This window comes from Sphingobacterium sp. UBA3519, from assembly GCF_002377215.1.
Lineage (GTDB): Bacteria > Bacteroidota > Bacteroidia > Sphingobacteriales > Sphingobacteriaceae > Sphingobacterium > Sphingobacterium multivorum.
Genome location: NZ_DFPI01000037.1, coordinates 328,293 through 383,385, shown reverse-complemented (window position 1 = coordinate 383,385; position 55,093 = coordinate 328,293). Strand labels below are relative to the sequence as shown.

General features: G+C 40.1%; 57 protein-coding genes, 2 tRNA genes, 1 pseudogene and 1 riboswitch (2 of these 61 only partly in view). Of the genes and pseudogenes, 28 read left to right on the top strand and 32 right to left on the bottom strand.

Annotated features, from left to right (window positions below):
- Both B3297_RS24485 and B3297_RS24480 read right to left on the bottom strand, forming a co-directional pair.
- Window positions 1-60: transfer RNA gene (locus B3297_RS24485), tRNA-Arg, on the bottom strand (it extends 68 nt beyond the left edge of the window).
- A gap of 27 nt (window positions 61-87) precedes the next feature.
- Window positions 88-161: transfer RNA gene (locus B3297_RS24480), tRNA-Arg, on the bottom strand.
- A 187-nt stretch (window positions 162-348) separates the two neighbouring features.
- On the opposite strand from B3297_RS24480, the gene B3297_RS24475 reads away from it, so the two are divergent.
- On the top strand, window positions 349-1,182 hold the full coding sequence (locus tag B3297_RS24475) for an alpha/beta fold hydrolase (protein ID WP_070567813.1): 834 nt from the start codon (window positions 349-351) through the stop codon (window positions 1,180-1,182).
- A gap of 105 nt (window positions 1,183-1,287) precedes the next feature.
- On the opposite strand, the gene B3297_RS24470 is transcribed toward B3297_RS24475, so the two are convergent.
- On the bottom strand, window positions 1,288-1,623 hold the full coding sequence (locus tag B3297_RS24470; protein WP_070567815.1) for a DUF3276 family protein: 336 nt from the start codon (window positions 1,621-1,623) through the stop codon (window positions 1,288-1,290).
- A 267-nt stretch (window positions 1,624-1,890) separates the two neighbouring features.
- On the opposite strand from B3297_RS24470, the gene B3297_RS24465 reads away from it, so the two are divergent.
- The 6 genes from B3297_RS24465 (at window position 1,891) to B3297_RS24440 (ending at window position 7,300) form a co-directional block, all read left to right on the top strand.
- Window positions 1,891-2,772 (top strand): LiaF transmembrane domain-containing protein, encoded by an 882-nt coding sequence (locus tag B3297_RS24465; protein ID WP_083296035.1) that lies wholly within the window; start codon window positions 1,891-1,893, stop codon window positions 2,770-2,772.
- A 3-nt stretch (window positions 2,773-2,775) separates the two neighbouring features.
- A complete protein-coding gene (locus tag B3297_RS24460; RefSeq protein ID WP_070567817.1) occupies window positions 2,776-3,822 on the top strand; it encodes a sensor histidine kinase in 1,047 nt (348 codons plus the stop codon).
- Window positions 3,815-4,555: a LytR/AlgR family response regulator transcription factor gene (locus B3297_RS24455; RefSeq protein WP_070567819.1), complete on the top strand. Its 741-nt coding sequence runs from the start codon at window positions 3,815-3,817 to the stop codon at window positions 4,553-4,555. Before B3297_RS24460 ends, B3297_RS24455 begins: the two co-directional genes overlap by 8 nt.
- A gap of 31 nt (window positions 4,556-4,586) precedes the next feature.
- Window positions 4,587-6,017 (top strand): serine hydrolase domain-containing protein, encoded by a 1,431-nt coding sequence (locus tag B3297_RS24450; RefSeq protein ID WP_286779659.1) that lies wholly within the window; start codon window positions 4,587-4,589, stop codon window positions 6,015-6,017.
- Window positions 6,018-6,170: 153 nt separating this feature from the next.
- Window positions 6,171-7,145, top strand: coding sequence for a 2-hydroxyacid dehydrogenase (locus B3297_RS24445; protein WP_112376107.1), 975 nt, complete (start codon window positions 6,171-6,173; stop codon window positions 7,143-7,145).
- A complete protein-coding gene (locus tag B3297_RS24440; RefSeq protein WP_172462497.1) occupies window positions 7,142-7,300 on the top strand; it encodes a hypothetical protein in 159 nt (52 codons plus the stop codon). Before B3297_RS24445 ends, B3297_RS24440 begins: the two co-directional genes overlap by 4 nt.
- Here B3297_RS24440 and B3297_RS24435 read toward each other — a convergent pair.
- The gene (locus B3297_RS24435) at window positions 7,297-8,154 is read right to left on the bottom strand and encodes a mechanosensitive ion channel family protein (RefSeq protein WP_070567825.1); all 858 of its coding nucleotides are present in this window, start codon (window positions 8,152-8,154) and stop codon (window positions 7,297-7,299) included. The two genes, B3297_RS24440 and B3297_RS24435, sit on opposite strands and share 4 nt — an antisense overlap.
- Before the next feature lie 145 nt (window positions 8,155-8,299).
- On the opposite strand from B3297_RS24435, the gene B3297_RS24430 reads away from it, so the two are divergent.
- The 6 genes from B3297_RS24430 (at window position 8,300) to B3297_RS24405 (ending at window position 13,997) form a co-directional block, all read left to right on the top strand.
- Window positions 8,300-9,166 carry an AraC family transcriptional regulator gene (locus tag B3297_RS24430; RefSeq protein ID WP_286767443.1) on the top strand — a complete coding sequence of 289 codons (867 nt, stop codon included), beginning with the start codon at window positions 8,300-8,302 and terminating at the stop codon, window positions 9,164-9,166.
- Between the two features lie 2 nt (window positions 9,167-9,168).
- On the top strand, window positions 9,169-9,594 hold the full coding sequence (locus B3297_RS24425; protein WP_046675442.1) for a DUF983 domain-containing protein: 426 nt from the start codon (window positions 9,169-9,171) through the stop codon (window positions 9,592-9,594).
- A 26-nt stretch (window positions 9,595-9,620) separates the two neighbouring features.
- Window positions 9,621-10,799, top strand: a complete 1,179-nt coding sequence (locus B3297_RS24420) for a cysteine desulfurase family protein (protein WP_236560233.1) — start codon at window positions 9,621-9,623, stop codon at window positions 10,797-10,799.
- A gap of 81 nt (window positions 10,800-10,880) precedes the next feature.
- Window positions 10,881-11,207 (top strand): HesB/IscA family protein, encoded by a 327-nt coding sequence (locus tag B3297_RS24415; RefSeq protein WP_046675441.1) that lies wholly within the window; start codon window positions 10,881-10,883, stop codon window positions 11,205-11,207.
- 252 nt (window positions 11,208-11,459) lie between these two features.
- Window positions 11,460-12,506, top strand: coding sequence for an aspartate--ammonia ligase (gene asnA / locus B3297_RS24410; RefSeq protein WP_236560234.1), 1,047 nt, complete (start codon window positions 11,460-11,462; stop codon window positions 12,504-12,506).
- A gap of 237 nt (window positions 12,507-12,743) precedes the next feature.
- A complete protein-coding gene (locus tag B3297_RS24405) occupies window positions 12,744-13,997 on the top strand; it encodes a DEAD/DEAH box helicase (RefSeq protein ID WP_236560235.1) in 1,254 nt (417 codons plus the stop codon).
- Between the two features lie 184 nt (window positions 13,998-14,181).
- Here B3297_RS24405 and B3297_RS24400 read toward each other — a convergent pair whose 3' ends face one another.
- The 4 genes from B3297_RS24400 to B3297_RS24385 form a co-directional block, all read right to left on the bottom strand.
- Window positions 14,182-14,910 carry a menaquinone biosynthetic enzyme MqnA/MqnD family protein gene (locus B3297_RS24400; protein WP_070567831.1) on the bottom strand — a complete coding sequence of 243 codons (729 nt, stop codon included), beginning with the start codon at window positions 14,908-14,910 and terminating at the stop codon, window positions 14,182-14,184.
- On the bottom strand, window positions 14,903-15,529 hold the full coding sequence (locus B3297_RS24395) for a histidine phosphatase family protein (RefSeq protein WP_070568275.1): 627 nt from the start codon (window positions 15,527-15,529) through the stop codon (window positions 14,903-14,905). The genes B3297_RS24400 and B3297_RS24395 overlap by 8 nt, the downstream gene beginning before the upstream one ends.
- Before the next feature lie 13 nt (window positions 15,530-15,542).
- The gene (mqnE, locus tag B3297_RS24390; RefSeq protein WP_070567833.1) at window positions 15,543-16,742 is read right to left on the bottom strand and encodes an aminofutalosine synthase MqnE; all 1,200 of its coding nucleotides are present in this window, start codon (window positions 16,740-16,742) and stop codon (window positions 15,543-15,545) included.
- Window positions 16,743-16,845: 103 nt separating this feature from the next.
- On the bottom strand, window positions 16,846-18,681 hold the full coding sequence (locus tag B3297_RS24385; RefSeq protein WP_070567835.1) for an ABC transporter ATP-binding protein: 1,836 nt from the start codon (window positions 18,679-18,681) through the stop codon (window positions 16,846-16,848).
- A gap of 265 nt (window positions 18,682-18,946) precedes the next feature.
- Here B3297_RS24385 and B3297_RS24380 point away from each other — a divergent pair, with 265 nt between their 5' ends.
- Entirely contained in the window at window positions 18,947-20,107 is a 1,161-nt protein-coding gene (locus tag B3297_RS24380) for a pyridoxal phosphate-dependent aminotransferase (protein ID WP_286779658.1), read from the top strand.
- A gap of 131 nt (window positions 20,108-20,238) precedes the next feature.
- Entirely contained in the window at window positions 20,239-21,078 is an 840-nt protein-coding gene (locus tag B3297_RS24375; protein WP_070567840.1) for a prephenate dehydrogenase, read from the top strand.
- 56 nt (window positions 21,079-21,134) lie between these two features.
- Here B3297_RS24375 and B3297_RS24370 read toward each other — a convergent pair whose 3' ends face one another.
- From B3297_RS24370 to B3297_RS24360, 3 genes are all read right to left on the bottom strand, one after another.
- Window positions 21,135-22,355: a tetratricopeptide repeat protein gene (locus B3297_RS24370; RefSeq protein WP_286779657.1), complete on the bottom strand. Its 1,221-nt coding sequence runs from the start codon at window positions 22,353-22,355 to the stop codon at window positions 21,135-21,137.
- Between the two features lie 49 nt (window positions 22,356-22,404).
- Window positions 22,405-22,788, bottom strand: coding sequence for a hypothetical protein (locus B3297_RS24365; protein ID WP_088162243.1), 384 nt, complete (start codon window positions 22,786-22,788; stop codon window positions 22,405-22,407).
- A 102-nt stretch (window positions 22,789-22,890) separates the two neighbouring features.
- Complete coding sequence (locus tag B3297_RS24360) at window positions 22,891-25,503, bottom strand: TonB-dependent receptor (protein WP_286779656.1); 2,613 nt, start codon at window positions 25,501-25,503, stop codon at window positions 22,891-22,893.
- A gap of 420 nt (window positions 25,504-25,923) precedes the next feature.
- Here B3297_RS24360 and B3297_RS24355 point away from each other — a divergent pair, with 420 nt between their 5' ends.
- From B3297_RS24355 to B3297_RS24295, 13 genes are all read left to right on the top strand, one after another.
- Window positions 25,924-26,553, top strand: coding sequence for a Crp/Fnr family transcriptional regulator (locus B3297_RS24355; RefSeq protein WP_070567849.1), 630 nt, complete (start codon window positions 25,924-25,926; stop codon window positions 26,551-26,553).
- Window positions 26,554-26,611: 58 nt separating this feature from the next.
- Complete coding sequence (locus tag B3297_RS24350) at window positions 26,612-27,457, top strand: NAD(P)-dependent oxidoreductase (protein ID WP_286779655.1); 846 nt, start codon at window positions 26,612-26,614, stop codon at window positions 27,455-27,457.
- A 118-nt stretch (window positions 27,458-27,575) separates the two neighbouring features.
- Entirely contained in the window at window positions 27,576-28,319 is a 744-nt protein-coding gene (locus tag B3297_RS24345; protein ID WP_070568283.1) for a dienelactone hydrolase family protein, read from the top strand.
- A gap of 33 nt (window positions 28,320-28,352) precedes the next feature.
- Complete coding sequence (locus tag B3297_RS24340; protein WP_286779654.1) at window positions 28,353-29,603, top strand: hypothetical protein; 1,251 nt, start codon at window positions 28,353-28,355, stop codon at window positions 29,601-29,603.
- Window positions 29,604-29,742: 139 nt separating this feature from the next.
- Window positions 29,743-30,585 carry a VanW family protein gene (locus B3297_RS24335; RefSeq protein WP_254667737.1) on the top strand — a complete coding sequence of 281 codons (843 nt, stop codon included), beginning with the start codon at window positions 29,743-29,745 and terminating at the stop codon, window positions 30,583-30,585.
- 63 nt (window positions 30,586-30,648) lie between these two features.
- Window positions 30,649-30,741: riboswitch (TPP riboswitch) on the top strand.
- A gap of 82 nt (window positions 30,742-30,823) precedes the next feature.
- Complete coding sequence (thiM, locus tag B3297_RS24330) at window positions 30,824-31,627, top strand: hydroxyethylthiazole kinase (RefSeq protein ID WP_070567855.1); 804 nt, start codon at window positions 30,824-30,826, stop codon at window positions 31,625-31,627.
- Window positions 31,617-32,249 carry a thiamine phosphate synthase gene (gene thiE, locus B3297_RS24325; protein WP_286779653.1) on the top strand — a complete coding sequence of 211 codons (633 nt, stop codon included), beginning with the start codon at window positions 31,617-31,619 and terminating at the stop codon, window positions 32,247-32,249. Before thiM ends, thiE begins: the two co-directional genes overlap by 11 nt.
- Window positions 32,246-33,085, top strand: a complete 840-nt coding sequence (thiD, locus tag B3297_RS24320; RefSeq protein WP_286768560.1) for a bifunctional hydroxymethylpyrimidine kinase/phosphomethylpyrimidine kinase — start codon at window positions 32,246-32,248, stop codon at window positions 33,083-33,085. The genes thiE and thiD overlap by 4 nt, the downstream gene beginning before the upstream one ends.
- Window positions 33,072-33,728, top strand: a complete 657-nt coding sequence (gene tenA / locus B3297_RS24315; protein WP_070567862.1) for a thiaminase II — start codon at window positions 33,072-33,074, stop codon at window positions 33,726-33,728. Before thiD ends, tenA begins: the two co-directional genes overlap by 14 nt.
- 241 nt (window positions 33,729-33,969) lie before the next feature.
- Entirely contained in the window at window positions 33,970-34,410 is a 441-nt protein-coding gene (locus tag B3297_RS24310; protein WP_286779652.1) for a GIN domain-containing protein, read from the top strand.
- Window positions 34,382-34,711, top strand: a complete 330-nt coding sequence (locus tag B3297_RS24305) for a GIN domain-containing protein (RefSeq protein ID WP_286779651.1) — start codon at window positions 34,382-34,384, stop codon at window positions 34,709-34,711. Before B3297_RS24310 ends, B3297_RS24305 begins: the two co-directional genes overlap by 29 nt.
- A 311-nt stretch (window positions 34,712-35,022) precedes the next feature.
- The gene (locus B3297_RS24300) at window positions 35,023-35,601 is read left to right on the top strand and encodes a DUF1572 family protein (protein ID WP_159333065.1); all 579 of its coding nucleotides are present in this window, start codon (window positions 35,023-35,025) and stop codon (window positions 35,599-35,601) included.
- A gap of 150 nt (window positions 35,602-35,751) precedes the next feature.
- Complete coding sequence (locus B3297_RS24295; protein ID WP_159333066.1) at window positions 35,752-36,639, top strand: helix-turn-helix domain-containing protein; 888 nt, start codon at window positions 35,752-35,754, stop codon at window positions 36,637-36,639.
- On the opposite strand, the gene B3297_RS24290 is transcribed toward B3297_RS24295, so the two are convergent.
- The 21 genes and pseudogenes from B3297_RS24290 to katG all read right to left on the bottom strand — a co-directional run.
- Window positions 36,636-37,442: a DUF2490 domain-containing protein gene (locus B3297_RS24290; RefSeq protein WP_286779650.1), complete on the bottom strand. Its 807-nt coding sequence runs from the start codon at window positions 37,440-37,442 to the stop codon at window positions 36,636-36,638. The genes B3297_RS24295 and B3297_RS24290 overlap by 4 nt on opposite strands.
- A gap of 28 nt (window positions 37,443-37,470) precedes the next feature.
- Window positions 37,471-38,361 (bottom strand): urea transporter, encoded by an 891-nt coding sequence (locus B3297_RS24285; RefSeq protein WP_201638982.1) that lies wholly within the window; start codon window positions 38,359-38,361, stop codon window positions 37,471-37,473.
- Between the two features lie 10 nt (window positions 38,362-38,371).
- A complete protein-coding gene (locus tag B3297_RS24280; RefSeq protein ID WP_286779649.1) occupies window positions 38,372-39,169 on the bottom strand; it encodes an urease accessory protein UreD in 798 nt (265 codons plus the stop codon).
- Window positions 39,170-39,171: 2 nt separating this feature from the next.
- A complete protein-coding gene (ureG, locus tag B3297_RS24275; RefSeq protein ID WP_286779648.1) occupies window positions 39,172-39,810 on the bottom strand; it encodes an urease accessory protein UreG in 639 nt (212 codons plus the stop codon).
- Between the two features lie 12 nt (window positions 39,811-39,822).
- A complete protein-coding gene (locus B3297_RS24270; RefSeq protein ID WP_070567872.1) occupies window positions 39,823-40,512 on the bottom strand; it encodes an urease accessory protein UreF in 690 nt (229 codons plus the stop codon).
- A 42-nt stretch (window positions 40,513-40,554) separates the two neighbouring features.
- On the bottom strand, window positions 40,555-41,130 hold the full coding sequence (locus tag B3297_RS24265; protein ID WP_286767939.1) for an urease accessory protein UreE: 576 nt from the start codon (window positions 41,128-41,130) through the stop codon (window positions 40,555-40,557).
- Between the two features lie 3 nt (window positions 41,131-41,133).
- Entirely contained in the window at window positions 41,134-41,721 is a 588-nt protein-coding gene (locus B3297_RS24260; RefSeq protein ID WP_139145037.1) for a hypothetical protein, read from the bottom strand.
- Between the two features lie 158 nt (window positions 41,722-41,879).
- Window positions 41,880-43,601 carry an urease subunit alpha gene (ureC, locus tag B3297_RS24255; protein WP_070567879.1) on the bottom strand — a complete coding sequence of 574 codons (1,722 nt, stop codon included), beginning with the start codon at window positions 43,599-43,601 and terminating at the stop codon, window positions 41,880-41,882.
- A 65-nt stretch (window positions 43,602-43,666) separates the two neighbouring features.
- A pseudogene (ureB, locus tag B3297_RS24250) lies at window positions 43,667-43,972 on the bottom strand (urease subunit beta); the annotation flags it as partial.
- An 18-nt stretch (window positions 43,973-43,990) separates the two neighbouring features.
- Window positions 43,991-44,293, bottom strand: a complete 303-nt coding sequence (ureA, locus tag B3297_RS24245; protein ID WP_070567883.1) for an urease subunit gamma — start codon at window positions 44,291-44,293, stop codon at window positions 43,991-43,993.
- Between the two features lie 176 nt (window positions 44,294-44,469).
- Window positions 44,470-44,820 (bottom strand): hypothetical protein, encoded by a 351-nt coding sequence (locus tag B3297_RS24240; protein WP_286779647.1) that lies wholly within the window; start codon window positions 44,818-44,820, stop codon window positions 44,470-44,472.
- A gap of 186 nt (window positions 44,821-45,006) precedes the next feature.
- Entirely contained in the window at window positions 45,007-47,541 is a 2,535-nt protein-coding gene (locus B3297_RS24235) for a TonB-dependent receptor (protein WP_286779646.1), read from the bottom strand.
- Entirely contained in the window at window positions 47,486-48,079 is a 594-nt protein-coding gene (locus B3297_RS24230) for a GNAT family N-acetyltransferase (protein WP_286779645.1), read from the bottom strand. The genes B3297_RS24235 and B3297_RS24230 overlap by 56 nt, the downstream gene beginning before the upstream one ends.
- A 94-nt stretch (window positions 48,080-48,173) precedes the next feature.
- Window positions 48,174-49,016, bottom strand: a complete 843-nt coding sequence (locus B3297_RS24225; RefSeq protein ID WP_070567887.1) for an ABC transporter ATP-binding protein — start codon at window positions 49,014-49,016, stop codon at window positions 48,174-48,176.
- Window positions 49,013-50,029, bottom strand: coding sequence for a FecCD family ABC transporter permease (locus B3297_RS24220; RefSeq protein WP_236586027.1), 1,017 nt, complete (start codon window positions 50,027-50,029; stop codon window positions 49,013-49,015). The genes B3297_RS24225 and B3297_RS24220 overlap by 4 nt, the downstream gene beginning before the upstream one ends.
- The gene (locus B3297_RS24215; RefSeq protein ID WP_201638979.1) at window positions 50,026-51,027 is read right to left on the bottom strand and encodes an ABC transporter substrate-binding protein; all 1,002 of its coding nucleotides are present in this window, start codon (window positions 51,025-51,027) and stop codon (window positions 50,026-50,028) included. Before B3297_RS24215 ends, B3297_RS24220 begins: the two co-directional genes overlap by 4 nt.
- On the bottom strand, window positions 51,028-51,558 hold the full coding sequence (locus B3297_RS24210) for an urease accessory protein UreE (protein WP_112376083.1): 531 nt from the start codon (window positions 51,556-51,558) through the stop codon (window positions 51,028-51,030).
- A 154-nt stretch (window positions 51,559-51,712) separates the two neighbouring features.
- On the bottom strand, window positions 51,713-52,441 hold the full coding sequence (gene hypB, locus B3297_RS24205) for a hydrogenase nickel incorporation protein HypB (protein ID WP_112376082.1): 729 nt from the start codon (window positions 52,439-52,441) through the stop codon (window positions 51,713-51,715).
- A gap of 11 nt (window positions 52,442-52,452) precedes the next feature.
- Window positions 52,453-52,797 (bottom strand): hydrogenase maturation nickel metallochaperone HypA, encoded by a 345-nt coding sequence (locus B3297_RS24200; RefSeq protein ID WP_046675411.1) that lies wholly within the window; start codon window positions 52,795-52,797, stop codon window positions 52,453-52,455.
- A gap of 82 nt (window positions 52,798-52,879) precedes the next feature.
- Window positions 52,880-53,281, bottom strand: coding sequence for a hypothetical protein (locus B3297_RS24195; protein WP_201638978.1), 402 nt, complete (start codon window positions 53,279-53,281; stop codon window positions 52,880-52,882).
- Window positions 53,282-53,688: 407 nt separating this feature from the next.
- Window positions 53,689-55,093, bottom strand: the 3' portion of a protein-coding gene (gene katG / locus B3297_RS24190; protein WP_112376560.1) for a catalase/peroxidase HPI. It continues 875 nt past the right edge of the window; the window shows 1,405 of its 2,280 coding nt (coding positions 876-2,280); its start codon lies off the right edge, out of view; the stop codon is at window positions 53,689-53,691.

The following is a 55,093-nucleotide window of genomic DNA, read 5'->3' as shown; positions in this document are numbered from 1 at the left end:
GTCGAACCCCTAACCTTCTGATTCGTAGTCAGATGCTCTATCCAATTGAGCTAGGAATGCCTTTTTAAGATACAGAACCTGTATTCGTGCGCACCAAGGGAGTCGAACCCCTAACCTTCTGATTCGTAGTCAGATGCTCTATCCAATTGAGCTAGGAGCGCTAGGCAACCAAAACAAATCTGTTATCCTTTTCCGTTTTGGTGATGCAAATATCGTTATATTTATCGATTTAACAAACATTTTTTCTCTTTTTTAAACTTTATACAACAACATTTCTTTTATCTCGTTGATAATATTATATTTAAAATATCAACTTTTTTTTTCAGACACGGACAAATGTTAGCATTCATGAGCAAAAGAGAATTAAAACTCAGTAAAATTCGCATCGGAGATATCAGTATCTCCTATTATATTCGCCCTAGCAAATTATACCCCGCTCCAAAAACAGTCATTTTCATCCATGGTTTTCCCTTCAACAAAAACACGTGGAAACAGCAGCTCCTGCAACTCGACGAAGATTATACAGGCATCGCCATTGATGTTCGCGGACATGGACTAAGCACCAATGGACATGGTTTTTTCTCCGTCGATGTTTTTGCCAAAGATCTAGTGGAATTTATTCGTAAACTCGACCTCAATCATGTCGTCCTTTGTGGAATTTCTATGGGCGGCTACATTGCACTCAGGACCTATGAACTGATCGGCCAACAACTCAAAGGACTTATCCTCTGTGACACGAATTCCCTTTCCGACGACAACAAAAGCAAACAAAAGCGTTTTGATTCCATTCAGGCGCTATTAAAATATGGCAGAAGACCGTTTGCCATTGGCTTTATCGCGAATGTATTTCACGATAAAACAATCCGTGAAAACCCCGAAGCTGTTGAACTCATCAAAAGCTGTATTCGCAGAAATGAAGTCGCCAGCATTTGTGCGACACAACTTGCTCTTGCTTCACGAACAGATACAACCCATTCGTTGAAGACCATTATTATCCCAACACTGATTATAAAAGGGAAACACGACAAGATGATGAGCGAAGAACAAACAAATATCCTTATCGAAAATATACCCGACGTCCGCTATATGGAGTTTGAAGAATCCGGGCACTTGCCGAATCTCGAGGAACCCGAAAAATTCAATGCCGTGCTAAATGATTTCCTGCGAAATATACCATTGTAACCATCACTTTGGTCACCAAGTGCAACATCGGATATAAAAAACAACAAAAAAAGCCACGTCAGTGGCTTTTATTTCTTTCTTTCATTCAGATTTCGCTCTACAATACTAGAACGAAAAATCATCTTTTGACCGAACACCCGCTTCTTCAGCGTATGCATCATCAAAGTTAGGCTCATAACGTTTCTCGATTACTTCCTGATTAGACTTGATGTAATTAACTACATCTGTCAAACCCTCAGCGAACTTTTCAAAATCTTCTTTATATAAGAAAATCTTATGCTTAATAAACTGGCCATCCTCAAAGCGTTTCTTGCTTTCTGTGATAGTAATGTAGTAATCGTTCGATCGAGTTGCTTTTACATCAAAAAAATAAGTACGCTTACCTGCTCTCACCTTTTTTGAAAAAACTTCTTCACGTTCTTTGTTTTCAAAATCTCCCATTGGTTGTTATTTAAGTTTAAAGTAATCTTAATCTTTGATAAATATATAATAATTCATTTTAATACACCAAATAATATTAAAAAAAAAGACAATTACGCATAAAAATGGCAGTTCCCCTTCCTAACATAGGCTAGATAAAAATTAAACAACAAGATTTTTTACCGACGAAATCATTACATTTACCGAAAATATAAGTTGTATTACCTAAAGCAAATATGTAGAATATATTTGTGCCTCTATCTTTGAGTCATAAATAGTAAAAACATTATGGAAAAAGAACCCATCATACCAAACAGCAATAATAGCCGCAATATTGTAGGAGCGATTGTGATCATCGTAGGTATATTCTTATTATTGAATAACCTCAATTTAGGAAGCTGGTTTCCGGATTGGTTATTTGGCTGGCAAACGATATTAATCATTATTGGATTGGTCATTGGCATAAATTCCCAATTTCAGAAAAAATCGGCAATTATCCTATTGATCATAGGCGGAGCGAGCCTTATTTCAAGAATGATGCGTACAGACTTTGGTTCTGTAACGGTCCCTATCATCATCATTTCGCTCGGGATCTACTTTATCATGAGCAAAAGGAAACCGCCGATGGTTCCCCCAACTTACCCTAATCCGCCACAAGGCTCTTACGACTGGGATAAGCGAGTCAGTGTACCTGTAGAGGGCGCAACTGAGAGCAACATTACGGATCAGGAATCAAGACCATTTAATGAACAATACGGTTCAAGCCAACAAGCCTCGCCTAATCAGCAGGCTTTTGGCGACAAAGAGAAAGGTTCCTTTCACCAGTCATTTGAGGACAACCTCAATCTGAACAGCATCTTTGCGGGCCAAAAGAAAGTCATTTATTCCAAAAACTTTAGAGGGGGCAATTTGACCAATGTATTTGGAAGCGTAGAGCTAGATTTAACGAAAGCAGATATTCAGCAGCCAATTGTGATCGATACGTTCCAATTGTTTGGCAGCGCACGTATAATTATCCCCCCACATTGGACAGTATTTAGTAACGTCGCCTCGGTCTTAGGCTCTGTCGATGACCGTCGGTTCCAAACGATTTATAACCCCGATACAGATAAAAAAATCTATATAACAGGCACCTGTATTTTAGGTAATTTAACCATAAAAAATGCTTAATAGATGAAAAGCAAGCTGTTCCTCAGTGTTAAAAGTCGACTAATTGGCATTATCTGTGTATCCGTATTTATCGGATATCTTGCATTACAATACCTATTGATGCTTCGTTCTGGATTTGATCAGCAACTTGCATTCAAGGATTCATTTATAAACAGTATGGTGATGATGTTTTGCTGCTATGGCATGTCATCAGCACTCAATTTCTACACCCCACAACCCCGGGAGATTTGGAAAGTACTCATCATCGGTTTAATCATGGGCGCAATAAGCATCGCATTAAGCCGATTCTTGATGAGTTACTTTATCCAATCGACCTTTACCCCATTGCTGGACTTAACATTACCTTATCGGGGCATCGTTAACTTCCTCATTTTGACTTCTGTTGCCATTATCAACATTGTCTGGAATATTCAGGAAGACAATATTAACAATATCAAACGGAAGCAGGAATCCGAAAATTTACTTCGGGAAGCCGAACTGTATAATCTAAGACAACAGTTACAGCCTCATTTCCTCTTCAATAGCCTCAATTCCATTATAGCACTTATTGGCGCCAATCCGGATGAAGCCCGAAACATGACGTTCCAGCTATCGGACTTTTTAAGAGGAACACTAAGAAAAGAAAATAATCAAATTATCACACTTGAAGAAGAACTCGATCACCTTCAACTTTATCTCGATATTGAAAAAGTACGCTTCGGTCATCGACTCAATACATCCATCTCTTCTTCAGAAGAAATTTTTAACAATAGATTGCCTGCCATGATTATTCAGCCACTGGTGGAGAATGCGATTAAACACGGGTTATATAATGTAACGGATCAAGTAGAAATTAAAATAAAATGCCATTCGAATGATGGCCAACTGCTGATCCAGATTACCAACCCATTCGATACCGAAGAACAGTCAAAACCAAAAAAAGGCACTGGATTTGGACTATCGAGTATTCAACGCAGATTATATCTCCTTTATGGAAGAAATGATCTACTGGAAACTCAAATTCAGGACAACATATTTATTAGCACCCTAAAAATACCTCAATATGATTAAAGTCGTAATTATCGATGATGAACCCCTTGCACGCTCCATTATTGCGGGTTACCTAAAAAATGAAGCCGATATATCCATTGTGGCGGAATGTGGTGATGGCTTTGAAGCTGTTAAGGCTATCCATACGCACGAACCGGATTTAATTTTTCTGGACGTACAAATGCCCAAATTGACCGGATTTGAAATGCTTGAACTCGTTGACGACCCTCCGGCGGTCATCTTTACGACCGCTTTTGACGAATACGCCTTGAAAGCTTTCGAAAAGAACGCCTTGGATTACCTATTAAAACCAGTATCACCAACACGTTTCAAAAAAGCTTTAGAAAAATTCAGAGCAAGCTACTCCGCACCTGAGAAAAAAGTTCAACCCAACTACGAAGTGCTTACAGCGCAGGACGAAACAAAAATCGACCGTATTGTTGTCAAAACAGGAACCCAGATCAAGATTATTCCGATTGATACCGTCAAATACCTGGAGTCTTATGACGACTATGTTAAAATTCATACCAAAGATGGCATGTACCTGAAAAATAAAACAATGGCATTTTTTGAAAAATCTTTGGATCCGAATCAATTTGTCCGTATACACCGATCTTTTATCATTAAAGTGGATCAGTTGGCCAAATTGGAACCTTATGAAAAGGATTCGTATATTGCTGCACTGACATCAGGCGAAAAGCTCAATATCAGTAAATCAGGCTATGCCCGATTAAAACAATTGATTGGAATTTAAACATTCCGTAGATTTGTGCCCATCAATCGTTATGAAACATTTTATTACAATAGTATTGCTGGGCATCACATCTTACTCCTTTGCCCAAACGAATCCTGCAGAACAGATCAATAAAGGAGTTTACAATAAGCTGGAATTTTTTATCAATTCCCAGATGACAGACTCCGCCTATAATTTGGCCAGTGATTCCTTCAAACAACAATTTAGCCTAGCCAAATTTACCCAAGTACTACAGGAGCTCTATCCCTTAGGACGAGTAAAAAGCTCAACGATAAAAGAATTTGAAAAAGGACTTGCAACCTATCAGATGGACTTCGACAGCCAATCGTATGAGGTTCTTTTTGCAACGGACACAACCTTAAAATTCAATACATTAAAATTCACTCCTCTGGCAATCAAGCCTCAAGTGGAAAAAACTATTGTGGTACCTGCCACACAGAAATCAGTCGATAATGACGACCTTTTTGTCGATTCTGTTGCAAATGCTTATTTGAAACAACAAAATACGCAATCACTTGCAATTGGCATTCTAAAGAATGGACAAACAAAAAGCTATTTCTATGGTGAGACTGCCAAAGGCAACCAAACAGCGCCTACAAAAACGTCTACCTATGAAATTGGTTCGTTAAGTAAAGTTTTTACCGCTATACTTTTGTCAAATCTTGTCGAAGAAGGAACGATAACCTTAGATCAGCCTATTGCGCTATTTCTTCCTGATACACTCAAGAAATATGAAGAACTTTCAAAAATAACGTTTCAAATGTTGGCCAATCATACCTCTGGCTTACCAAGACTTCCTGACAATCTCGACAAAGTCAAAGGATTTAACGAAAACGATCCTTACAAAACATACGATAAAAAAGCACTTTATAGTTTCCTCGAAAGCTTTAAAAATAACAAGAAACCAGGTGAAGAGTATGAGTACAGCAACCTTGGTTACGCCGTATTAGGAGACATTATATGCAGTATCTATAAAAAAAGCTATGATCAGCTTGTAAAAGACATCATCTGCAAGCCACTCGAAATGAGTAATACCTTTCAGGTATTGGATCCTAAAAGAAAAGATACCTTTAAAGTATACAACAAAGATGGTCAAGAAGTAATTCCCTGGTCGTTTGACGCTTTTGGTCCCGCTGGCGGATTAAAATCGACTCTTGAGGATCTGCTTAAATTTGCGAATGCGCAATTCAAGATGCCGCAGACCCCATTGGAAAACGCCATGGCAAACACCAGATTGTTTACTTTTTTTCTGCCTCCAGACACCGACTTGGGACTCGCATGGCATATGAACCTGATTGACGACCTAACGGTCTATTGGCACAATGGCGGAACTGCCGGAAGCAGCTCCTATCTAGCCTTATCGCCCGATAAAAAAAGTGGCGTTATCATCTTGTCCAATTCTGCCATCTCTGCCGATGATAAGGGTAAAGCTATTTTAGATTACATACTCCGTAAAAAATAAAGTTCAAAAAATAGAGAATAATGAGCCATATTGAAACAACAATATGGTTTTTTTTGTTGTTATAGCGATGAGTGATCATTAATTTTGACTTGAAGAAAACACAAATTGGTTTACCAAAATCAATCACAAGAAAGCTAAAGAACAGCTATTTGCATGAAGATATTTATCACTAAAAAAATACCACAAAAAGGTATAGATTTATTAAAATCTGCCGGTCACGATCTAACGATACACGATTCAGCTGATCCCCTATCCGAAAGGCAGCTTATCGAAGCGAGCCAACAGGCTGATTACGTGCTGAATGGTGGGATGCAAAAGTTTGATGCTAATTTTTTCCAAAACTGCCCAAACCTTAAAGCCCTATCCCTCATGAGTGTCGGCTATGACAATGTGGATATCGCTGCCGCAACACAGCATGGAATACCTGTAAGCAATACGCCAGGCATACTTTCGGGAGCAACAGCTGATGTCGCATTCCTTTTAATGCTATCGGTATCGCGGAAGGCATTTTTCAACCACAAGAGAATTTTGCAGGGCGAATGGAAAGGTTTTGATCCAACGGCAAACCTAGGCATCGAGCTCAACAACAAAACACTGGGTATTTATGGACTGGGACGAATTGGCTTTGAATTCGCGAGAAAAGCCAAAGCAGCGTATAACATGGATATTATCTATTACAATCGGAGCCGTAATGAGGAAGCAGAGCAAATTCTTGGCGCACGATATGTGAATTTCGACGATCTGCTCACGCGGAGCGATGTCCTTTCAATCCATGCCGCGTTGACAGCGGAGACTAAAAACCGGTTTGACAAAATGACATTTGCGCGCATGAAAAACTCCGCTATATTGATTAATACCGCCAGAGGCGGATTGGTCAATGAAATAGATCTAACAGAAGCTCTAGAGACTGGCCAACTATGGGGTGCCGGACTTGATGTGACAAATCCTGAACCGATGGATCCGAAAAATCCACTGTTAAATATGGAAAATGTCTGTGTACTGCCACACATCGGGTCTGCTACAGAAGAAACGCGGGATAATATGGCAATGATGGCCGCCAGTAACTTACTGGCAGCAATTAAAGGCGAAAAAATGCCGCAGATTATCAATAAAGAGGTATATCAATGAAACGAAGATTTTTTCAGATTTTAAACAGCTTAAATAAAGCCATCTTACCAAAATATGGTAAGATGGATCCCTTGAAATTAAAAAAGTACCAGCAGGCTATCATTGCCTACCGGTACTTTGTCCTTTTACACGCCTTGGGAACAGATCAGGACTAAGCTTTTGCAGTCCCTAGGTCGCTTGAATTCGAAACAATGCTAATCTGTGTCGGATTGGAAGATAAACTAATATCGTTCCTTTCCAGCTCCAACATAATCTTTTCCTGCATTGAGTTTCGAGCAGCGACATAATGCTCTCTTTTCGTCCACGCACGAACGGTTAAAACCATGGCACTGTCTCCCAATTCTTTGATAAAAACAGTTGGCTCTGGAGTTGTCAACACATTTTCATTCGAACGGAGAACTCTTAATATAATATCTTTCGCTTCTTTCACATTTTTATCATAAGAGATACTGATGGTATATTCAAACATGCGTTGCACAATTTTCGTATAGTTTTTAATAACCGAATTGGCCAAAGGGCCATTTGGGCTAAAAACACGTACACCATCATCGCCTATTAAAGTGGAATACAAGATATCAATCCTCTCTACAGTACCTGCGGTACCATTTGCACTCGAGATGGAATCCCCTACCTCAAATGGTCTAAACATCAAAATCAGCACTCCGCCGGCAAAATTACTCAGACTTCCCTGCAGCGCCATACCAACGGCCAACCCAAAGGCGGATAAAGCAGCAATAAAAGAAGTTGTCTGTATTCCAATCTGACTTGCGACGGTGAGGAGCAACATCACCCACATGACGATCTTTACAATACTGGAGATAAATGCCCGAATAGAGGGATCTACATTCTTCTTTTCGAAACGTTTATGTAATAAGCGATCTACAAAATTGATCACATATTTCCCAAGAATCAATAGGATAATTCCACCTATAATCCCCGGAATAGACTCAATGACAATATCGGTCAAACGACCAAATCTACTCCCCAAACTATTTAAATTACTTTCCATGTTGTAAAATATATTTTAAACCTCTAGGCACAAGGATTGTTCCAACATATCGTATACCGTATCAAAATATAAAAATCATTGAAAAACACCATAAAAGACCAAATAAACACCACTGTTAAAAGAATATTTAGCGTAATTTTGCTATATGAATAGAAAAAATACCATTCCGATTATTGATAGTTGTAGCATTGATCTCAATAACAAAACAACGATTCATATTGATGATCTAAAAGAATATATCATCAAGCATCAGGATATGGTATTTCCTCACAAACATAATTTTTTCCATTTTGTGCTATTCACCAGGGGCTCAGGAGAACACATTATTGATTTCAATCATTACAACATTGAACCTTATCAAATCTATTTTATGGTACCAGGTCAAGTTCATACCTGGAACTTTACAGGTGACGAAGAAGGCTATGTTGTCAATTTTTCCATTGACTATTTTCAGTCTTTTCTCTTAAGAACCGATTACCTGGAACGCTTCAGCTTCTTACAGGGTAAAATTGAGCAGCTTATTTTTGTTATTGCGGAACAATTTCGCAAGCAGGCTATTCACATTCTTGAACAAATTGCTTCCGCAAAAGCGGCAGGTCAATCGGAAGACTATATCCGTACACTTCTGCTCCAATTTATATTGTATATCTCAATTTCTACAGAAAAAGATCATCAAGAGCACAGTACGCCATATAATCACAAAATATTCAATAGTTTTCAGCAATTGGTTGAACAGCAATTCAGATCTACCAAATTGCCCAGTGTGTACGCAGATCAGTTATTTATTACACCCAATCATCTGAATGCGATCTGCAAATCCTACATCGGACAATCAGCAGGTGAAATTATACGAAACCGGATTGTACTCGAAGCGAAGCGACTATTGGTCAATCGAAACTTAAATATCAATGAGATTGCAGATGAGCTGCAATTCAATGACAACTCATACTTTACTAAATTTTTCAAAAAATCCGCTGGGCTCACACCAGAAGAGTTCAGAAAACAACTATAACTATGGAAGAGGTTAAATACGAATTATCTGAATTTAAAGCTGCATGGCAAGCGAAATGTCCAAGATGCCGGATCGGCCATGTGTACCAAGGTCCTGCCTATGGTCTTAAAGTACAAAAAATGAATAGCCATTGCGAATACTGTGGACTTCGTTACGAGCGTGAGCCAGGTTATTTTTATGGTGCCATGTATGTTACCTATGCGTTCTCCATTGCAGAAATGGTTACGGCTTGTATGGCAACCTATATCCTGACAGGCAATGATTCTTCTTTTATACTCTATGCAACCGTTGCTATCATGAGCGTTGTTTTAATGTCGCCATTCAACTACCGTTATTCCCGTATCATACTGATGTATTGGTTGACCCCGGGCTTGAGATATGATCCAAATGTCAAAAAAAAGGAAGTTGATGTGAAGGCTTCAGCATAACCTTCATTATCCTTATCTTTATCCTGATGAAGGATATGATTTATTTGGACAACAACGCAACAACGCGAATTTTGGATGAGGTATGGAATACCATGACGCCCTACTTCATCCAAAACTATGCGAATGCATCGAGTGTCTATCACCAAATGGGGCGTGAAGCCAATGCCGCCGTCCAACTGGCTAGAGCGCAAATAGCTGAAGCACTGAATTGTTCACCAAAAGAACTATTTTTCAATTCAGGTGCAACAGAAAGTATTAATACCGTAATCTGTGGCATATTTGACAAATATCAATCCAAGGGAAATCATATTATCACCGTTTCAACAGAACACAAAGCTGTATTAAGCTGCTGTGAACAACTGACGAAAAAAGGAGCGCAGATCAGCTATCTCCCCGTCGATGCACAAGGCATGATTCGTATAGACGATTTAAAAAATGCGATGAGCTCCCAGACCATACTCGTTTGCATCATGGCTGCCAATAACGAGACAGGAGTATGCACATCGCTAACTCAAATCGCCACTATTTGTAAGGAGAAAGACATCTTATTTTTCTGTGACGCTACGCAGGCTATTGGAAAAATCAACATTGATCTACAAAAAGTCCCGATTGACCTTTTATGCCTGAGCGCGCATAAACTTCATGGCCCGAAGGGAGTCGGTGCCTTATACATCCGTCGCAAATCGAAGCCGATACAGATTACTCCGCTGATTGTAGGCGGTGGTCAGGAAAGCGGATTTAGAGGCGGTACGTACAACGTTCCAGCTATCGTCGGCTTTGGAAAAGCCCTGTCTCTGCTTAAACCAACATCTTATCATACGGTCGAACGAAACCGCGATCTATTGGAAGAACTTTTAAGTGATATTCCTGAAATCATCATTCATGGAAAAAATGTGCCCCGCCTACCCAACACCAGTTACATCAGTTTTAAACACATCCTAGCCAGCGAAATAATGACTGCCTGTCCTGCTTTGGCCCTTTCCTCGGGCTCAGCCTGTGTAACCGGATCCAGAGAACCGTCCCATGTTTTAATGGCTATGAATGTTTCCAAAGAAGATGCATTATCGGCCATTCGCTTTAGCTTAAGCATATTTACGACTCAAGAGGATATTATACAATGCGCTCAATTGGTCACAGATGCGGTTCGCAAAATCCGCGATCAATCCCCCATCTGGCAACTTTTCAAAGCTGGCCTGATCGATTAATTTATGACATTCTAAAAACTTTATAACAGGCGAAATATAACAAGATTGTATGTATCTTTGTGCTATACAAAGGATATTACTATGATTACAGTTACTGACAAAGCAAAAACTCGTATCGAGGAAATCATGAAGGATGAGCAATATGACAGCAATTACTTTGTGCGTGTTGCTGTGGAAAGTGGCGGTTGTTCGGGCTTGAGTTATAAGCTGAACTTCGATAACGAAGAAAAAAAAGGTGATCAATTTTTCGAAGATAAAGGCGTGAAAGTCTGTTTGGATATAAAATCGTTTTTATACCTAGCAGGTACAGAACTGGATTATTCCGATGGTTTGAACGGAAAAGGTTTTGAATTCCATAACCCTAATGCGAGCCGGACCTGTGCATGCGGCGAAAGTTTCTCCGTTTAATCAATCACGTCGATCCACCATAAATAAAAGAGCCCTGAAATATTCAGGGCTCTTTTAGTAAGTAACCAAACACTTTTAGTTGCACCAACAAATTATTAGTTTTATAATTAAATATTGACCTACCTTCATTTTGTTAGAATTTTTTTATTTTTTCAACTTTTTAATGGATAAATATTAAAAATCACAACCAAACAGATTAACCAGTGATATTTTCATACTTTTGTAGGAAATAACTGAATAAAAAATAAAACCATGCGTATCAATCCGCACATGGTATTTCATTTAACTCATATGGAGGGAAGAAAACTTTTAAATACCGAAGTTGCTATCAGCTTCGTTAAAGATACATTTGTCCAACAACTAAAGAAAGCATTAAATTTAATTCCGATCTCATCGCCTTTGGTGGTTTTAGACGGCACAGGATTAAATGATGACTTAAATGGAATTGAGCGCCCGGTATCATTTCCGATTAAATCATTGAATGAAAAAAGGGCTGTCGTCGTACATTCATTGGCAAAATGGAAAAGAGTCCGTTTAAAAGAACTTGAAATGTTACCCGGGGAAGGCATCGTGACAGACATGAAAGCACTGCGTCCTGATGAAGATTACACCCCTATTCATTCGATATATGTAGACCAATGGGATTGGGAAAAAGTAATCGATAAAGATCAACGTACTTTGGCCTTACTGAAAGATACCGTATTAAAAATTTACGATGCATTACGCTATACAGAACAACAGGTTGAAAGCAAGTATCCACAGATAAAAGCTATTCTTCCAGAAACCATTACATTTATTGCAGCAGAAGAACTTCTGCAAAAATATCCTAATCTAACTGCAAAAGAACGTGAAAATACCATCACAAAAGAATATGGTGCAGTATTTTTATATGGTATCGGCGGGGCACTCAGCAATGGTGTTGCACACGATGGTCGCGCAGCAGACTACGACGATTGGAGTACTGCAAATGAGGCTGGACACAAAGGATTGAATGGAGATATTCTCGTATGGAACCCCATCTTAAATTCAGCCTTTGAGCTTTCTTCCATGGGGATTCGCGTCGATAAAACCGCTTTGGCACATCAAATGGAAATCAGAAATTGCACTGAAAAATCCAAACTGACTTTCCATAGCATGCTTCTCAATGATCAATTACCGGAATCTATGGGCGGTGGAATCGGACAATCCCGTGTCTGTATGTTTATGCTCAAAAAACAACATATTGGAGAAGTTCAAGTCAGTATCTGGGAAGAGGACAAAAAAGAAACATTAAGACAAGAAGGTATTGATATCCTATAAAACAATACTTATGGAAAATTAATAACTCGGCAACTATACCGCGTGTTTCAGTATACCGATAAAAATCAAGGCAAGGTAATCATCTTTTATAGACTGATTACCTTGTTTTTTTAATTACAAAATGCCTAAAAAATTTTCATTCGAGTTTGTTCCTTTCAAAATAGCGGTATTTTGTATTTTTGCTGAATGCAGCTAGAAGCTATTTTAAATAAATTAGGTATCTCATCCTTAAATGAGATGCAAGAAAAAGTAGTGGAATCGTACCAAAAAGATCATGATTTCATCTTACTTTCACCCACAGGATCTGGCAAAACCTTGGCCTTTTCATTGCTCATTTTAGAGCAACTGAAGGAAATCGTTCGGGAGGTTCAAGTACTGATCTTAGTGCCGACCCGCGAACTGGCCTTACAGATAGAGCAAGTGCTTCGCAAGGTAGCCACTGGCCACAAAGTCACCTGTGCCTATGGCGGTCATAGTACCCGTATTGAAAAAAATGAATTCAAGGATGCTCCCGGAATTATTATAGGAACTCCAGGACGCATAAAACAACATATCGAAGAAGGAAATTTTGATCCTTCCGGTATTCATACCCTCGTGCTAGACGAATTTGATAAATCGTTGGAACTGGGATTTCAGCAACAAATGGATTTTATTATTCGACATATACCGGCCATCAGATCGCGGATATTGACTTCTGCAACGATGATGGATGCAATTCCGCCTTTTACACAGATAGAGGAGCCTATTCTTGTCGATTTTTTGAATAATTCACAAAATATACCCCGCATTACAATTAAAAAAGTAGTTGCCCCTGTTCAAAAGAAATTGGAGGCACTACTAAAACTTATCTGCAAGATTGGGACGAAAAAAATGATTATCTTCTGTAACCATCGCGATGCCGTCGATCACATCAGCGAACTACTGGATAATCGCAATATTATTCACGACACCTTTCATGGCGGACTTGAACAGCAAGATCGTGAACTGGCGCTTCTCAAATTCCGTAATCATTCCAACAATGTTTTGATCACGACCGATTTGGCTGCAAGAGGGCTGGATATCCCCGAAGTTGATGCCATTATTCATTATCAGCTACCGCATAAAGAAGATGGCTTTATTCATCGCAATGGACGTACTGCGCGTATGCAGGCAAAGGGTGATGTCTATGTCATCTTAAAGCCGGAAGAAGCGTATCCCTATATAGCGGAGGAAATACCTGAAGAGGAATTTCCCGAATACTATGATCTTCCTGAAAATTCACCTTTCGCCACACTTTATGTTAGTGCTGGAAGAAAAGACAAAGTCAATAAAATTGACATTGTAGGTTTTCTCCTGCATTTGGAAGGTGTTGAAAAAGACGACATTGGTATAATAGAAGTGAAAGATAAGGTCGCTTATGTCGCCGTTAAAAGAAAGCTTGCTCCTTTTATTATCAACAAGGCAAATGGGCAAAAAATCAAAGGACGTAAAGTAAAAATTGGACGTACTTAAAGGTCCAAAACATTGGTTAATTGGAATTCAAGTGTAAAACGGTGGCTTCAATTCTTGTATTTTCTTCTTTGGAAATCAATCGCCAGGTAAGCCTTCACAATACCGTGTAAGGCTTACCTGGCGATTCTGATTTAAAATTTTTCAGGGTATGTCATCGTTCCTGTTCAGGCCAAGCGCCCCCAGGTTAATCCAATTCTTTTAAATACCGGAGATACAATTGCACAGCTTCGCGCTTCTTGGCTGTCAAATGGAAATTAAGATGCTCTGTCAGATATTTGGTATAATCAAAGTCCTCAAATTCTGGGAGACCGGCTATCACATCGGTTGCATGTTCAACGCCATACGCTAAAGCTTCATTGAATTCCTCTACAAAAGAGTCGGGAAGTTTTTTGTTACTTACCCATAAGGCAAAAGCGAAAGGTAATCCGGTGAAGTTAAACCATTCTTCCCCCAAATCATAAACATAGGGTACTGCATTCTTCTTACCGAAAGTACGATCCCCAATTAAAACATAGGCATCTGGCTCTATAGATTCATCAGTGACCAATTCTACATCCTTTTTCCAATAATTTTTTATCAATACACGTGCTAAACCATTTGAAGTGCGCGATTGCTTATCTAAACGTAAAGTTTTTACCTCTTCAATGGGTTTATTGGCAAAAATAAAGACAGAATCGACAGCACCTTCCGTGCCGATACAAAAATCGGTATTAATATAGTACTCGGGTAGACTTAATAAGGCAGCTGTCGGTATAATCCCGATATCAGCTTGATCGTCGATTACTTTCTGTGCACAGGCACTTGGATAATCGACGCTCAAGTCGATTTGCTCCATCACTTTCGATTTACGTATTCCATTCAAAAATGGATAAGTATTGGTATACGATACGGCAGAAACTCTAATTTTATTCATTTATCAATGCTTCTAAGTGTGCGGTATTGTAATGGTCTACAATCTCAAATTGACCATTATCATAAAGCAATTTATATAAAGCAGTATTTGTATGCGGGAAATCATCCATATAACGGGCATCGACACCAGTCATTAGACAAAGCATAATCCGTAAAGCACGACCGTGCATACAGACTAATATGTTTTTTTCATCTGTCTGAGCGAGCATATGATCCAAGGCGACTTGTTGACGCGCCATTAATTCATGAGGAGACTCTCCGTTTTCGATACTGACATCCAATTCTCCATTGCGCCATGCTGCGACCAATTTTTCAAAACCAGCTAGCAACTCCGGTGTTTGTTCTTTTCCTTCATAAACTCCCCAGCTTATTTCATCCAAACCAACAAGCTGTTCCCAAGGTAAATCCAAATCAATGAACCCCTGTACAGTTTGATGAGTACGCAATAAAGTGGAGGTATATATCTTATCAAAAGGCACCGTATTGTAGCGATCAAAGAAAGCCTGAGCTTGAGCTATGCCCATTTTATTGAGTGGGGAATTAACACCCCGCCCCTGCACAATACCTCTTAAATTTAGATCAGTCTGTCCGTGTCGTATAAAATAAAATGTCTTTTTCAACGTGCGATATGAATTATGAATTGACAACAGGTAATGCGTAATAGCTTTTCTTTTGATCAACTTGATCAAAAACAACATCATTATAATCGGTTACCACATTGTAGAGGGTATCTCTTTCAATCGGATGGCGTCCAACATTTTTTATTAGCTCAACAACCTCTTGTGTGGTCATCCCTGGTTTTTGCTCTTCTGCTCCTGCCATGCTGTATATTTTTGTCGTATCATCCAGTGTTCCGTCTATATCATCGACCCCAAAAGCCAAGGACAACTGGGCCGTATCTCTCGATATCATTGCCCAATAAGCTTTAATATGATCAAAATTATCCATGTAAATTCGAGCGATCGCGTAATTCCTGAGGTCTTCAATAACGGATACCTCCGGAATATGAGACATTTGATTCTCCTTGTTTCTAAATTTTAGTGGAATAAAGGTCTGAAAACCGCCAGTCTTATCCTGTAGCTGTCTTAAGCGCTCCATGTGATCGACACGATGCCAAAACTGCTCTATATGGCCGTACAGCATGGTTGCATTGGTATGCATGCCCAGCTTATGCGCCTGCTCATGAATATCCAGCCATTGTTCGGCTGTGCATTTATCATGTGCAATCTGCTCTCTGACTTCTGGATGAAAGATTTCCGCACCACCGCCCGGCATAGAATCTAATCCGCAGGATTGCAGATACTTCAATCCGTCGTAATGGCTCAATTTTGCTTTCTTGAAAATATAGTAATACTCTACAGGTGTAAGTCCTTTGATATGCAACTCGGGACGATGTGCTTTACATTTGCGAAAAAAATCGGCATAAAATTCGAGGTTCTGCTTAGGAACAACCCCTCCGGTGATATGAACTTCAGTAACAGCCTCCTTGTCGTACTTTTTCACAATATCCATCATGCCGTCGACTTCCATCTCCCAACCTTCAGCCCGTTCTTTTATTAAGCGGGAATACGAACAGAACTTACAGTCATAGACACAGACGTTAGTCGGCTCGATGTGAAAATTACGATTGAAAAAAGTATGATCACCATGGCGTTTCTCGCGAATATAGTTAGCAAGCACACCAAGGTAGCCTAACTCACCTTTCTCATACAAAAGTACTCCGTCCTCAAAAGTGATACGCTCCTCTCGCAAAACTTTCTCCGCTATATCTCTCAATTCGACAGCTAAATTCTTATCGTTAATCAAGAAATTCAATTTATCTATTGCGTTCATTAAATGTATCTCCTATCTTAAATCAAATGTACCGAAAAGGCAACAAAAGTTATAATAAAAAATGTGACAACAACTAATTTGACATAGCTCTTAGAAAAGGAGCCTAATCTGTAAATTGTTGCATTTCGATTAATTTACGGTATAATCCTTCTTGCTGTATCAGCTCACTATGGCTACCTGCTTCTACGATCTTTCCGGCTTCAATAACCACAATTTTATCCGCATTCTGAATGGTACTTAAACGATGGGCAATAACAACCGTTGTTCTATTGTCCATTAATTTATATAAGGAGTCCTGCACCAATTTTTCAGATTCGGTATCTAAAGCAGAAGTCGCCTCATCAAGAAGCATGATCGGTGGATTCTTCAAGACAGCTCGTGCAATACAGATCCGCTGACGTTGGCCACCAGATAATTTACCGCCCCTATCACCTATGTTGGTCTGATACCCCTGTTCCGTTTTCACAATAAATTCATGCGCATTCGCAATCCGTGCAGCGGCTTCTACTTCCTCTTGACTGGCCGAAAGATTAGCAAATGCAATATTATTGAAGATCGTATCATTAAACAAAATGGACTCTTGATTAACGACACCGATCATGTCCCGTAAAGAATCCTGGTCTAAATCCCGTAAATCAATACCGTCAAACAAAATTTGCCCCCCAGTGACGTCCATAAAACGCGGAATTAAATCAACTAAAGTTGATTTTCCCCCACCTGAAGGTCCCACCAACGCAATAATCTTCCCTTTTTCTATAGTCAAATCGATGTTCTGTAGAATCTCTTTATCTTTGGTATACGAAAAATTCACCTGATTAAAGACAATATTCTTCTCAAAGCTTTTCACAAGCTTCGCGTCGGCGCGATCTTTCACTTCCGTCCGTTCATCGATAAGTTCCAATACACGCTCACCCGCAGCAAGACCATTATGAATACCGCTGAAAGAATCTGTTAACGCCTTTGCCGGACGCATCACCTGTGAAAAAATAGCGATATAGGCAATAAATGCGGGCGCCGTTAAACTCTTGTCACCTGAAAGCACCAAATGGCCGCCATACAAAAGAATAATAGCCACCATAATTACCCCCAGCAATTCGGACACAGGTGAACTTAACTGTTGTCTTTTAGCCATAGCACGACCGATATTGGCGTAACGTTCGTTCTCATTATGAAACCTGTTCTTAATAAATGAAACGGCATTGAAAGCTTTGATAATTTTTATTCCAGACAATGCTTCGTCCAAATAGGAAATCATATTTCCATACGATTCCTGTGCCGCATGCGCTTGGCTTTTAAGATTCTTAACGATTCTAGAAATAAAAAATGCAGAGACGGGAATGACCAAGAGTGAAAAGAATGTCAATTGCGCAGAGATATTAAAAAGCATCACGATATAAGCGATCAATTGCAAGGGCTCTTTAAAAACCACCTGTAAAGTACCCGTCACAGAATACTGCACGACCTGTACATCAGACGCAACTTTAGAAACAATATCTCCTTTTCGTTGTCCTGTAAAATAACCGACATGTAAATCCATTACACTGTCAAATACCGCTCTACGCAATTTGAGCAAAGTATGAATACGGAAATTCTCCATAATGCGTTGACAGAAGTAGCGAAACAGATTACTGATAAATACGGAGATCACAATTGCAATACAGACCCTTTGCAATGCGCCATAGGCACCAAACTGCTCATTTGCCATCGATGCATAGTAATTGAACCAAGCTAAAATATCTGTGTACGCTTCAGGTTTCACGACTTCAATAGCTGCTTCACAAGCCTCTTTTCCGGTTTTAAAAAGTGTATGGAGTAAAGGAGCAAGTAATGCCAAATTCAACGTGCTAAAAACAACCGTGATCAGCGTGCAAATTACATAGGGGATTGCAAATTTCTCAATGGGTTTAGCAAACGATAAGAGCCTAAAATATGTTTTCATTTATGTTGAACTAAGACAAATTACTTTTACATCAAAAGTAATTCGTCGGTCTCTCCTCTAACTTCCAGATTTTTGACGAGGAAATTGAACAAAAATAACAAATTAATCAAGAAAAGCACATATCCTGGCAGGGGACTATAAAATTGTTGCATCGCAAGAATAAAGCATTCAGCTTGTTCAGCTTGAAAAATCGATAAAAAAATCTCCTTTTAATAGATAATTCCCTAATTTAGCCTTATTCAAATACCAAATTTATTAAAATAAAATGCAAATAGACGTTGCCAAAAGATTGCAGCACACTGAAGAATATTATTTCTCCAAAAAATTAAGAGAAATAGATGAGTTGAACAAACAGGGAGCGCGTGTAATCAACCTAGGAATTGGAAGTCCAGACTTACCCCCGCATCCGGAGGTGATCGAGACATTAAATACGAATGCCCAACTTCCAAATGTGCATGGCTATCAAAACTATAAAGGCGCACCTGCCCTACGACAAGCCGTTGCAGATTGGTATCAACGTTATTATAACGCGACTTTTAATCCCAATACCGAAATATTACCCTTAATTGGGTCAAAAGAAGGCATTGTGCATATCTGTATGACCTACCTGCAGGAAGGGGATCAGGCACTTATACCTAATCCTGGCTACCCTGCTTATGCGGCCGCAGTGCGGCTGAGTGGTGCTGAAGCGATTACCTATAATCTTACACAAGAGCAAAATTGGCTTATTGATTTAAATGAGCTCAAAAAACAAGACTTGTCAAAGGTTAAACTAATGTGGATAAACTATCCCCATATGCCAACAGGTGCCTCCGCACCTTATGCATTTTACCAAGAGCTGATTCAATTTGCCAAAGAGCATAATATCCTGATTTGCCACGATAACCCATATAGCTTTATTTTGACAGATACGCCAAAAAGCATTATGAGTATACCAGGCGCCAAAGATGTGGCTATTGAATTGAATTCGCTGAGCAAATCTTCCAATATGGCGGGATGGCGAATTGGTGTGCTCGTGGGTGCCGAAGAACGTATAAACCAAGTGCTTCGTTTCAAAAGCAACATGGACTCAGGCATGTTTTTACCTGTTCAGCTGGCCGCGGCGAAAGCCTTACAACTTGATGCCTCCTGGTATGCTGATCTAAACAAAATTTATGCGGAACGGCGCCAACAGGTTTATGAGATCATGGATTTGCTGGACTGTGCTTATCAAAAAGACCAAGTAGGTCTATTTGTATGGGCGCGTATTCCGGAGAAATACGAGGATGGCTATGCCCTGAGTGATGCTGTTTTGGAGAGATCACGGGTATTTATTACACCGGGTGGAATTTTTGGAGATAAAGGCGATCAATATATACGCATCAGTCTCTGTGCTACGGTAGAGGTACTCAAAGAATCAATCCAACGTATTAAAGATAATTTCTAACACATTCGATTTCGGCGCAGCTTAACTGCTTTGAAATTATCGATAGAATAATTGATCAACAAACAACCAGGGTATGAAGCGTTCGATGTATAACATTTGAACAAAAATACGCTTAATATAATTGTTTATATATGAACATTGCCATTGTAGGCGTAGGCTTGATCGGCGGCTCAGTTGCCATTCGCCTAAAAGAAACAAAATTCTGCGACAAAATAATCGGTGTAGATAAGAGTCAAAAGAACTTAGATAAAGCGATGCATATCGGCTTCATTGACGAAACAGCAAGCTTAGAAGATGCGATTAAGACCTGTAAAGTATTGGTGCTCACAATTCCTGTTGATGCCATTTTACATGTTGTTCCTCAAATCTTGGATCTGGTCACAGACCAGGTTGTCATCGACATGGGATCAACAAAAACGAATATTCTGAATAAAATAAAGGATCATCCCAATAGGGGCCGTTATGTTGCAGCCCATCCCATGGCCGGAACAGAGTATTCTGGGCCCGAAGCTGCAATAGCAGGCTTATTCAAAGGAAAAATGATGGTGTATGTTGAAGCATTTAAAACGGATGAGGATGCTTTCGAGATTGCCGATGCCATCACCGACCAATTGGAGATGCGCAGCTGTTTTATGAATGCCGATGAACATGATGTGCATACGGCTTATGTATCCCACATTTCTCACCTGACCTCTTTCGCCCTCGCCTTAACAGTATTGGAAAAAGAGAAATCTCAAGGGCGTATCTTTGAGCTGGCAGGCTCGGGATTTGAATCTACAGTACGTCTAGCCAAAAGTTCGCCCGATATGTGGACACCGATTTTCAAGCAAAATCGCGAAAATGTACTCGAAGTACTCGAAGAACATATCAAGCAGCTTCAATCCCTGCACGATTCTATTGCCACGGAGGATTATGACAAATTGCACAAACTTATTACCCGTTCCAATAAGATAAAAAGGATCATTAAATAAAGGCTGCTCTAGTTAGAGCAGTAGGTATAAAAAGTCCACCAAAAGGTGGACTTTTTTTATTCATCTTCCAATTCATTGAATTTATCCAGGTCGGCTTTTGCCCCGATAGGATCACCCAATTTTTCACGAATTGCTGCGCGATATGAATACAAATCAGAATAATATGGATTCAAATCGATCGCTTTCGAGTAATCTGCTAAAGCACCGGGAAGATCCTCCAACTTTTCATTCAAATCGGCCCGTAAGGAATAGACATAAAAATCTTCCGGATTGAGCGTGACAAGGCGATCAAAGTCCAATAATGCTTCCTCAAAATTTCCCAATCGCTCAAACAAAGATGCCCTTTCTTCGTATACGATCGATGAATCACGGTCTATTTCCTCCGCTTTGGCATAGTCTTCCAACGCACTTTGGTAATTGCGATAAGATTCAAACACTTTTGCACGAAATATATAAGCGGCAGAACGATTCTCATCAAGAGCAATGGCCTGGTTGAAATCAGACAATGCCAACTCAAAACAGGTCAACTTCAGGTATAAACTTCCTCTAAAAACAAAAAGATTGCTATCCTTGTTGTCGGACTCTGCAATAGCAGAAGAATAAAGGCCAATTGCTTTCAGATAGCTATAGCAATGGACATATTCCAGTCCCAATGAATTTATTTCGTCTATACTGAGCGTCCTAGACTTCGATTCCAGCTCTTGTATGACCAAATTTTCAGCTTCAAAATACGTTAATTCAGCTTGATTTTCCTGCCATTCCAAAACGCTATGGTAATTAAAATCCAGTCTTTTAGCAATTTGATAATCATAGAAAGCGCCTTCATCTTCCTCGATCTGTCTGTAGACTAAACAACGGCTCGCATAAAAAAATGGCTCTTCTTTATACTTTTCAATAGCGCTTGTAAACGCAGCAATAGCTTTGTCATAGGCGGCTATTTTAAAATAATAAAGCCCTAAATAACTATAAGCAAGCGCATTGTTGTCCAAAGCAATCGCCTCCTCAAGTAAAGCGACAGGATTACCATCGCCACTGATTCCGACATTAAATCCTTCCAATGTAGATCTAATCGCGCTCTGTTGGACGGTGTCTAACCAATCAGCGGAAAAAGATGAACTCGCTTCCGGAAAAAATGATGAAATAGGTAAAAAAGAAAACTTAGCAAGAAGTACGGGTACTGGCAGTGTAAAATCTGATTCCACAAAAGTATTGTTTTGTAGAATGACAGCTAGATTTGAAAACATATGCTTCATACCCAAAACTAAGCTAAATTTCATTACAAAAGAAATCTAACGGGAGATCAGGTATTATAATCGGGTATTCTTATCAACTAATTTCACCTGTCAGGTATAAGTATTTATAGCGGACAATATCCCTCGAATTTGTAAATTTGATTAATTTTTCCTTTTTGAAAACATAATTGGAAACCTTCTCTTCCATCAAACGCAGGAATTCAACAAATTCAGCAAAAAAGTCTTGACGTTCTCCTGGTGTAAACTGGCTGTTTTTTACAATCCAAAAGAATTGCTCTTCATTTACATGGAAAGATACCTCATTTTTCTTTTCTTTTCGAAAAATAAAGATTGGGTCATTTTCTTGGTTAATAAATAAAGCAAAGCCTGTATTTCCACCATCCAAATTAACAACAAAAGCAGAAAAATGGACAGTACCGATCTGTAAATTTTCCAGACAAATTAATTTATGCAACATCAGGTTGACAATTAGATCACCTAAAATTATTAAGTTTTTATTAAAAAACAAAAAAAGGCCCACAAAATAATTGTGGACCTTTTGTATTCGACGTAAATCTTATTAGAATGTAAATTTCACAGATGCATTCCAAGTTCTACCCTGTCCGATCAAAACAAAATTGGACGTATCAATACCATTCCAACTATTGTTCACATCTGTCACCAAGTTGCTAGAAGTAGCTTCCGAGATATAGAACTTATTCAACACGTTGTTCATGTTGACACGGAAACTCATGCTGTTCTTGTCACTTACCTTAACATTGTAAGAAAGACCGCCATCCAAAAGATTAAAAGACGGCAATTTCATATAGCGTCCATAGGTTTGGCCATCGATAACTTCCCTACGATAATTCGACGCATATAAACGCTCATAGTATCTGTAATTTGCGTCAACAGACAAACCTTTAAACATTTTATATTTAGCGCCAAATCCGTAAGAAGTTTGTGCTGCGTTACCAACGTGTTCACCCGTTAAATTCACCTGAGAACGACCCAATTCGATGCGGTTGTCGTTACGTACGACCGAATTTACTGCGCCATCGTACTTCCAGTCACCTATCGATAAAAATCCTGTTAGGCTCAATTTTTCGATTGGGCGGGCCTCAAAATCAACTTCTACCCCTCTATGCACCTGTTTTACACCGTAATTGGTTGTATATAGGTAGGCACCTTCGACCAAAATACCAGGATCATTTGTTGGATTGTATTTTTTTACATCATCTGCCGTCGCTAAACTCGAACTACCCGTAACACGATTTTCCCAAGTTGTGCGGTAAACATTCACATTCACATCCAAGAATCGAGAAGCAAATTTGTAACCAGCCTCTAAACCAAGGATTTTTTCATTTTCAGCATTTTCATTAATATCATTTGCAAAGTTCATGAAAATATTGTTTTGATAAGGCTGACGGGAATAGTACCCTGCGTTACCAAAAACACTATGATGTCCCATTGTATAACTTACACCACCCTTGGTATTGTAGCCAAAATTGTTCACGTCTTTAGAATCCTCATTACCTGGCGTGTATTGAAAATAATCAGAACGTTTGTTTTGTTGTTCAGAAACCGATCCTTGGAAAAACGCCGTGAAACCATTTTTCGCATATTCCAACTGACCGAACAGACCGCCGTAACGGATGTATTGATTGTAATCCCAAGCTAAACGATCTTCACGCGAATCAGGTTTGCTTGAGAAAGCTTTCCAAGGATTTGTTGAGTATGTATTGGTAACCAATGGCTTATTAAGGAAATTAACATTACCGCCCAATACAACACCATTTGTATTTCCTAGCGGATCTGTCAATTTACGATAATGTGTACCCTTATAATCTCTCACATCAAAACCCACATTAAAATTCAGGGACTCTGAAAGCTTACGGTTATAATTGGAAACTATACCAAACCACTGATGATTGTTTACATCAGCAGCCAAATATTTGCCTTTGTTGTATTTATCACTTCTTAACGATTGACCGCCCCCAGCAGCTAACGACGCATAAACGACAGTTGACAAAGATGATTTATCATCGATGGTCCAGTCCCAGTTCAAGTTGGCCACCGGCTTATGATAGAAGTTCTTTTGTGCATTCATCATCACGCCGTTTGCATCCTTATAATTGTCGTTGTAACGTCTGCCATTAGCGAGATAGTTCGACAATTTTGAGGTATATCCTTGGTTGTGCCACTGTGGTGCACCGGTTACCATGAAGTTCAGGTTGTGCTTTTCATTTGCTTTGTATCCAACGGACAAGAAATAACTGTGTCCAGCACCTTCCGTATGATCCATATAACCGTTACCTGACCATTGCGTAAACATAGCCGAAACAGCAAAACCGTTTTTCATCAGACCGGTATTGTAACCTACTGTTGCCTTCATAAACATATCGTTACCAACAGTAGTGCGGACAAAACCACCTTCTTTCATTGCGGTAGATTGTGTCACGTAATTTACGGTACCGCCGACAGATGAAATCGCTAATTTAGATGATCCCAAACCACGTTGAATCTGCACTAAAGAAGCAATATCTGTAAGTCCCGACCAATTCGACCAATATACACTTCCATTGTCCATACCATTGATCGGCTGACCGTTCAACAAAAATGCGGTATTGGACTGATCAAAACCACGTGTTGTCATAGAAGACTCACCAAAACCTTTTGCCTGACCAGTGATATAAACCGACGGGGTATTAGCTAGTGCTGAAGTAATATCCTGTGCGCCTACCCTTTCTTCTAAATCCTGTTTACGGATCGTCGAAACTGCAATCGGCGTCTTTCTTCCCGCAGCAATATCAATAACACCATGACCAACAACAACAACCTCATCCAAATTTGTTGAAGATCCAGCCGTAAAAATTGGATTGATATTCAACGATTCCCCCGATTTCAGCATGATGTTTTCGAAAACAACAGGCGTTTCGCCAATGTAAGTTACCTCTACTTTGTAGGGGCCTCCTTCTTGAAGATTTGAAATTTGAAATTTTCCTTGGGCATCGGCTGAGCCACTTACAACTTGTCCACTTGGGATGTGGGTAATTTTAATGGTTGCTCCTTTAACCGTTTGTCCAGTAGCTTCTTTGACAACTCCTGAAACCGAACCAGTATTTGCTGTTTGACCATGAACGGCACTATAACTAGCAAAAACGAGGGCAAAAAAAAGTAAAGACTTTTTCATGTTAGATGTGATTGTTTTGTTTTTGTGGCGCAAAATTAGGAATTGATTGTCTTTTTAACTAATTTTAACAATAGGATTATCAGACCCTAGCGCTATGCAAAACAAATCAGTTTTAAGCTTCCACAGAAAAATAGCAACTTCTAAAACAAAGAGGCAATAAAAAAACAGATTAAATAAAATAAATACAACACATTCATCACATTCTTAAAAAAACACTAAAAATAATCAGAATAACATTTTGTCTGTTTTGAATAAATCAAAATTTATCAATTTCACGATTTTATATACTAGCTGCTGGATACACCGCATACACTACAAAAAATCGGGTCTTTCCATACATCATTTTTATTGACGTTCTTTTCCATCCATAGTAGATAAAATAAGCCCGTAAATAATTAACTTTAACTAAAATAATACCGTATGTTGTCAATCCAACAAGCTTATACAGGCATTCTTGAGCCAGAGTTAATTACTGCAATAGCCAAAAACGCACACATCAAAACGTTTCATGAGGGGGATCTCATCATTGATACCAATCAATACATCAAGTCGATGCCCCTTCTCCTAGATGGAGCAATAAAAATTGTCCGGGAAGATGAAGACAAAGGCGAACTGCTGCTCTACTATTTGGAAAAAGGTCAAACCTGTACGATGTCAATAGCCTGTTGTCTCGGAAATAAAAAAAGTGAAATTCGTGCCCTCGCAGAAAAAACAACAACGGTTGCCATGATTCCAAATGAGCTTGTCAACCTTTGGATGGGAAAATACCCCTCTTGGCGAAATTTCATCATATCAAGCTATTCAAGCCGTATGGACGAAATGTTACAAGCTATTGATAGTCTAGCTTTTTCCAATATGGAAGAACGAATCATCCAATATCTGAAAGCCAAAGTAAAGCTGAACAACGACCGAATACTTACCCTTACGCATCAGGATATTGCTTCTGACCTAAACACATCCCGGGTAGTTGTCTCCCGAATTTTAAAAAAACTGGAACAGGAAGATAAAATAGTGCTCCTTCGTAACGAAATCAGGGTATTAGTGGAATGACCAAAACATTTGTATCTTTAATAGACGTAAATTTCAAGAGCTATTAATGTAATTTTAGATGAAGATAGAAAAATTAGGATTTATAGGATTAGGAAACATGGGGCACCCCATGGCTAAAAACCTGGAAAAAGCAGGATTCCCCCTTTCTGTTTATAATAGAAACCGTGCAAAAGCAGCGGCCTTTGAAGAACAATCAATGATCAGAGAAGGTATAGCCGAATTGGTCGAACATGCTGATATTGTATTCTCCATGCTCAGCAATGATGAAGCTGTCAGTGAAGTGTATGAAAAAATCCTTCAAGGAGATATCAAGGGCAAATTATTTGTCGATATGAGTACCATATCCCGTGAACTCACCCTGTCTATCGCATCCAAACTCAAAGAAAAAGGAGCCGCATTTATAGATGCACCTGTGGCCGGCAGTACCAAGCCCGCGGCAGAGGGCACCCTGATTATTATGGTCGGTGGTGAACAGGAGGATCTTCATCGCGCCCGGCCATACCTCGAGCAGATGGGCAAGTCGATCAAACATGTTGGCGAAAATGGCCAGGGAATTGCCGCCAAACTTGCGATCAACTATTTTCTTTCAACGATCTATCAAGGTCTCGCAGAGACGATCTTATTTTCAGATAAACTGGGAATTCAACGGAGTGATATGCTCGAAATCATCAATGATAGTGCCAGTGGCAGTGGCGCAACAAAAGTCAAAACGCCTTTACTGGTGGAAGAAAACTACAGTCCTGCTTTCGCGCTAGATCTTATGCTGAAAGATATTCGACTGGCGCAACAAGCCGGTGCCGAATATCCCCTCCTCAAGACATTACTCGATACCTACGGGAAAGCACACGACCAAGGTCTCGGACAACTCGATGTTATTGGTATTATTGAATCTATAAAGTCGTAACTTCAGGTTGACGACAGCGGAAAAAATGTACATTGAAAATTATATTTAGTTGAGATGGACTCCAAATTAGGTTCATTTCTGATCACACAAAATAATGAGCGGAACAAATTATTTACAGATGAAAACAGTTATGACACTATTGATGCTTACTATGGTAACGATGACTACGCAGGCCCAACAATTAAAACAGGTTTCTTACCAGGATGGTGAACAAAAACTCAACGGCATGGTAACCGCCAATAGGGCAAAAAAAGGCCCTGCTGTCTTAATTCTTCCTGCGTGGAAGGGAATTGACAACGAAGCGAAACAAGCGGCATTGCTTCTTGAAAAAGAAGGTTACATCGCGTTCATTGCCGACATCTACGGTGAGGGAAATATTCCTGCGGACAACACCGCAGCTTCGAAAATTGCAGGCCACTACAAGACGGACTATAAAGCTTATCAGCATCGCATCAAGCTCGCATTAGAACAACTGAAAAAAGAAGGCGCAGATCCGACAAAAATTGCGATCATTGGCTATTGCTTTGGAGGTTCAGGAGCATTAGAAGCGGCTAGAGCCGGCTTCCCCATCAATGCCGTGATCAGTATCCACGGAGGCCTATCCAAAGCTGCCGATAGACCCAATGGTTCCATTAAAACAAAAGTACTCATTGAGCACCCTGCAGCCGATAAGAGTGTATCAAAAGAAGATTACGATGGGTTGGTCAAGGAATTAAATGAAGGAAAAGCAGACTGGCAAATAATTACCTACGCAAATTCTGGACATACGTTTACGAATCCCGAGTCAGCGGAATATAATCCCGTGATGGCCAAACGTGCCTGGGAGCACACCTTATTATTTTTGAAAGAAGTATTAAATTAAATAGCAAAGTCAGCAACAGCAATATCGACCCAAATGAATTATAACGCGAAACTGCAAATTTATCCGATTATCATTCAGTTGTTGATATTGCTGTTTTATAGTCCCATTGCAGCATCGCAAACAGTAAAATCGTTAACAATAGCTAGCCCTACACAGGCAGTTCTGTTTGTAACCAATGAGTCCGATAAATCAACTGATTTTATCATGCGTTTACACGAAAAAAATGCTGCTGCGATTTTCAAGCAAGTACCTTTTAGCACAACAAAGTTACTGGTCACAAAAACCGATGCAAAAAAACTTACATTTAGCGTTAAAAATCAACAATGGACCATCGATGTATTGTCATTGAAACAACGTCATGCCATGATCTTGTTTGATGGCTTAGGCAAACCCAAGATCATATACGATAGTAATACCTATCTGGCAGCAGCCAAATCCATATTAAGCAACAGCACACAAGTTGCGTCAAAGAATCCTTCGTCACAATATAATGCCCAACATTTCTTTGACTCCATTGCACAAGTGCAATTTATTCCATCCAGGCAATATGCAGCGGCTATTATCGCTAATACAGCTCTCCCTCTTTACTACAGTCAGCGTAAAAATCAATGTGACGGCACGTATGTCATGCAGCAGTTTTCCGATGAAAATGAGGTGGAAACTGGAGCAATTGTGACGACTGTATATGAAGAAGGCAAAGAGCTCACATCCAACAATCTTTCCGGCGGAAATAATTATTTCAGCAAAAGATGCTATAATCAGTTCGGACTTATCGACTCCATACAGTACCTTCAAAACAGCAAATGGAGCAACAGCACCATTTACCGTTATCTCCCAAACGCCATTGTTTCCTACGATCCAACATTACAAACAGCGACAATAGACCACTTGAACAGCAAACTCCAGGTTGTAAAAAGTGAATCCATTCATTTTTTATACCAACGGATAGATTGGACCATTTACAGTTATGACAAACAGAATCGCATGAGTGAAGAGCTGTCGGGCAGAAATGATCAAAGGGAAAGTCGGGTCCGTTATGCGTATAGCGATCCGAAAACAAGTGATTATATACTACGCCAAACCTTCGATCAAAATGACCAACTCACAGCGGAAATCAAGCGATCCTACCGGGCCAACGAAACAGTTGATGAATTCTACTTCAAGGGGGTATTGCAACAAAAATCAATTGTAAAAGATTTGGGAAACTGTACGTATGAAAACCTGAACTATAACGGGCATGGGAAGCTCACGGGCAAATACGTACAAACAAGAAAACAGCTATAGACATAGAGCGAAAAGCCAGTATACACCCGATGGAACAAAAGTTCTACCCCCTATACAGTAAAAACACAGGACAAAATCAAAAAAAGCGGCAAAAGATACATTTCTGCATTAATTTTGATAGCGATAAATAAACATCGTATTGAAAAAAAGAAAACTGATCAGTCAACAGCACCCCTTGCTCTATTTTTTTGCAGTATGGGTAAGAAGAATGCAGCGAAAAGCCGTCTGGCTATTTGACGACAAAAAATACAGCAAAGTTAAATCAGCTGAAAAACTTCCCTTTCGTATTAAAAAGCATCAGTCTGTATTATTAAAAAAGCTGGGCGAAAATAATATGCAATTGCAGATCAACAAAGTGACCAACCTGAAAATTGCAGCAGCACAGATCAATAGCATTCTGATCAGACCGAAGGAAACCTTTTCATTTTGTAAACTCGTGGGGCTCCCCACCGTAAAGAAAGGGTATCTGCCCGGCATGGAGTTATCCTTCGGTGAAGCAAGGGCGGGTATTGGCGGTGGAATCTGTCAAATATCCAATCTCATCCATTGGCTTGTTATCCATAGTCCACTCACCGTCAGCGAACGTTATCATCACTCCTTTGATCCTTTTCCTGACGATGGTCGTGTTTTGCCATTCGGCAGTGGGGCTACCGTATTTTATAACTACCGTGATTATCAATTCACCAACAACACGCCTTACACCTTCCAGATCAACCTCTGGTTTACAGAGAAATGTTTAGAGGGCGAATTGAGGATCGATCAGGAGCTGGATTTTGCATACCATGTCGTTGAAAAAGAACATCAATTTCTTAAAATAGACAATCAGTTCTTTCGTAAAAATGAGATTTGGCGCGAGAAGTTTTTAAAATTTCAGGGTGGAAAGATTTTAGAAACAGAACTTTTGACCAAAAATTTTGCCCGGGTTACTTATACCCCTGTTGAATATATTGAAATTAGTGCCGATCAAAATCCGGCCTATTAATTTAACAAGCTAAGTGATCGAAAAATGACGGATATGAAAAGTCCTCTTTTTTGTTTAAATTTGGTCTGGCTTTGGGGGTATTCTGTATAGAATTGAGATAGTCCCTTTGAACCTGATTCGGTTTATACCGGCGTAGGGAAAAGCAAAAATCCACTGTACAGCATACTCCTTTACTGCGCAGTCTATCGCTCTTCTTCCCTCCAAGGCTACACCGTACATCTTAGCATATGTAAAAAGAATGGAAGATTCAATTATCAATTTATTAGCGCAGCTGAGGGTCGAAAAACCCCTTGTACACAACATCACAAACCTAGTCGTGATGAACAATACGGCCAACGCACTGTTAGCCCTAGGAGCGTCCCCCGTAATGGTACACAGTCCTTTAGAAGTACGCGAAGTTGTCGATATTGCGCAAGCTCTTGTTATTAATATCGGCACCTTGAGTGAAGATACAGCCGAAGCTATGCTGGTTGCTACCGAACATGCCAATACCATTGGACGGCCATGGGTACTTGATCCTGTTGGTGCTGGGATATCAGCATTCCGCAATGATTTATTAGCCAATCTACTGGATCTCAAACCAACGGTTATTCGTGGAAATGCATCAGAAATCATGACGCTGTACAATTTCAACCAACCGAACACAAAAGGAGTCGACAGCACGACAGCGAGTAAAGATGCGCTCCGATTTGGCCAATTATTGCAAGAGCAAACCGGTTCCATTATCTGTATTTCTGGAGAAGTAGACTATATCCTTTCACAGCAATACCGGGTTGAAGTTTTTAATGGCAACCCTTTAATGACACAGGTAACTGGACTTGGCTGTAGTGCTACTGCACTTATTGGTGCATTTCTAGGTGTTACAGACCAATATGTTGAAGCAGCTGTTGCCGGCGTTTCCATTTTGAGCTTGGCGGGAGAACTCGCAGCCCAAACAGCAGCTGGCCCGGGTACCCTGCAATTGAATCTCTATGATGAACTCTATAAGCTCAATGCAGAACGTCTAAAATCAAAGCTCAAGATCAAATGTTATGCGCATTAATCCGCTTTTTCCCTACCCTTTATATTTGGTAATTTCTGAGCGGGACTGTTATCCTCAACATTGGCTCAATGTCGCCGAAGAAGCCATCATTGGTGGAGTCGATCTTATTCAATTACGCGAAAAAGCTGACGATTCCGCTACATTTTTGGATAAAGCCATGCGTTTGAAAAAACTGACCGATCGTTATGGTATTCCGCTCGTGATCAATGATGCCGTAGCAATCGCTGCAAAAATCGAGGCATGGGGAGTACATGTGGGTCAAAATGATTTGCAGCCGCTCCCTATTCGCGAAAAATATGGCGATAAATTAAACATAGGCTGGTCCATAGAAGATATGCAGCAGCTGGAAAGTCCACAAATGTACGCCGTCGACCACCTTGGTGTAAGTCCCATTTTTTCTACGAGAACAAAAATGGACACGATTACTGAATGGGGAATTGCAGGTTTAAAACAACTTCGGAGTAGGACGGAAAAACCATTGATCGCTATCGGAAGGATGAATTTACAAACAGCAGAAGAGACCTGGAATGCCGGTGCAGACTCCATTGCAGTCGTTTCGGCCATATGCCAAAGTCAAGATCCCAGAGCTGCCAGTGCACAACTAAAAGAACTATTAAAATGACAAAAGATAAAAAATACCGCGTCCCTAGCGTACTCAGCATTGCGGGGTTCGATGGTAGCGGTGGTGCAGGTATACAAGCAGATACCAAAACCATATCTGCATTAGGTTGTTATGCCATGAATGTGTTAACTGCCTTACCCGTTCAGAACACACAAGGTGTAAGACGTATTTATGACATTCCTACAGCAGCCGTCCAGGACCAATTAGATGCTATTTTTGACGACATCTATCCCGATGCAATTAAAATAGGCATGGTACACCATATTGAACTTGTGGAGCTTATTAGCAGCTATTTAAAAGAATATAAAGGGCCTATCGTATTTGATCCAGTCATGGTCTCGACCAGCGGGCACAAGCTCATTCACGATGATACAATTCAGGCCTGCATTGAACTTCTTTTTCCTTTGGCAACGCTGATTACACCAAATTTAGACGAGGTAAGTGTTTTAGTAGACCAAGTTATTGACGATGTCGAGAGGATGAAAAAAGCGGGAAATAGCCTACTGGCGAAAGGTTGTCAATCCGTTTTGATTAAAGGCGGGCATCTCCAAAGTCAAGAATTAACATCCCTATTGTTCCAGCACAAGAATCCACCAATTGAATTCAAATCTCAAAAAATTAATAGCAAAAATACACATGGTTCCGGTTGTTCGCTTTCTTCAGCAATTGCGAGCCATTTGGCACAAGGCGTTGGTCTCGATAGCGCGGTTGAATTCGCATTGGCCTATATACACGCAGCAATAGCTGGTAGCAAAGACCTCATCATTGGCAAAGGAAATGGGCCATTAAATCACTTCCACAATCCGATTAAACTTATTCAATATGAACTGGACTGATCATGCCTGGGATTCAATAACATCAATTTATTCAGATATACTCACTATGCCGTTTATTGTTCAGCTTAGTGATGGTAGTCTTCCCCTGGATAAATTTCAATTTTACATGCAGCAGGATGCTTTCTATTTAGAAGAATTTGGCCGTGTGCTCGCCTTTATAGGTGCAAAAAGTACGGATAACCAACAAGCATTGGACTATTTCGAATTTGGTCGCAATGCGCTACTTGTTGAACGGGCATTACACGAAAATTACTTTCGGGAATTTGGTTTAAGTCCTGCCGACAAGAGCAACAAAATCGAACCAACCTGCCATCATTATGTTCATTTTCTTAAAAGCGTAGCCGCTTTCGAGAGTATTGAGGTTGCTATGGCGGCAACACTCCCCTGTTTTTGGATTTATAAGGAGGTCGGAGATCACATTGTATCGACAGCAAATACACAGGGAAATCCCTATTCCAAATGGATAGCAACTTATAGCGGTGAGGATTTTGCACAGGGCGTTATCAAGGCGAAAAACTACGTTGACAAAATTGCAGCAGAAACTACTGCAACAAAACGGGAGAAGATGCGACAAGTATTTATAACAGCTTCCCAATTAGAGTATCAATTCTGGTTAGCAGCCTACAAACGAAGAGTCTGGTAAACAAACTATTGTCCGATACCGAACAGTTGATGTTCAAAAATGAGCATGAACGAAAATAGCACTCAGGAACAAAACTAGTGTTAATCAGTATTTTAAACGGATTTAAAGTTTTGGCATTACTATTATACTATAGGTGGCAGTTAACGATAGAGCGTATGCATAAGTGCATAAGAAACGATAAAAAGGGAAATTAAAATGAAACTTTCAGTAAAAATAAATTTAAACTAATAACAGAAAAATAATGAAAAGAATCTTAACCATTGCCTTTATTTCATTTTTATATGTAGCTCAGGCACAAGAACGCGAAACACGTAAGATCACTGCTCCAGATGGCATTTCATCGGCAACTTCATTACGTGTAGATTATATTCACTCTAATCGCAACGAGGTTATTGTTGAAGCAGATAATCCCGAACATTTATCCCTTATCGAAACGACTGTAAAAAACGGTACACTGTATGTACAGTATAAAAGAAACAGTTCAATCAGAAATGCGAGAAACAATCGCGTAACTGTTTACTCAAGCAAGATACCGACACGCTTTTCGGCATCATCCAGCAGTTCGATCTATACCGATGAAACGATTAAGGCAAACAAAATTTCTGTAGACGTATCCTCCTCCGCAAAAATATCGCTTAAAAAATTAATTGCTGATGATCAACCTTTCAACGAGCTCTTCTAGCAAGTTAACGACAGATGTCAGCAGTAAAAATTTGCAAGTATCGGCAAGCAGTTCGTCTAAGCAGGAAATTGCGGGTAGCGCTTCAAATTTAAATTTGAACACCAATTCATCCGCATCGGTTGACATGAGCCGTTTCTCGACAACAAATGCCCAAGTACAAGCCAATTCGTCTGCAAATGTTACGCTCAGCGTGAAAGAAAACTTACAGGGAAATGTTTCTACATCGGCAAGAATTGCGTTAAAAAATCAACCAAAAAATGTCCAAGTTGACAAATCAACAAGTGGCAAAGTAGTATTGTAATTTTTAGTGTGGTCTTTAAAAAAGACTGTTTATTTATGTTTAATGTTTAGTTAGCTTAAAGGTGATACATACCCCAGTATCACCTTTGCTTTTATTAGCATTTTTGCTCACACTTCTCCTTCTCCTTCTCCTTCTCCTTCTCCTTCTCCTTCTCCTTATAAATTCACACATTTATCACCTCAAAAAACTGTATCAGGAAATTAATGACATCGATAGCAAAACCAGATTTCAGCTAAAAAAATTATTTTAGGTCTCGGTTTCAGGACATTTTTGTATATTAATATTCCTGTAAATGCCAAACTTTCGACGCAATGGACAATTTTTTAGCGACTTGTATCAAGCAATTTCAATATTATAAATCTTTGGGTGATAAAACATTGGCACAGTTAAGCACTGAACAACTCTTTTGGCAACCCAATGATTCGAGCAATAGCATTGCATTAATTGTTAAACATTTAGGTGGAAATATGCTTTCCCGATGGACCGATTTTCTCACCACAGATGGCGAAAAACAAAATAGAAACCGCGACCAGGAGTTTGAGAACAGTTGGGTAGATCGCGATGAGCTTATTACCTATTGGAATGCTGGATGGTCCTGTCTGTTTCAAGCAATTGAATCCCTCGAAGAAGAAGATCTCGCTAAAATCATTTATATCCGTAATCAAGGACATACCGTCATGGAAGCGATCTTGCGGCAGCTAGCACATTATCCCTACCACATCGGTCAGATGCTCTATATTGGGAAAATATGTTTGGATGATAAATGGACCTCCTTATCAATACCCAAAGGTAGTTCAGCGTCCTATAATAGGGAGAAATTCAGCCATGAAAAACAGCAACAACATTTCACGTCGGAGTTTATAAAAGGGAATCAGGACAATTTGTCTTAAATAAGCTTTTTCACTTAGTTAACACAATAATTACTTGATTGGAAAGCATCGGATGCTAACCTAATTTCCGCAAACTTTTAAGTATATTTGTCATACATACAACTATTCCTTTTTTTTGATTTCATTGGTAAGTAGGTTGTCTTTAAAACTATGAAAAATTCGATTAAGATCATCAACAATTACGAGTACAAAAAGTTATTTTTACCGGATGTTTCTGAGCACAATTTATTCAATGAGAATAAAATTCAAGTCTATCGAATCGAGAATTACCTCCGCAGTATCCTGATGCCTGTCATCCCCTATCGTACGACGTTTAATTTTCTCATTTTTGTAACGAAGGGGTCCCTGACCCAACATCTCGAAAGCGCATCTTATACCTTAACCGAAAATCAAGTCATTAACATCAAACAAGGTAATATTACGGCTACGCTGGCAATCTCTGATGATGTAGAAGGTTTTTTCGTGGTTTATGAAAATGAAATTGTAACTGATATTGAGCTTGGCATAAACGATATTAAATTTTTCAATTCCCATCCTTTTACCACACTTAAACCACATGTAGCACATTGGATCCAGCAAATGTTGATGTTATTGGAAGAGGAACTTTTTACCGAGGGCCGCGTAATGGAAGTCTGCATATCCATGATGCAGTGTATCCTATTGAAGGTGATAAAATCGGATATAGAGACTAAGGCGCCGATGAGCCGACAGCTCGATATTGCTTTCCGTTTCCGCGAATATGTACAAAAATTTCATATCGATCATAAAAACGTGTTATTCTACGCCAATTTATTGCATATTTCAGAAAACTACCTCAATAAATGTGTAAAGGAAGCGACAAATAAACCTCCGAAGCAATGGATTAGTGAAATAAGTATCTTACATAGTCAGATTCTGCTGCAGGATGCTACGAGAGATATTGCCGGTATAGCCTTTGAATTGAAATTTCAATCGCCCTCCTATTTCACCAGGCTATTCAAAAAAATCACTGGGTATTCACCCAGTGACTATCGGAAACATAAGTTTATGGCGGGCTAATGCTTTTTACGGTAAGGTAAATTCCAGATTAAATCTACGGCTAAATAATGAACCCCAAAATCTACTTTGTCATAGCCTTTAATTAAGTCGTTCATATAACCCAGATCCAATCGCAAAGGTGTCTTTGGAATATCTGTCATGTAATAAAAACCCAAACGGGTCTCTTTATAGCCAAAGCTAGACCAGGTACTAACAGGTTCGTAGAGCTTGCTGATTGCAAAAAGTCCTTCAGCGCTCAACGCCAATTCCTGCTTATTTTTAGCCGAAATTTTGAAATTTAGCTGCGACTTCAAGCGGGTCCTAAATTGAAAATTCTCTTCTGCCTTTTGAAAATCGGCTGTAAAGAACTTTCGGAACTCTTGTCTTAATGTATTTTTCCATTTCAAACGATCATTAAGGGTCAATGTATACGCATATCGTCCATACAACCTAAACTCTTGCTCAACACCTTCGTTATGATATGGGGCAGCCTCATCGTAAACGTTTTGGCGACGATAACTCAACGCATAACTATATTGTTGATTTTTAGCAAATTTATGATAGACCTCATGGTTTAACACCCAAATAGCCTGCTTGTGAAATGGATTTGAATCGTCGGGTGTACTTTTAGTTCCCAAACCAATATAGATCAATGCTTCCTTCGTTCCAGCACTGTCTAATTTCCTACGCAAGCCCAAAACCGACCAAGATGCGGTCCTTGCTTTTCCTAATCCCGGCGGACTGACTTGTCCGTACACCGTATTTACATGAATTCCCAATAAGAGCATTATTGGGAATAGTTTTATTAAACAAAATTTAAACATACATAAAATTTTAGTTCACAAAAAAGGACTAGGAAGTCCCTTCAGCTGATGAAAACCTATTCACCAACCATTTATCGATAAGTTTGACAGGGTGCATAGCCCACATCGCAAAAACAAATGGAAAAGTCAATGTTGTCCATCCGTTGTGAATCAAAAAATGATCGAAATATGTTGCGATAATCGTTCCGATTAGAACATATACACCATCTCTAACGCGGGGGCCGCTTAGGGCAATTCCAACCAAAACCGCATTGAAGCTAAAAATGCCATTATTGGTCATATCTACAGATTCATGGCCATGGTGCGATATATAAACACTGATGATAACAGCAGCGAAACCGTAAAGTGCGCCCATGGGATTGCTCAGGAAAACCCCGATGAAAAAGATCAATCCAGCAATTAAACTACCCTGAAAAATAACCTGACCAAAGGCATGGCCTTCAATTAGGAAGTCATCCATTTCCTGAATATCAACAAAATGCTCTGGTACAGTCCGCAAGGCCAGTTCTGGAATACTCAACACATACAATGCGATCCAGGTAATTAAGATAAAAGGAAATGTAAATACCGGCAGATTCTTCTTTAATGCAAACCCCATCAAAATGGTGGTCAACGCAGATCCTACGATTAAGGCTCCCCATACCCAAACGTTTGTCTGGAAATAGAAAACCAAAGCAATACCGTAAAGCGTAGCATTAAATCCGAAAAGTCCATCATTGATATGATCCTCATCAAATTTCATCAACTTGGCCGTCAGTACGCCTACGATGTTAGCGAGAACCCCTGCAAAGCCCATAAGTGCCGAATCATAAATAATGGCTCCGATAAATAAGATACCCGTCCAAATGTTACCCTGTAACATAATCTGCCCAAATCCTTTAAAAAAAGCTTTTATAAAAGCTAGGATGTTATTTTTCATTGGAATATAATTAGTTGTTATTCAAAAATATGTTGCCCCATAGTGCGCTTTGCATTTCTTTAAAAAGAAGATAAAGCTGTTCGGCACCGTTACCTAAAACGCGAACCATAAAACCGTCATGCTGCATTTCGCTAATCCCAAACGCGACGTCTTTGGTTTCCCCGTACTGTTCATGGAAAGCCTCGATCCAGTCGCTTGGATTCAAGCCGGCACTATTCAGATAGATCAACGTTCCCTGGTGCGTATAGCCTTCCAAAATACCCAGACCTTGTATAGGCATACGATCTGGCTGAAGCAATACATTATCCTTCACCACGAGCCTACCATTGACATAACATTCTGTCAGATTTTGAAAGTGATTGTACATAAACTCTTCACCGGACATTTTCCGGCCACAGGTCACGATTTCACTCAGCAATAAGTGACAATTTGAAGCAAGATGTACAATGTTATGGCTCAAAAAATGAGACGAATGCTGAGGTACGACGGGATGGGGTACATAAGAAAAAACAGCATTTTCGCCTACATTCACTTCCATCGTTTGGGACGAATGACCTTTCATATGAAACAAACGCTGGTAAGCCTGCGTCTGTAACTGTAACTTAGACCCCGGAGCAATATCAACTTGAATACGATGGTCATCTCCATCCAACAAACCAGGCGATGAACTCATAATCATCAAGTACGCTGCATTGTCTTTTTGATATTGCCCAACAGGAACGATACGAAACGGTTGTGTCGCATATGCATCTTTTAAAAAGGATTTTCCTTCGCGATGTGCTATCTTAATAGCTAAAGAACAAATCATAATTAACGTAGTAAATTAGGTTCCTCAATATCTTGAAGGAGTGCGTATTTTTTAATCCAGCCTACGATCTCTTCCAAACCATCGCCGGTTTTTAGATTTGAAAACAGGAATGGAGAACCTTTACGCATTTTACGTGCATCATGTTCCATCACTTCTAGGCTTGCGCCCACATAGGGTGCCAAATCTTTTTTATTAATCAACAACAGGTCTGATCTTCTAATTGCCGGCCCACCTTTACGCGGCATTTTTTCACCTTCGGCAACATCAATGACAAAAATGGTGATATCGGCAAGATCCGGACTATAAGTAGAAGTCAGGTTATCACCACCACTTTCAATTAAAATCAACTCCAAATCCGGGAAACGGCTAGCTAGTTCATCTACAGCTTCGAGATTCATACTCGCGTCTTCCCGTATCGCTGTATGGGGGCAACCGCCAGTTTCCACACCGATAATTCGTTCACGGGGAAGCAAACTATTTTTGGCCATATATTCCGCATCTTCCTTGGTATAAATATCATTCGTAATTACGGCAAGATCAATTTCATTCATCAACCGTCTGCTCAATCGTTCCAATAATGCTGTCTTACCAGACCCTACTGGACCACCAACCCCTATTTTAACATATTTTCTATTTTCCATTTTAATTGTTTTTTAAGAAATATAAACTCTAGAATATAATCGTTCGTGTTGCATGCAACGGATGTCAAATCCAATGTTGCATAAGCCCACTAAATTCCGTTCAACGGTTAAGGTCTCTTTGCAGAGATCAAGTATATCATCATGTAAACCAAAAAGTATATCTTGGCCATCCAACTGTCCTAATGGCACAAGTTTTACAGCGTTGGTCACCATCGTAATGGCGGCATTATAATAAAAGCCATGTAATGCTTCTTCCAAAGGAATTTCTAAAAGTGACGCCAACATGCCATACATCAAACAGTAATGGCTATCTACTTCCTTCTTTTGGATTAATTCACCCCAGGATAGCATAAAATCCTGCTGTTGATAACGACTGAATATTTTATAAATACGTACACCCAGTTTTTTACTGGCATCGCGAATTTCTCTTGGGCTTTTTAATGCTGTACATTCTTGATCTAACGCGATCAATGCATCCATGTCCTGCGAAGAAGTTGCTTCATAGGCCAATTTCATCAAAGCAGCATCATTGTACTTCAGATTATACCAGAGGTTATGACGCACATAATTGTCCGCCGTAACTTTATCACAGACCAAGCCCTGTTGCACATAAGTCTCCAGTCCATTTGAATGGGTAAACCCTCCAATTGGTAATGTAGGATCTGCGAGATGGAGTAACTTGCCTAGAAATGTATTTTTCATTGACATTATTTTTTTATATAAGTATATATCTTCAAGGATTTATCAGCTCCTTGCGTAATCTTCTCTATCATTGGGCATTAAAGCGATACCGGCTGTTGGCGCTTGCAAATTCACGAAGGCCTTGTCGTTGATCAAGAGCGGTATATTCTTCGTTGAAGACTTCATCTTCTGATGATGCTTGGGATCGACATTTGCATTGAGCTGACGTAAAAGTTGGCGCTCGCCACGCTGCGGGTCAAATCCTTGTTTCGTTAACCATTCGTACATTGACCGTTCATAAGGCATAAGCAATTCATTTGCCTCCACAAATAGAGGCAAATGTTTGTTTCCAATTTCGCTGCTTACAAAAGCAGTTCGCAGGAAATCAATTGCCATGACACGGATGACTTCACAAGGTTTGATCGTTACCACAACAATTTTCTCTTCGTCTTCGTACAAGACATCACCATCCTGCAAGCTGGATGTATTACCCAACAATTTGACGGCAATATCCATTCCCTCCGCTGTACGTAAACGTTGAATACGTTTGGTCGACTCATACCATTCAATAGCAAGCAAATCGAGACGCTTAGTGATCTGCTCCCCCTGAATATTCCTTGTGATTTCCGTGATTATCATTTTTTAATTTTTAATAAATAGATTTTTAGACAAGCCTAAACCTACTGTAGATCCATTGATTCCCGTAATGAGTTCGTGATCATTGGGAATTGCAGCATCTTTACTATTTCTCTTTTTATAAGACAATTCTGCTACTTTAGCTTTTAATGCCCAACCTTTTCCCAAGGCGATACCCACAAGCGGGTACACTCTGAATAGATAGCCATTGTATTTACCATCTACCATAGTACCACCGGTAGCGACATGTTGATCGCCCCACAAATAATGCACATCAACCTGGCCAATTAACATAAAATGCTCACTCAGGGGCCAAGTATTGCTATAGAAAGGTCCTATTTCATGCGAATGATCCGTAAAATCCAGTGCTTTATCCTTAACAGAATTGAATCCATAGTTTAGCCCCGCATTCATGTTGTCAGTGAAAAAATAAGCAGCACCCACCGGAGCGGCACTAAATTGATGCCCAGCTGTTGTTTCGTGGTAATTCAGTGCCCCATAAATCATGATACCTCCCTTTTGCGCATAGGCCGATTGTATGGTTAAGCACGCCATTGCTATACAACAGCCTAAAAATGTCTTCAAATTTTTCATTAGCGTAAATCGTATTTTAGCTTAATGAAGCATCATGAGCAATCAGTATTCCCTCTCTTTTATGCGCTTTTGATAAGCCCATGATGATTTCATCAACCTATTGTTTTTCATAGCTTATGGCGTGACATCGGATCACGCCATAAAAAGTAGTTATAGGGTTAAAACAAGAAGTATCGTTGTCCCAACGAAACTGTATCAACAGGTTTTGACCGCAAGATCTCGCCGTCAAGACTTACCTCATAATTCTCTGGATTGACGATAATTTCAGGTGTGGCATCATTGTGGATCATATCTTTTTTGGAGATATTCCGACAATTTTCTACGGCAAGTAAGGTTCTTTCCAGTTTATACTCTTCTTTAATTCCCTTTTCCAATGAAATTTTAGAGACAAAGTCAAAACAAGTTTGGTGAACGGCTTTACCTAAACCGCCAAACATGGTTCTTAAGATGATTGGTTGTGGTGTAGGAATAGAAGCATTCGCATCCCCCATTTTTGAAGCGATAATCATCCCGCCTTTAATAATCATTTCTGGTTTTGCGCCAAATAAAGCTGGACGCCAGATCACCATATCGGCAATTTTACCAGGCTCGATAGAACCAACGTACTTCGAAATACCGTGGGCAATTGCTGGATTGATCGTGTATTTCGCGACATAGCGACGTGCACGGAAATTGTCGTTGTCCTTACCTTCATCTTCAGGCAATGGACCTACTTGTTTCTTCATCTTGTCTGCAGTCTGCCAAGTACGTGTGATGACTTCACCTACACGTCCCATTGCCTGCGAATCGGAACTCATGATACTGAATACACCGCGATCTTGTAGTACATCCTCAGCTGCAATCGTTTCTGGACGGATACGAGAATCGGCAAAAGCCACGTCTTCCGGAATTTCTTTGCTCAAGTGGTGACAAACCATCAGCATATCCAAGTGCTCGTCAATTGTATTTTTTGTAAATGGACGTGTTGGATTTGTCGATGCTGGCAATACATTTGGATACATCGCAGATTTGATGATATCCGGAGCGTGCCCACCGCCAGCACCTTCCGTATGGAATGTATGGATCACGCGTCCGTTGATTGCCTGGATCGTGTCTTCCAAGAAACCCGCTTCATTCAGCGTATCGGTATGGATAGCCACCTGCACATCATATTGATCAGCAACCGTCAACGCTCTGTCGATTGTTGCTGGTGTAGCACCCCAATCTTCGTGGATTTTAACACCTAAGGCACCAGCTTCAATTTGTTCAACAATAGGTTGTTCAGTACCAACGTTTCCTTTACCAAAAAAACCAAAGTTCATTGGAAGATCTTCAACAGCTTGTAACATGCGGCGTAAATTCCATTTACCCGGTGTTACTGTAGTTGCATTTGTTCCATCCGCTGGACCTGTACCGCCCCCGATCATTGTTGTAACACCACTATATAAGGCCGTTTCAACTTGTGTTGGACTGATATAGTGGATATGGGTATCAATACCACCTGGAGTTAAGATGTATCCTGATCCACCATGCACCTCCGTAGAAGCACCGATAATCATATTTGGTGTAATATTATCCATGGTATCCGGATTTCCAGCACGACCAACACCAACAATTTTACCATCCTTAATACCAATATCACCTTTCACGATACCCCAGTGATCAATAACAATAGCATCAGTGATCACCATATCCAGTGTACCTTCATCACGTGTATGAACGGAAGATTGGCACATCCCGTCACGCACGGTCTTACCACCACCAAATTTGGCTTCATCGCCATAGTAAGCGTAGTCTTTTTCGACTTCAATAATGATATCTGTATCTCCTAAACGGATTTTATCTCCACTTGTAGGGCCAAAGATGGCGCTATAATTTAATTTGCTAACTTTTAAACTCATAACACTTTGTTTTTAAAGCCTTGTTCTTTTACTTTTTTCATTGCATTTGCTTTCGCAACTTCGGTTTCGGTATCTCCATTTGCCAAATCATTGTGGCCATAGATCCTTCTTGCACCTGCATACGGAACCAATTCGACATCTTTTGATTCGCCTGGTTCAAAACGTACTGCAGTACTTGCGATAATATTTAAGCGCTTACCAAAAGCTTTCTCGCGATCAAACTCCATCATTTTGTTCACTTCAAAGAAGTGGAAATGTGAACCTACCTGAATGGGCCTATCACCTGTATTTGTCACAGTGATGGTTGTAACTTCTCTACCTTCATTGCAGATCACATAGCCATCTGCAATAAAAAATTCTCCTGGGATCATAGATTATATTTTTAACAATTAGCGAATCGGGTTATGAACAGTGACCAGTTTTGTACCATCTGGAAATGTTGCTTCTATCTGTACATCATGAATCATTTCGGGCACACCTTCCATAACATCTTCACGTGTCAACAATGTTGCACCAAACTGCATTAAATCGGCAACAGTACGCCCGTCACGAGCAGCTTCTAAAAGTTCACTACTGATCAATGCAATAGACTCCGGATAGTTTAATTTAAGTCCTCTAGCTTTACGTTTTTTCGCTAGTTCGCCGGCAAGATGAAGCAATAGCTTCTCTGTCTCTCTAGGTAATAAATGCATATAAATATTATTTAAATTGTTGTTATTCGAATTAAAAACAAGTCACGGTGGGTACAGGTCACGACAAGGTCATACGACTTAAAAAAATCGTTCAAAATCGTGATGAATAGGACAGATTACACCCCTACACAGCGCAAGGTCTGTCTTTTCTCAACCCTTGTAAGAAATGGAAATTTTTACCCCAGAAATGGGATCTTTAAACTTTGGAAAAGAATATATTTTGGCGGAAGGATCAATCGATCCATATAAGGCCTTCTGTTATTCTGAATTTTGAGACGTGCAGGATAACAGAATACAAAAAGACAAATTGAAAGCACGCCCCAATAGAGCAGCTTGCTCCATTCATCTTTGAGGTCCATCTGTTCGGTGATATCATAGACATCATGATCTTTAACCGCGGCTAACAGATTTTCCCGTTCTGACTGTCCTAAAGCTTTATCTACATGAGAAGGAAATACAGACAGACTTAGGCGGACGAGGGGTAAATGCTGAACAGTAGAATGTGATGGCATAGCTATTCCTTTCATGAGCAGGGTGCTAAAAAGAAAAACTAAAAAGATTAAACTATACCTCATTCTTGCGTTCACAATACTATTATTTGTTGTTCAAATTTACAACCAAAGCGGGCTACTTGACTAGCACAAATCTTGAATTAAATAGTCCAAATTTGTTGAAAAAGCCCGCTTTGGCGGTTTTAGATTACTATTTCAGCATTAAAAAGAGTAACCCACTGATACCATGACATTTCGCGGTGCACCAGCAAAGGCTCTCGTGTAGTCAAAACCACCTAAAAAGTAATATTTATCGAATACATTGTTCAGATTTAAGGCCATTTTCATCGCACCAATGTGGTAATAGGCAGCAGCATTTACAGTGGTATACGAAGGCCATTGCCCCCAGAGTGCATTTCCTTCGCTATCCTTTCCGATACTGTTATCCATCCTTTTACGATCTACATAATAAACACCGGCACCAAAACCCAAACCTTTTAATGTACTAGCTGAAAACACATATTTCAACCAGGCACTCGCCATATTTTTAGGTGCTCCCGGTAGGGACTGCCCGATTTCAGAAGGAACAGAAGATGATTTTACCTCCGTATCATTATAGGTATAATTGGCCATAATCTGGAACTCACGTGTCAACTGCCCACGCACATCGAGTTCGACACCCTGCGATAGCGCTTTGCCAGATTGTCTATACTCCGGCAACCCTGAATCGTTGATAGCCCCTGTGGCAATGAGCATATTCCGTCGTTCAATTCGGAATAAGGATAGATCAACTTGCAATTGCTCTTTAAAAAAACCGGCCTTCATCCCCGTTTCCACCTGGAAACTCCGCTCAGCATCAAAGGGTTTATCGGCACCATAATCTTTATAGTTCTGAATAAAATTGGCGCCCACAGGTACAAATCCTTGTGAATAACTTGCAAAATAGTTAATCTGCTTATTGATTCCATAGGTTACACCAAAACGAGGTAATAAGGCATTTTGCGTTGCATGAAAGCGATTTTGTCCGTCAAGTGTCTCAGAAGAATAGTGCTCATGACGAAGACCTACAATAAGTTTCAATCGCTCGTCAATGCTGATTTGATCCTGAATATATTTACCCGTTGTTTTATAAGGGCTCAAAAAAGGATAAGCGACTCCCGTGCGCCACACATAATTCGTTAGATCATGCGTGGTATAAGTGGGATTGTTCAAATCAAAAGTCAACGGGACGACTTTGCCATCTACAGTTTGCTGCCGCGCCTCCCGCAATTGATTTTCTTTGTCGCCCCGATATTGTGCAAAATCAACTCCTGCAACAAAATGATGATCGACTCTATCGCCCATAAGATCCCACTTAACATAACCCACAACATTATCTGTATAGTCACGTCCATGACGATCAAAAAAACGCATATTCATAATGGTATTATGTGGCGCATCAGCAAAGGTGTTCATTGTCCGATGTTCGTTGACATCCTCCTGATAGATGGATTTCATGTAGCTCAGATTCAAACTAACATGTTCTGCCAGACGCTGAGACAAGCGGCCGCTTAACGAAAAAGTCTTGGAATTATAAAAATCGGAAGGCTGGCTCAACGTAAATGATCTTGGCAAAGCATAAAAGTTATTTTCCTTAATACCCATTCCCCGATCAAGATAACCGTTGAACTGATTATACACCATATCAATATCCACCACCGTGCCCTCAGCTGGTTTAAAGGTGAACGAAGGAGCCACCATGATTCGTTTCTGGCGATTTACATCGCGGAAAGTCTTTGTATCTTCGTAACCCGCATTAAAACGATATAAAATACGTTTGGCACTGTCCAGAGGTCCACCGAGATCCACAGTTGTTCGCATCGTTTCAAAACTACCACCTGAAAAATTCACATGCCCTCTAAAATCTTCCAAAGGCTTCTTGGTCGTCATATTAATTGTACCACCCGGTACGATATCTCCAAACAAAGATGCTCCTGGCCCTTTCAAAACCTCGATATTTTCAAGATTGATTGTTAAGGGAGAATTATAATAACTGTTACCATAACCATACCCCGAGCGTAAGCCATTGACAAGCCGTACACCCGTTTCATAACCGCTTTTAAAGCCACGAATGACAACATCATCATAGGAAGATGCTTCGGTCACACCAGCCAAATCCTGAACCAATGCCCCTGTGGTGAATGCCTGCTTATCCTCTATAAATTCCTTACTTAAAACAGCAACAGATTGTGGAAGATCTTTTAATTTTCCAGCAAATTTTCCGCCCAACTCCATGTCGTTTGTCAGATAAGAATTGTTGCGTCTACCTGTTACCAATACCTCATCCAAGGTATTATCACCGGCCACCATCAGTAATCGAACTCCTTTTTTTGCATTCCAGCTAGCGGCGTTCAAATCCAGCAATACAGGCTTATACCCAATTGCATCTGCACGTAACTGTACAGGAAAGGAAATTATTCCGGTAAAACTAAATTCGCCCTGAGCATTAGAACTTGTCTGTTGTTGTCCATCGACTAAGGTCAGTGTAACCCCAGCGATGGGATCACCGTTTTCATCCTGAATTTTTCCAAATAATGCTACACCTTGTTGTGCATATACGGCTCCCGGTACGGAAGCGCTTGTCAATAAAGCGAAAGCTAGCGCTTTCATCATGTTGTTCATTAGAATAATTTTTCTTTTTTTTGGATTACCCAAATTGGGTTTAAGCAATACGATCAACGAATAATTCCATGTGTATCGTTGGAAAATTCGATTCATTACAATAGTCCTTTAATTGAAAGCCTTGTTTTCCCCAAAACTCATAGGCTCCTGTCAAGAATGGGTGCGTATGTAAATAAAGCCTTTCTATACTTTTCTCCTTAGCTACAGCGACCAAACTTTTGAACAAGGCTGTTCCTAAACCTGACCTACGGTAACTCGGATCCACAAAAAGCCGGGCAACTTCCACCGTTTTCCTTCTGTCTATATCCAAATGCGGAAAACGGTAGTCATAAGCCGACATACCAACCACGCCGATCAAATTACCCCGATGATCTTTTGCCTGCAAGAATGCAGCAGCTTCACCCTCAAGATACACTGCTGAAAATGCGAGTAGATCCTTAGGAAGCTTATTGGAATCCAACATCGGAAACAACTGTTTCCGAAATTCAATGACATAAGGTAATACGACATCAATATCCTCCTCTTCAACACGAGATATGGTTATATTTTTCAACTGAGGTTGAGCGGGAAGAGATCCCTTACTCATCCGTTTATTTTCAATCAATATATGACCACTGTCTTTAAATATATTCATAGTGTTATCGCTATTTTAAAATAATCGCCCCGTAAACTGGGCATTTCACCTACAAACCATGATGTTTTTACAAAGGCGCTTACTCCACACTTCATCAGGGTGTATTCAGCTCAGTGACGGTTGCTGGACTATGTTCTGCCCCCTCAATGGGTTCAAATGCCGCAGCACCACTCAGCATCGGAACAAACATCCATTTCTTTTGATTTTCCAAACTAATCAAAGGAAGTTGATAGGTCTGTTCCAATAAATTTCTTACTTGTTCCCGATCCAGACCATGGAGGTCCACGAGCCTATTGTCTTTCATCAGATAAAACTGATCACCAAAAAGAAACGCCATGTTAGGGTCGTGCATTACACATAACACGGTTGTCCCCTCCTTGACCAGCTCTTTGGCGGTCTGCAGAACCGCAATCTGATATTTCAGATCCAAATGATTCGTAGGCTCATCAAGCAATAATAAATCAGGTTGCTGTACCAATACCCGACATAGTAACACCAATTGTCGCTCCCCTCCAGACAACGACGTATAGGGTTTGTCCTTTAAGTGTGTGAGGTTAAATTTATCCAAGATCTGTTCTACTGCCTCGAAGTCTTCTTTACTTGGTGAAAAACGAGAAAATGAAGCCCGTCCCGTCAGAATAACATCAACAACGCTAAAAGGAAATGTGGTCTGATGGAACTGGTTCAGAAAACCCAATTTCAATGAATTAGCCCGACCAACCTTCCAATTGCGACGCTCCGTTTCATTAATAAGAACCGATCCATCATATTTTTTTTCCAGCCCTGCAATAATATTGAACAGCGTAGATTTACCACTTCCATTCCGACCGAGAATAACAGAAAGCTTTCCTTTTGGGAATGACATGGTTACATCATTTAAAATGATATCCTTACCGTAGGCAAAAGAAAGGTTGTTGATATGAATCGAATTACTCATGAATTCCAGTTGATTTCATTACGACGCATCAGGTAAATAAACAAGGGAGCGCCAATAATCATTGTAAATACACCGATCGGAATTTCAAATGGCATGACCGCCCTAGAAAAATCATCGATCAGTAGAAGAAAAGTACCACCAATACTGATATTTGCCCACACAACAATATTGTTATTGGGGCCAAAGATCATCCGGCTGATGTGTGGAACAATTAATCCAAATAGACTTATTACCCCTACAGCTGCAACGGCTGATGCTGTAATTAGTGTAGCTACAGCAATAAATCCCAGCTTCAATATTTTCGGATTGACGCCAACAGCAATTGCTTCTTGATCGCCCAAGGCTAAAAGATTCAGCTTCCAACGAAACAGGATCAGGATAGCCAATCCTATTGTTATCGGCAGAAAAGCATGCTGTACTTTCGACCAGGAGGCCGTATGCAGATTCCCCATTGTCCATTGTACAATAGCTTGTAATTTATAGGGATCACTGATGTATTGCAACAAGGTTAACATGGCTGTAAATACTCCGGAAATAACCATTCCTGCCAATACCATCCCAATAATCGAGGTTTTCAAACCAGCATTTGAAACAAAATAAGTCAAGCCCACAGCACATACACCAAACAAAAATGCGGATATATTGACCGGCAATAGCGGAAACAACATAGCCAATGCAGCCCCAAAAGCAGATCCCGAAGAAATACCCAATGTAAAGGGATCAACGATTGGATTCCTAAAAATGGCCTGCAAGATTCCGCCAGAAGACGCTAGAGCAGCTCCGACCATAAAGGTCAGCAGAATCCGTGGTAAACGTACCTGCCACAATATCGTATCCATATTATCCTTCAATACCGCAGTAGGGTGACCTAAATATCCCCCCACTTCCGATCCAATGCGTTGGCAGAGCTCAACAAAACCAATGTTCTGGCTTGAGCCCACCAATAGGGAAAACAATAAAACCAACAATGGCAGAACAACGAGCAATAACAGCTTTTTTAATTGATGCATCATTGAAGTAATCCTGCTTTACCGTAAAGTTTTTCAAAAGCGATAGCCATATCCTGGTCAAGTTGCTGTTTCGTATAATCCGAAAAACACCAATGCCTTATCTGTTTGGCAAAAAGCATAAATTTGACGGTATGTGGGTCGAATGGAAACGACGGTGACATCACAAATACCTGTTTATTTCGCACTGCAGGTAAGGCCGCGAGTTCCTTTAAGTTATAGACGTCTGCCAATGTAGAATTCCAAAGAATAATGAGGTCCGGATTCCATTTATAAATTGTCTCTGCGCCGACATTTGGGGCTTCCATTTCCAACGGACAGGCGTTAGCTGCGCCCGAAAGGCGGATCGCCATATCAATCAAACTACCACGACCGGATGTCGAAAGTACCCGACCTTTAGACCAAGCGTAATAAACCTTCTTCTGTATTTGATCCTTGGGAGCAGTCATTTTTTTGATCTCCGCCGAAACAAACTGAACAATTTCTTCCGCTCGCGCTTTCTTTCCGAGTAATGCTCCCATCCCTGTCAGTTCATTAAAAATACTTTTTTCATCCTGCGAAGAAAAAGTGAACACTGGAATTCCAAGATCTTCTAGTTGGGAAATATTATCCTGATCGGTATTGAATGTCAAAACAAGGTCAGGGTTTAAGCTCACTATGCTTTCCACATTATTTGCCTGGCCTGCGAAAGTAGGTGTCGCCAGTGTTTTTTTTGCGATCCTATCATCCAATTTGGATAAAAACTTATAGGTATCTTCGACCTGATAAACCTGTTCAGGAATACCAACAAGGCTATTTTCAGCACCCAACATGTAGACTTCATCAACAAGGGACGGAAATAATACAACCACACGTTGTGCCGTATGCGCTAATACCACTTCTTTTCCACGGCTGTCGACAGCTTTCACTTGATTGCTGACCGCACCTGCTTGCCGATTTTGGCAGGCGCTCACCAAACACAAACATGCCAAAAGCAATACAGGTATAATACGATTCACTTTCATCTACTTATTTTTTAGGATTTGCTTACGCGGATCAACATGTTCATCTGTTCCGCTTAAATCTGCTTTCTTTTTATTTCTCGCCTGCAGTCGAATCAAATTCTCGGATAACAGTAAGGCTTCCTCCAATTGAATCGAGGTTCCATACTTTGCCAGGACCTGCTCATAGAGCCGTCCATCGTAAGGAAGACGAAGTGATTGGGCATCTGTTACGTTGAATATGGGCAGATGTCTGTTTCCAATAAAATAACCAAAATCTGCAAGCTGCACCAAATCTATTGGATTGAATCTTATGGTCAACGTAGGCTTGACAACCAGGATCGCCTGTAGCGTTTCCTGATGAAATAAAGCATCGCCATGATGCCATTCCGCACCTTGCTCCAATTGCATAAAGATTGTCTTTCCGCCCGTTGTATTGCGTGTTAGGCGCCTTTTGTGGACTTCATACCATTCAAGATACACTTGATCGACTTCACTAAGAGCAAACTCATGCTTTGCTACAATTTTATCTATTGGTACGGGTAGCTCATTCATATTGTAAACCTATCTTCTTCATTTCGTTAACGGCACTGACACAGTTTCGTTCTCCGTCAAATCTATTTCCTCTAAACACAAATAACATGTCAACATATACAGTATAACAATGAAGCGCGGATCATTGCTATACCACTCTTTTATCAATTGGCCGTTATTTTACTTCAAGCGCCTTATATTGATCTTTTTTCGCCTGAACTCTTTCTTTCAACCAATCACACCAGGTATCAAGACCGTCACCATTTAATGTACTGATTGTAATAACTTCCAAATTGGGGTTCACCTCGCGCGCATCTTTCGTTACCGCATCTACCGAGAAAGGTACATATGGCAGTAAATCAGCTTTGGAAACCAACATCAATTCGCTTGTTAAAAACATACGTGGGTATTTTTTCGGTTTATCGTCCCCTTCTGTGGTCGCCAATAAGGTCACGCGGTAATCTTCACCCAAATCAAACGCTGATGGACACAATAAATTCCCGACGTTCTCAATAAACAACAGGTCTATTCCTTCGATATCGATATGATCCAGGGCTTGTAAGATCATTTGTGCCTCAATATGACACATTCCACCAGTGACAATCTGCAATGCATTAATGCCTACCTCACGCATACGAACCGCATCACGTTCGGTTTCCGGATCACCCACCAAAACAGCAATATTCAGATCTTTGGCCAAACGTTTTCCCGTTTCTTGCATCAAGGTAGTTTTACCCGAACCCGGAGAAGAACATACATTGATCACACAAACGTCTTTCAGTCTATCGCGGATGGCTTTTGCGACAAAATCATTTGCTTTTAATAAATGTAGCGTTGTATTTTCACATTGAACCGAACCTACACGGTTACCTAAACTTTTAGGATTTGAAGTATTGTCTGACATGATAAACGATATTAGTCTTGTTTAAAAATTACTTTTGATATATAGAGTTCATTCCCTTGAACAATTGTACTAGAAGCCTGTCCGCAATCACATACAAATCGATGAAAATGAACCGGAAAATTTTTCTGACAATGTTCACAATATGCAATGATATCGTTTACAACGACTTCCATTTCCATATCTTGGTATTGCGTATTTTCAGCAATAAAAGCATCAAATGCATTTTGGATCAATACAGGCTGGACGTTGGATAACAATCCTGCTGTGACCTGAATTTTTTGAATATCATCTACCCTAGCCTCATAATGCGAGGTCAACGTATCAAAAATATCCTTTACTATACTTAGCTCGTGCATTGGTATATTTTAAGAAATAAATAAATTTAGAAAAGAAATGACAGTTCTCTTTGCCTGTATGATGTGAAGAAAAGCGTATGCTTTAGCATGGAATTTTGATTTGCTCAAACAGCAAAAATCGAGCGATGGGTATATGCTCTAGATCAAGGGTATGTTCATACCGATAATCTTTCTGTTGTGGGGATGGCAGAAGTTCATGCCATAGCAAATCAACCGTAACCAACCAACGCTCCATCAACCAATCTTGTGCCACTTCGGCGTCCAATTCCGCAACAATGGATTGAAGCGATGGGTAAAGCGAACAAAATTGACTATGATCTTTATGAAAATGGACGATGTGTGTATGGTCCGCATTGTTGGAAGGATTTTTTGCAGATAAAAACTGGGATTCGACACTTTCACTTTTCAGTACAAGACTGTTTGCATTTAAATTCTTAAATGATAACAACAGTGCTGCAAACAGAAAAATAAAGTGCTTCCACATAGCTTTAACCTAACAATGTATCAAAGATTCCTTTGAAACCATTACAAAGTTACTACCGATCAAAGAAGAAAAAGTAGCACAAATCTTGAATTTTATTTCACAAAATAGGAAACACCCAAAGAAAATTCCATAATTCTTCATATATTAAATTAAAATTTGGTTAAAGTGAGATTAAAATGATATTAGAGGCAAAAATTGGTTCTTTTTTGGCTGCTATTCTCATTAAATAAATTGGTCCATGTCGTAGACCATAGCGATAAATATTGGTCAGGTACATCATAAAAATCTGAGCCAATCTTAGCGGCGGAGCAAAAGGTTAATTTCAGGGTTATCTGGATAAATCTAAAATAACAAGAAGCCAGGTTCGCGTCGGACCTGGCTTCTTGAAAAACTGATATTCTTAACAATTAGCGATGCAGATCAAAACGGTCTAACTCCATCACTTTAGTCCATGCCTTCACAAAATCTTGTACGAATTTATCTTTTGCATCGGCACTGCCATATATTTCAGCAACAGCTCTCAGTTCAGCGTTGGAACCAAAAACAAGATCTGCACGTCCGGCTTCCCATTTTTTAACACCAGATTTACGATCTGATCCTTCAAAAACTTCCCGATCCGGAGAGATGGCTTTCCAAGCTGTTCCCATATCCAATAGATTGACAAAAAAGTCATTCGTCAATTGGCCTGGCCGATCTGTCATCACTCCTAATGCAGAACCATCAAAATTTGCCTGAAGAACACGAAGTCCGCCGATCAATACCGTTAGTTCCGGAACAGATAGCGTAAGTGATTGTGCTTTGTCGATCAATAATGATTCCGTAGACACGGTATAAGCACCTTTACGGTAATTTCTAAATCCATCCGCAATTGGCTCAAGATAGCCCATGGATTCTACATCCGTCTGTTCCTGTGATGCATCCATACGCCCCGGATGGAACGGTACGTTGACAGCATGTCCAGCTGCACGAGCGGCCTGCTCTATCGCAGCAACACCACCTAAGACAATTAAGTCTGCCAAGGAAATCTTCTTTCCGCCCTGTTGCTTTCCATTAAAGTCCTGTTGAATTTGCTCAAGCGCAGTAAGAACTTTTTGCAATTGTGCTGGATTATTGACTTGCCAATAACGCTGCGGAGCCAACCGTATCCGCGCACCGTTTGCACCACCTCTCTTGTCAGACCCACGGAAAGTAGAAGCTGAAGCCCAAGCGGTCGTTACGAGCTCTGCAGTGCTGAGCCCCGCGCTCAATAGGGTAGATTTCAACATGTTAATATCATTAGCATCGACCAAAGCATGATCGACAGCAGGAATAGGATCTTGCCACAATAATTCCTCAGCAGGAACTTCGGCACCTAAATAACGCTCTCGTGGTCCCAAATCACGGTGCGTCAATTTAAACCAGGCGCGAGCGAATGCATCGGCAAATGCGTCTTGATCTTCGTAAAATTTACGCGAGATCTTTTCATAAATTGGATCAAAACGCAAGGACAAATCTGTCGTCAGCATCGTTGGCCTACGTTTTTTAGTTGGATCAAAAGGATCTGGAATAGTCGAATCAGCTCCTTTGGCTACCCATTGATGCGCTCCTGCAGGACTCTTTGTTAATTCCCATTCATTTTCGAAGAGATTTTTAAAAAAGAGATTGGTCCATTCTGTCGGTTTCTGTGTCCAAATAACCTCCAAGCCACTCGTGATCGCATCTGCTCCTACTCCACTGCCATAGGTACTTTTCCAACCAAGCCCTTGTTGTTCTATGCCGGCTGCTTCAGGTTCTTTTCCGACATTGTCGGCAGGACCTGCTCCGTGTGTTTTT

Bases quoted from the DNA above. Each gene is read 5' to 3' on its own strand.
- B3297_RS24200 (WP_046675411.1), bottom strand. From the start codon at position 52,797: ATGCACGAGCTAAGTATAGTAAAGGATATTTTTGATACGTTGACCTCG.
- thiE (WP_286779653.1), top strand. From the start codon at position 31,617: ATGCGCATTAATCCGCTTTTTCCCTACCCTTTATATTTGGTAATTTCT.
- B3297_RS24380 (WP_286779658.1), top strand. From the start codon at position 18,947: ATGCAAATAGACGTTGCCAAAAGATTGCAGCACACTGAAGAATATTAT.
- B3297_RS24455 (WP_070567819.1), top strand. From the start codon at position 3,815: ATGATTAAAGTCGTAATTATCGATGATGAACCCCTTGCACGCTCCATT.
- ureA (WP_070567883.1), bottom strand. From the start codon at position 44,293: ATGCATTTATTACCTAGAGAGACAGAGAAGCTATTGCTTCATCTTGCC.
- B3297_RS24240 (WP_286779647.1), bottom strand. From the start codon at position 44,820: ATGAAAGGAATAGCTATGCCATCACATTCTACTGTTCAGCATTTACCC.
- ureC (WP_070567879.1), bottom strand. From the start codon at position 43,601: ATGAGTTTAAAAGTTAGCAAATTAAATTATAGCGCCATCTTTGGCCCT.
- B3297_RS24415 (WP_046675441.1), top strand. From the start codon at position 10,881: ATGATTACAGTTACTGACAAAGCAAAAACTCGTATCGAGGAAATCATG.
- B3297_RS24435 (WP_070567825.1), bottom strand. From the start codon at position 8,154: ATGGAAAGTAATTTAAATAGTTTGGGGAGTAGATTTGGTCGTTTGACC.
- B3297_RS24420 (WP_236560233.1), top strand. From the start codon at position 9,621: ATGAAGGATATGATTTATTTGGACAACAACGCAACAACGCGAATTTTG.
- B3297_RS24270 (WP_070567872.1), bottom strand. From the start codon at position 40,512: ATGAAAAATACATTTCTAGGCAAGTTACTCCATCTCGCAGATCCTACA.
- B3297_RS24235 (WP_286779646.1), bottom strand. From the start codon at position 47,541: ATGAATCGAATTTTCCAACGATACACATGGAATTATTCGTTGATCGTA.
- ureG (WP_286779648.1), bottom strand. From the start codon at position 39,810: ATGGAAAATAGAAAATATGTTAAAATAGGGGTTGGTGGTCCAGTAGGG.
- B3297_RS24290 (WP_286779650.1), bottom strand. From the start codon at position 37,442: ATGTTTAAATTTTGTTTAATAAAACTATTCCCAATAATGCTCTTATTG.
- B3297_RS24385 (WP_070567835.1), bottom strand. From the start codon at position 18,681: ATGAAAACATATTTTAGGCTCTTATCGTTTGCTAAACCCATTGAGAAA.
- B3297_RS24350 (WP_286779655.1), top strand. From the start codon at position 26,612: ATGAAGATAGAAAAATTAGGATTTATAGGATTAGGAAACATGGGGCAC.
- B3297_RS24265 (WP_286767939.1), bottom strand. From the start codon at position 41,130: ATGATAATCACGGAAATCACAAGGAATATTCAGGGGGAGCAGATCACT.
- B3297_RS24355 (WP_070567849.1), top strand. From the start codon at position 25,924: ATGTTGTCAATCCAACAAGCTTATACAGGCATTCTTGAGCCAGAGTTA.
- mqnE (WP_070567833.1), bottom strand. From the start codon at position 16,742: ATGAACGCAATAGATAAATTGAATTTCTTGATTAACGATAAGAATTTA.
- thiD (WP_286768560.1), top strand. From the start codon at position 32,246: ATGACAAAAGATAAAAAATACCGCGTCCCTAGCGTACTCAGCATTGCG.
- B3297_RS24285 (WP_201638982.1), bottom strand. From the start codon at position 38,361: ATGAAAAATAACATCCTAGCTTTTATAAAAGCTTTTTTTAAAGGATTT.
- B3297_RS24440 (WP_172462497.1), top strand. From the start codon at position 7,142: ATGAAACGAAGATTTTTTCAGATTTTAAACAGCTTAAATAAAGCCATC.
- B3297_RS24450 (WP_286779659.1), top strand. From the start codon at position 4,587: ATGAAACATTTTATTACAATAGTATTGCTGGGCATCACATCTTACTCC.
- B3297_RS24210 (WP_112376083.1), bottom strand. From the start codon at position 51,558: ATGAATGAGCTACCCGTACCAATAGATAAAATTGTAGCAAAGCATGAG.
- B3297_RS24360 (WP_286779656.1), bottom strand. From the start codon at position 25,503: ATGAAAAAGTCTTTACTTTTTTTTGCCCTCGTTTTTGCTAGTTATAGT.
- B3297_RS24295 (WP_159333066.1), top strand. From the start codon at position 35,752: ATGAAAAATTCGATTAAGATCATCAACAATTACGAGTACAAAAAGTTA.
- B3297_RS24195 (WP_201638978.1), bottom strand. From the start codon at position 53,281: ATGTGGAAGCACTTTATTTTTCTGTTTGCAGCACTGTTGTTATCATTT.
- B3297_RS24340 (WP_286779654.1), top strand. From the start codon at position 28,353: ATGAATTATAACGCGAAACTGCAAATTTATCCGATTATCATTCAGTTG.
- B3297_RS24425 (WP_046675442.1), top strand. From the start codon at position 9,169: ATGGAAGAGGTTAAATACGAATTATCTGAATTTAAAGCTGCATGGCAA.
- B3297_RS24220 (WP_236586027.1), bottom strand. From the start codon at position 50,029: ATGATGCATCAATTAAAAAAGCTGTTATTGCTCGTTGTTCTGCCATTG.
- B3297_RS24475 (WP_070567813.1), top strand. From the start codon at position 349: ATGAGCAAAAGAGAATTAAAACTCAGTAAAATTCGCATCGGAGATATC.
- B3297_RS24470 (WP_070567815.1), bottom strand. From the start codon at position 1,623: ATGGGAGATTTTGAAAACAAAGAACGTGAAGAAGTTTTTTCAAAAAAG.
- B3297_RS24405 (WP_236560235.1), top strand. From the start codon at position 12,744: ATGCAAGAAAAAGTAGTGGAATCGTACCAAAAAGATCATGATTTCATC.
- B3297_RS24280 (WP_286779649.1), bottom strand. From the start codon at position 39,169: ATGATTTGTTCTTTAGCTATTAAGATAGCACATCGCGAAGGAAAATCC.
- B3297_RS24375 (WP_070567840.1), top strand. From the start codon at position 20,239: ATGAACATTGCCATTGTAGGCGTAGGCTTGATCGGCGGCTCAGTTGCC.
- B3297_RS24370 (WP_286779657.1), bottom strand. From the start codon at position 22,355: ATGAAATTTAGCTTAGTTTTGGGTATGAAGCATATGTTTTCAAATCTA.
- B3297_RS24430 (WP_286767443.1), top strand. From the start codon at position 8,300: ATGAATAGAAAAAATACCATTCCGATTATTGATAGTTGTAGCATTGAT.
- B3297_RS24345 (WP_070568283.1), top strand. From the start codon at position 27,576: ATGAAAACAGTTATGACACTATTGATGCTTACTATGGTAACGATGACT.
- B3297_RS24445 (WP_112376107.1), top strand. From the start codon at position 6,171: ATGAAGATATTTATCACTAAAAAAATACCACAAAAAGGTATAGATTTA.
- B3297_RS24300 (WP_159333065.1), top strand. From the start codon at position 35,023: ATGGACAATTTTTTAGCGACTTGTATCAAGCAATTTCAATATTATAAA.
- B3297_RS24465 (WP_083296035.1), top strand. From the start codon at position 1,891: ATGGAAAAAGAACCCATCATACCAAACAGCAATAATAGCCGCAATATT.
- B3297_RS24225 (WP_070567887.1), bottom strand. From the start codon at position 49,016: ATGAGTAATTCGATTCATATCAACAACCTTTCTTTTGCCTACGGTAAG.
- B3297_RS24365 (WP_088162243.1), bottom strand. From the start codon at position 22,788: ATGTTGCATAAATTAATTTGTCTGGAAAATTTACAGATCGGTACTGTC.
- hypB (WP_112376082.1), bottom strand. From the start codon at position 52,441: ATGTCAGACAATACTTCAAATCCTAAAAGTTTAGGTAACCGTGTAGGT.
- B3297_RS24230 (WP_286779645.1), bottom strand. From the start codon at position 48,079: ATGAATATATTTAAAGACAGTGGTCATATATTGATTGAAAATAAACGG.
- thiM (WP_070567855.1), top strand. From the start codon at position 30,824: ATGGAAGATTCAATTATCAATTTATTAGCGCAGCTGAGGGTCGAAAAA.
- B3297_RS24305 (WP_286779651.1), top strand. From the start codon at position 34,382: ATGATCAACCTTTCAACGAGCTCTTCTAGCAAGTTAACGACAGATGTC.
- B3297_RS24215 (WP_201638979.1), bottom strand. From the start codon at position 51,027: ATGAAAGTGAATCGTATTATACCTGTATTGCTTTTGGCATGTTTGTGT.
- tenA (WP_070567862.1), top strand. From the start codon at position 33,072: ATGAACTGGACTGATCATGCCTGGGATTCAATAACATCAATTTATTCA.
- asnA (WP_236560234.1), top strand. From the start codon at position 11,460: ATGCGTATCAATCCGCACATGGTATTTCATTTAACTCATATGGAGGGA.
- B3297_RS24260 (WP_139145037.1), bottom strand. From the start codon at position 41,721: ATGAAAAATTTGAAGACATTTTTAGGCTGTTGTATAGCAATGGCGTGC.
- B3297_RS24400 (WP_070567831.1), bottom strand. From the start codon at position 14,910: ATGAATAAAATTAGAGTTTCTGCCGTATCGTATACCAATACTTATCCA.
- B3297_RS24460 (WP_070567817.1), top strand. From the start codon at position 2,776: ATGAAAAGCAAGCTGTTCCTCAGTGTTAAAAGTCGACTAATTGGCATT.
- B3297_RS24310 (WP_286779652.1), top strand. From the start codon at position 33,970: ATGAAAAGAATCTTAACCATTGCCTTTATTTCATTTTTATATGTAGCT.